This window comes from Kitasatospora sp. NPDC034023 (assembly GCF_055575795.1).
This window is the reverse complement of the sequence record NZ_JBVIRY010000033.1, coordinates 1-55,536: the sequence shown is the minus strand read 5'-3', so window position 1 is coordinate 55,536 and position 55,536 is coordinate 1. Positions and strand designations below refer to the sequence as shown.

Below are 55,536 nucleotides of genomic sequence, written 5' to 3'. Positions count from 1 at the left end.
ACCTCGGCCGCGAGATCGGACTCGACCGCACCACCGTCACCCGCCGCGCCGACCGCCTCGAACAGGCCGGCCTGCTCCAACGCCGCCCCGACCCCGCCGACGGCCGCGCCACCCTGCTCGCCCTCACCGATGACGGTCACGCCGTCATCGCGGCCACCCGGCAGCGGCTCGCCGCCGGCATCGAGGACTCGCTCGCCACCTGGCCGCAGGCCGACGCCCGGGACTTCGCCCGCCTCCTGCGCCGCTTCGTCGACGAGGGACCCTTCGCCGCCGACCACGACTGACCGGGTGACGCAGGTCACGGGAACTCGCTCCCGGGTGCCGGACAGCCCATAGGAGTGATCACAGATATGCGAACCCGGGTACGGGCCGGGGACCCGAACGTCTTCGGGGAGTTGTTCGACCTCCATGCCCGATCCGTCTACAACCACGCCTTCCGTCTCACCGCGGACTGGTCGGCCGCCGAGGACGTCATGTCGGCGACGTTCATGGAGGCCTGGCGGTTGCGCGGCAGGGTGGCCGCCGAGGGCGGGTCGCTGCGGCCGTGGTTGCTGGGCATCGCGACGAACCTCGCCCGCAACCACTGCCGCAGCAACCGGCGCTACCGCGCCGCGGCCGCAGCGCTCGCCGCGACGGGGCCTTCGGTGGTGGAAATACCCGACCATGCCGAGGACGTGGCCGGCCGGGTGGACGACCGGCGCCGGATCGCCGCCACGATGGCCGCCATGGGCTCGTTGCGCCGTCCCGAACGCGAGGTCCTGATCCTGTGTCTGTGGGAGGGCCTGGAGTATGCCGAGGCCGCCGAGGCCCTCGGCATCCCCCTCGGGACCGTCCGCTCCCGCCTGTCCCGCGCCCGTACCAGGCTGCGCAAGCTCGCACAGGCGGAACTGACGGCGGACAGACGGGAACCCGCCCGCCGGACTCGACAGATAACTGGGGACCGCGCGACAGCGGTCCGGCCCGTACCGGAAGGAAACCGATGAACGCCAGCCCCTCCCAGCCGCACCCGGCTGAGTGGCCGGAGACCGATGGGCTCCTGCCGGTCGTGGCGCGGGATCTTCCGACGGGCCGCCACGAGTTCCACAAGGAGAGCCTGATGGCCCGGATCCACGAAGACCTCGACAACGCCGTCTCCGGCCCCGCCCGAATCAGCACCCCCAAGCCGCGCAACCCGTTCCTGCGCCGCGCGATCCTCCTGCCGGTGGCGGCATGCGTCCTGACGGGCGCCGTCCTGGTCGGAGCCGGCCTGAGCCTGAGCGGCGGCCCGGACCAGGCCGCCACCTCGGGCACCGGCCCCGCCCTGACCACCACCGTCGGCGCCGCCGACGCGCACGGGGTCGTCCAGCTGCTCGACCGGATTTCGCTGGCCGCCCAGGAGACCGCAGCCCCGCCGGCGAGGGCGGGCCAGTTCGTCTACATCGAGTCGAAGGTCGCCGGCAGCTATGTGCGGACGGTCGACGGCAAGAGCTCGGTGGTCAGCGACGCACTGAACACGCGCCGGACCTGGACGTCGCCGGACGGCCGGCGGGGTTGGCTGATCGACCAGCAGAACAAGGACGGCATCTCCCTGGACTCGAAGGTCGAGCCGTACCTCAACGCGCCGTCCTACGACTACCTGGCCGCCCTCCCCACCGACCCCGACGCCCTGCTGAAGAAGATCTACACGGAGACGGCGGGCCACGGCCCCGGCCCGGACGCGGAGGCGTTCACCACCCTCGGCGATCTGCTCATCGAGAGCTACCCGTCCGCCCAGCTCTCCGCCGCGCTCTACAGGGCCGCCGCCAAGATCCCCGGCGTGGTCCAGGTGGACGACGCGGTCGACGCCGTCGGCCGCCACGGGGTCGCGGTGGCCCGGTTCGAGGAGAAGACCGGCCAGCGCACCGAGTGGATCTTCGACAGTGCGTCGTTCACCTTCCTCGGCGAGCGCACGGTCCAGGTCGAGGGCACATCCGGCGACCACGACCTGATCACGCCCGGCACGGTCGTCTTCACCCATGCCATCACGGCGCGCGCGATCGTCGACGGCATGAAGGAGACGCCTTCCCACTCGGCCTGAACAGCCCCGGCTCGTCCCACCCGAGCCCCGGGGCGCCCGCTACCCCCGGCGTCTCCCGCGCCCCTCCGCCCCTCCGCTCCTCCGCCCCTCCGCCCCTCCGCCCCTCCGCCCCTCCGCCCCTCCGCCCCTCCCTCCCGGCTTGGCCTGAGCCGGGAGGGAGGGGTTGGCCCGGTCGGCGCCGAGCGTCCTACCGGGCGGTCGGCTTCAGGGTGCGGCCGAGGAGGGGGAGCAGGCGCTCCCAATGGCGTTGCAGTGCGGCGGGGTTGAAGGCGTCGGTGTCGGCCATGGTGAAGCCGTGGACGGTGCCGGGGTAGATCTCGGAGGTGTAGCCGACACCCGCGGCATCGAGGACCTGGTTGAGCTCGCCGAGAGCCTCGGGCGTCAGGTCGGTTTCGGCGTGGCCGAAGTGGACCTCGGCGGTGAGGCGGTGCAGGTTGTCGGGCCCGGCGACGCCCACGGGGCCGTGGAATCCGGCGAGGGCGGCCACCTGGCCGGGGTGCGCCGCGGCGGTGCGCACCGCCAGGAGGCCGCCGATGCAGTACCCGGTCACCGCGACCGGTCCGGGACGGACCTCGGGCTGGGCGGTGAGGAACCCGAGGTAGGCGTCGGCGTCGCTCAGGACGCGTTCGGCGGTGTGCGCCTGGATCAAGGGCATCACCTGGGCGATGAGCGCGGACCGGGCCTCTCCCCCGATGTGCTCGGGAAGGTCGAGCAGCGGTGTCGGGCCGTGCCGGTAGAAGTAGTTGGGGACGAGCACGTAGTACCCGTGCCCGGCCAGTTCGCAGGCCATCTCCCGCAGCACGGGCCGGATGCCGAAGGCGTCCGCGTACATCAGCACCCCGGGGTGCCGCTCGCCGTCGTCGGGGAAGGCGGCGAAAGCGTCGGCCTGGCCGTCCGCGGTGGGAATCTGCAACGTCTTCGTGGGCATGCGTTCTCCTGTCGTGGTCGATGTGTCGAGCCTGTGGTCAACACGACGGAGGCGGGGCTCGCGCGGCAGCGCAGGATCCTCGATCGAACAGCGGGCCCGCCCCGGCCCGTACGGCGCTCAGAGGAGCGCCGGGTCACCGATCCGTGTGCGGCGCAAGGCCGTCCCGGTCGTCATAGCCGGACAGCGTAGCCCACCGGCCTGAAATCCGAAGGGACTTCGAGACTCCCTCGCCACTGAACGTCGATGCGTGATGTCGGTTTGCCGAAGCCGCCCCACCTCGGGGGAGTGGCGCGGATCACAGGGGGGTTCGCGCGGTCGGCGAAATGCGGGGGCCGCCGAGGTGGTTGGCACGGGCAACCGTTTTCGTCCCGGCGCACACCACCCCTTACCCGCGAGGAATCCCCATGACCGTCACCGAGCCCGCTGCGGCCGCCGACCCCTTCGCCTCCCGCGCGGCCGAGATCCTGTCCCGGCCCGTCACGATCAACGGGCTGACCGTGCCCAACCGCATCGTGATGGCGCCGATGACGCGCCAGTTCTCCCCGGGCGGCGTGCCCGGCGAGGACGTGCGCGGGTACTACGCCCGCCGCGCCGCCGCGGGCGTCGGCCTGATCGTCACCGAGGGAACGTACGTCGGCCACGAGTCCGCCGGCCAGAGCGACGACATCCCGCGCTTCCACGGCGAGGAACAGCTGGCCGGGTGGGCCCGCGTCGCGCAGGACGTCCACGCGGCGGGCGGCACCATCGTGCCGCAGCTCTGGCACATCGGCATGGTGCGCAAGCAGGGCGACCCGCCGTTCGCCGACGCCCCCGCCGTCGGCCCGTCCGGCATCCGGCTGGACGGCACCGAGGGCACCGGGCGGGCGATGACCCGGACCGACCTGGACGCCGTCATCGGCGCGTTCGCCGAGGCCGCCGCGGCCGCCGAACGGATCGGCTTCGACGGCGTCGAGCTGCACGGCGCGCACGGCTACCTGCTCGACCAGTTCCTGTGGGCGGGCACCAACCGCCGTACCGACGCCTACGGCGGCGACCCGGTCGCCCGGACGAAGTTCACGGCCGAGGTCGTCGCGGCGGTGCGCGAGGCCGTCTCCCCCGAGTTCCCGGTGATCTTCCGCTACTCGCAGTGGAAGGCGGAGAACTACGACGCCCGCCTCGCCGAGACCCCGCAGGAACTGGAAGCGATCCTCACCCCGCTCGCGGAGGCCGGCGCCGACGCCTTCCACGCCTCGACCCGCCGCTACTGGATCCCCGAGTTCGACGGCTCCGACCTCAACCTGGCCGGCTGGACCAGGAAGCTCACCGGCCGCACCGCCATCACCGTCGGCTCGGTCGGCCTCGACGGCGACTTCGTCCGCGCCTTCATGGGCGAGGGCGCCCCGGTCCAGGGCATCGACAACCTGCTCGACCGGCTGGAGCGCGACGAGTTCGACCTGGTCGCCGTCGGCCGCGCCCTCCTCCAGGACCCGCAGTGGGCCGCGAAGGTCCTCGCCGGCCGCTTCGCCGACCTGCACCCTTACGACGCCGCCGCAGTCCGCACCCTGAGCTGACCCCCCCGCCCCGAGGCCCTGCCGCGCGGCGCGCGCGAGAGGGCCGGAGGGCCGGGCAGACCGGCCACACCCCGGATACCTACCGGAAGTCGGCCGGCCTGCTGACGGCCGGCGCGCAGAGCGGCTGACCGTTCGGCAGGCGCACCACCCCGCCCGGTGGTCCGCCGCTGCCGACGGGTGGAAGGCGGTGGGGCTGCGGCAGCCGGCTGCCGCAGCCCCACGGATCGTACGGTCAGGAGATGGTCAGGACACGGTGAGGGCCGTGTCGTCGATGACGAAGCTCGTCTGGAGGGAGCTGTCCTCGGTGCCGGTGAACTTCACGGTGACGTTCTGGCCGGCGTAGGCGGAGAGGTCGAAGGTGCGCTGCTGGTAGCCGGCCGCGGCGTCCACGTTGGAGTAGGTCTTCAGCGTGGTGCCGTTGACCGAGACGGTCAGCTTGTCGTACGCGGTGCTGCCCGACTCCGCGGTGTCGATGTGCAGGTAGAAGCTGAGGGCGGCCTTGCAGCCGGCCGGTACGGCCAGGGTCTGGGCGAGCGTGTCGGTGTGGGCGGAGCCGTAGCCGTCGAGCCAGGACTTCCAGCTGCCGCCGTGGGCGGGCTCACTGCCGGAGTTGTCGATCACGCCGGCGCTGGCCGTCCACGGGGTGGCGCTGCCGGTCTCGAAGCCGGGGTTGCCGAGGAGCTGGGCGGGGGTGCAGCCGCCGCCGGCGCCGGTGACGGTCCAGCCGAAGGTGGTGGAGCCGCTGGCGCCGGTGCCGTCGGTGGCGGTGACGGTCACGGTGAAGGTGCCGGCGGTGTTCGCGGTGCCGGTGATCAGGCCGGTGGCGGCGTCGACGCTCAGGCCGGCGGGCAGGCCGGTGGCGCCGTAGCCGAGGGACTGGCCGGAGGCCGAGTCGGTGGCGTGGATCTGCAGGCTGACGGCGGAGCCCTGGGCGGTGCTCTGGCTGCCCGGGTTGGTCACGGTGACGGTGTTGCCGCCGGTGCTGCCGTTGGTGAAGGCGGCGGTGCCGTTGGGCGTGCCGAGGCCGGTCGGGCCGTCGTAGCCGGCGGCGGCGGTGCACAGGTAGGACGGGGAGCAGCTGCCGTTGGCGCCGCTGGTGACGTCGTACAGGGAGCCGGTGTGCGCGTACGGGTAGGAGGCCGGGGCGGTGCCGGCGGCCGGGGTGCCCGCCAGGGCGTAGACGGAGGCGATGATCGGGGAGGAGGCGCTGGTGCCGCCGTAGACGTTCCAGCCCGAGCCGCCGTAGGTCTGGTAGACGGCGACGCCGGTGGCCGGGTCGGCGACGGCGGAGACGTCGGCGACGGTGCGCTTGCCGCAGCCGGTGTCGTGCTGCCAGCTCGGCTTGGCGTCGTAGGCGGAGCAGCCGGAGCCGGCGCCGTTGCCGCCGGAGCTGCTGCCCCAGACCTTCTCGGTCCAACCGCGGGCGGTGGAGGCGCGGTTGAGGCTGGTGCCGCCGACGGCGGTCACGTACTGGGAGGCGGCCGGGTACTCGACGCCGTAGCCGGAGTCACCGGAGGAGACGGTGATGGCGACGCCGGGGTGGTTGAAGTAGCTGGTGTCGGAGCTCGGGTCGGTGGAGTCCTCGCCGCCGCCGTAGCTGTTGGAGACGTACTTGGCGCCCATCGAGACGGCGGTGTTGACGGCGGCGCCGAGGTTGCTCATGTTGGCGTCGTCGGACTCGACCAGCAGGATGTGGCAGTTGGGGCAGACGGCGCTGACCATGTCGACGTCGAGCGAGATCTCGCCGGCCCAGCCGCTGTCGGCGGTCGGGTAGCTGGTGCCGCCGCGCTGGTCGACCTTCCTGAAGCAGCCGTTGGCGGTGGTGCAGGCGGGCAGGCCGTACTGGGAGCGGTAGGTGGCGAGGTCGGACTCCGCGTTGGGGTCGTCCTGGGCGTCGACGATGGCGACGGTGGCGCCGGCGCCGGCCGAGGTCGGGAGGTTGTAGGCGGAGGCGAGGTCGCTGGGGCCCAGGCCGGAGGGGTTGATGTCCGGAGCCAGGGCGAGGTGCTGGACGAGGTCGGTGCGGGCGAGCGCGAGGCAGGCCATTTCGCCGGGGTGGGTCGGGGCGGCGCAGACGTGCTTGGTGGTGACACCGGTGGTGGGGCCGGTGCCGGCGGTCCCGCCGGGGACGGCGGCGGCGCCGGGGGCGGTGGCCGCGAGCAGGCCGGTGGCGGCCAGCGCGAAGGCGGGCAGGGCGGCGAGCAGTCTGCGCGCCCGGGCAGGGCGCGCACCGCTGGGGGAGTGGAAGCGCAAGAGTCGACCCTCCGTGGGGGTGAGGGCGCGGCCGGTGCCGGCAGTTGGGGTGCTCGCCGGGACGGGCTCGGGCCCGTGCTGACGGATCACGTGCAGGTGCTCGTCGGCCACGGCGGATGGCCGTGGACCGGCATGGTGCTTGCGCTGTACGGGAGGTGGGGCACGCACCCCGGGTGAGCAGGGTGGTGTGGCCATGACATGCATGGGCATGTCGGAGGCCCGTACCGTTCACGGTCGGGCCCGGCCGCTTCGGCACCGCCATGAGGTTACTGACGGGTGTTCGACAACCTCAAGGTGCCGTTCGCAGCCTTTACCGGGCTTTGCCCATCAATTGTCCGGAGGATGAGGCGGGTTGCTCCGCACCGGCGGAGGCGGGCTGCTCCGCACCGGCGGAGCCGGGTCGCGACGCCGGTGGGTGTCGGTGGGTCCCGCCGTGACGAGCCGTCATGTTCCGACTCCCGCGATGGGGAAGCCTGGTCCTCCGGCCGCTCCTCGCGTCGACGCCGTCCCAGTATCCGGACGATTTGAGCGAATCCCTGTTCAGCTCCCGCGGTCCTGCGCCTAAGCTGGCCGTGCAGCTGGTTCGCCCTGTCCGCCAGGCAGGCGCGTCGCAAGAGGGAACCCGGTGGGAATCCGGGACTGCCCCGCAGCGGTGAGTGGGAACGACCGCCGTCATACGCACTGGGCCCGGGACGGGTCTGGGAAGCGACGGCCAGTAGGTGTCCGCCCTGGAAGCAGGGCGGCTGTGCCCGCGAGTCCGAAGACCTGCCACTGCCCGCGCGCGACCGATCGCGCGCGGAGATCCGGTGACCTCGAGGGCGGGTCGGCGTACCTACCAGACGGAGCCGCGCCCACGTGCGGGCGCCCGTCCGGTTCGTCACCCCTTCGCGCCTTCGTCCCGTCATCGGGGACCAGAGGAATCAGGCTCGCGAAGGAGAGTCCCTTGACAGCGAAGTCCGCAGCGACCACCACCAGCACCACCGCAGTCGCCACCACCGCCACCACCACCGGCGCCGCAACCACCACCGCAGCCACCGCGTACGGCTACCCCCGGCAGGGTCGCAACCGGGAACTGAAGAAGGCGATCGAGGGGTACTGGAAGGGCGCGGTCACCGCCGAGGCGCTGCTGAACACCGCCGCCGACCTGCGCCGGGAGAGCTGGGCCCAGCTCGCCGAGGCCGGGGTTGGGGAAGTCCCGACCGGAGACTTCTCCCTCTACGACCACGTGCTGGACACGACGGTCGCCGTCGGCGCGATCCCCGCCCGACACCGGTCCGCGGTCGACACCGATCCCCTGGACGGCTACTTCGCCATGGCACGCGGCACCCAGGAGGTGGCGCCGCTGGAGATGACCAAGTGGTTCGACACCAACTACCACTATCTCGTACCGGAGTTGGGCTCCGACACGGTCTTCGCCGCGAACCCGGCCAAGGCGGTCGCCGAGCTGCGCGAGGCCCTCGTCCTCGGCCACGCCGCCAGGCCGGTGCTGGTCGGTCCGGTGACCTACCTGCTGCTCGCCAAGCCCGCTCCCGGGGTGGCCGAGGACTTCCAGCCGATCACCCTGCTGGACCGGCTGCTGCCCGTCTACGCCGAACTGCTCGCCCACCTGCGGGCGGCGGGCGCCGAATGGGTGCAACTGGACGAGCCCGCCCTCGTCCAGGACCGCACCCCGGCCGAACTCAACGCCGCCGCCCGCACCTACCGCGAGCTGGGCGGCCTCGCCGACCGGCCCAAGCTGCTGGTCGCGAGCTACTTCGACCGCCTCGGCGACGCCCTGCCGGTGCTCGCCAAGGCCCCGGTCGAGGGCCTGGCGCTGGACTTCACCGGCCCGGCCGCCGCCAACCTGAACGACCTCGCCGCCGCCGGCGGCCTGCCCGGCAAGCGGCTGGTCGCGGGAGTCGTCGACGGCCGCAACATCTGGATCAACGACCTGGAGAAGTCGCTGGCCACCCTGGCGACCCTGCTCGGCCTCGCCGACAGCGTGGACGTCGCGCCGTCCTGCTCCCTGCTGCACGTGCCGATCGACGCCGCCGCCGAACGCGACATCGACCCGCAGATCGCCCGATGGCTGGCCTTCGCCCGGCAGAAGGCCGCCGAGGTCGCCCTGCTGGCCCGCGGTCTGCGGGAGGGCGCCGGTGCGATCACCGCCGAACTCGCCGCGAACCGCGCCGACCTGGCCTCCCGGGCCACCTCCCCGATCACCCGCGACCCGGCGGTCCGGGCCCGGGTCGCCGCCGTCACCGGGGCCGACACCCGCCGCGCCCAGCCCTACCCCGTCCGGGCGGCGGCCCAACGCGCCCGGCTCGGCCTGCCGCTGCTGCCGACCACCACCATCGGATCCTTCCCGCAGACCACCGAACTGCGCGTCGCCCGCGCCGACTTGGCGGCCGGTCGGATCGACGCGGGCGCGTACCGCGAGCGGATGGCGGCCGAGGTCCGCGAGGTCATCGCCTACCAGGAGAAGGCCGGACTGGACGTCCTGGTGCACGGCGAGCCCGAACGCAACGACATGGTCCAGTACTTCGCCGAGCAGCTCACCGGCTACCTGGCCACCCGGCACGGCTGGGTGCAGTCCTACGGCACCCGCTACGTGCGGCCCCCGGTCCTCGCGGGGGACATCTCCCGCCCGCGCCCGATGACCGTCGACTGGTTCCGCTACGCGCAGGGCCTGACCGCCCGCCCGGTCAAGGGCATGCTCACCGGCCCGGTCACCATGCTCGCCTGGTCCTTCGTCCGCGACGACCAGCCGCTCGCCGACACCGCCCGCCAGGTCGCCCTCGCCCTGCGCGACGAGGTCACCGACCTGGAGGCCGCGGGCGCCGCCGTCGTCCAGGTCGACGAGCCGGCCCTGCGCGAAACCCTCCCGCTGCGGGCCGCCGACCGCCCGGCGTACCTCGACTGGGCCACCGAGTCCTTCCGCCTCGCCACCTCCGGCGTCCGCGCCGACACCCAGGTCCACACCCACATGTGCTACGCCGAGTTCGGCGCCATCATGACGGCGATCGACGACCTCGACGCGGACGTCATCTCCCTGGAGGCCACCCGCTCGCACATGGAGGTCGCCGGAGAGCTCGCCGAGGCCGGCTACCCGCGCGAGGTCGGCCCCGGCGTCTGGGACATCCACTCCCCGCGCGTCCCGAGCACCGACGAGGCGCTCACCCTCCTGCGGGCCGGCCTCGCCGCCATCCCGGCCGAGCGGCTGTGGGTCAACCCCGACTGCGGCCTGAAGACCCGCGGCTGGCCGGAGACCCGCGCGTCCCTGGACAGCCTGGTCGCCGCCGCCCGCCGCCTGCGCGAGGAACTCGCCGGCTGACCCGCCGGCGGACGGCCACCGGGGCGGAGGCGGCACTCGCCGCGTCCGCCCCGGTGGGCCGGGCCGTTGCCGGTTGCCGGTCGCGGATCGCCGGTTTCCGCCGCCGGTCGCTCGTTGATCGCTTGTCTACCGCGCACTTCTACGGTCGGGCCATCGGCAAGTTCCGCACCGCTCAGAAGGATTCCCATGATGGACCCCACCGTGTCGTCGGGCCGCGACGCGCCCTGGATCGGCGACGATCCGCGATTCACCGAACTGCGCGCCGCCTACCGCACGTTCGTGTTCCCGGTGACGGCGGCCTTCCTGCTCTGGTTCCTGGCGTACGTGCTCTGCTCGGCCTATGCCCGCGACCTCATGGCGACGAAGGTCGTCGGGAACGTCAACGTGGCCCTGGTCTTCGGACTGCTGCAGTTCGTCTCGACCTTCGGCATCGCCCTGGCCTACGGCCGGTTCGCCGCCCGGCGGCTGGACCCGCTGGCCGCGGCCCTGCGGAGCGTGGCGGTGTCCCACCCGACAGCCCCGGCCCCGGCCGGCCACGGCGGCGACCAGGAACCGACGGAGAACCAGGCATGACACAGCACCTTCCGCTCGCCGCGACGACGGCGCAGTCGGCATCGAACAAGGCCCTGACGATCGGCCTGTTCGTCGCCCTGGTGGCGGTGACCCTCGTCATCACCCTCTGGGCGCGGCGGAGCACCCGGGGCACCGGCGGCTTCTACACCGGCGGCGGCGAGTTCTCCGCGCTGCAGAACGGCATCGCGATCTCGGGCGACTACCTGTCCGCGGCCTCCTTCCTCGGCATCGCCGGGATCATCGCGCTCTCCGGGTACGACGGCTTCCTCTACTCGATCGGCTTCCTGGTCGCCTGGCTGGTCGCGCTGCTGCTGGTCGCCGAACTGCTGCGCAACACCGGCCGGTTCACCATGGCCGACGTGCTGGCCGCGCGGCTGCGCAGCGGGCCGATGCGCACCGCAGCGGGCGTGTCGACCATCGTGGTCTCGATCTTCTACCTGATCGCGCAGATGGTCGGCGCGGCGACGATCGTGGGGCAGCTGCTCGACGTCAAGGGCAGCGCCGCGCAGATCTGGACCATCGCCGGGGTCGGCGCCCTGATGATCGTCTACGTCGTGGTCGGCGGGATGAAGGGCACCACCTGGGTGCAGATCGTCAAGGCGGTGCTGCTGATCGCCGGCGCGGCGACGATGACCGTGTGGGTGCTGGCGAAGTACGGGTTCAACATCAGCCACCTGCTCGGGGACGCCGCGGCGGCGTCCAAGAAGGGCGACGCCTTCCTCCAGCCCGGCCTGAAGTACGGGGCGACCGACGGCTGGTCGAAGCTCGACCTGGTCAGCCTCGGCACCGCCCTGGTGCTGGGCACCGCGGCGCTGCCGCACGTGCTGGTCCGCTTCTACACCGTCCCGACCGGGCGTGACGCACGCAAGTCGGTGAACTGGTCGATCGGCATCATCGGGGTGTTCTACCTGATGACCCTGGTGCTCGGCTTCGGCGCGGCCGCGCTGGTCGGCACGGCGACGATCAAGGAGAAGGACCCCTCCGGCAACACCGCCGCCACCCTGCTGGCCGAGCACCTCGGCGGCGGCGCGGGCACCACCGGCGGCTCCCTGATGCTCGCCTTCATCGCGGCGGTCGCGTTCGCCACCATCCTGGCGGTCGTCGCCGGGCTCACCCTGACCTCCTCGTCGTCGTTCGCCCATGACCTGTACGCCAGTGTCATCCGCAAGGGCCGGGCCACGGAGCGGCAGGAGCTGGTCACGGCGAAGGTCGCCGCCGTGGTCATCGGCGCGGTCGCGGTCGCCCTGTCGATCTTCGCCAGGGACCTCAACGTGGCGTTCCTGGTGGCCCTGGCCTTCGCCATCGCGGCCTCGGCCAACCTGCCGGCGATCCTGCTGACCCTGTTCTGGCGGCGCTTCACCACCTTCGGCGCCAAGTGCGGCATCTACGCGGGCCTGGTCAGCGCGATCGGCCTGGTGCTGCTCTCCCCGATCTGCTGGGGCGGCGCGAGCAGTACGGTCCACGCCGTGAAACTGACGGCCGCCCAGGCGAAGGACTGCGGGGTGCCGGCGGCCAGCAAGCAGGTCGGCAACGCCACGGCGCTGATCTCCTGCACCACCACCGCGCCGATCCCGCTGCAGAATCCGGGCGTCATCTCGATCCCGGTCGGGTTCGCGGCCGCGGTCCTAGGCTCCCTGGCCGGCGGCCGCCGCCGTCGCGACGAGGAGTCGGACCCGCGCCGCTTCGAGGAGTTCGAGGTCCGCGCGCTCACCGGGGCGGGGCGGTAGACCGTGGCACCGGGCTCCAACCTCGACGAGTTCCTCTCCGACCTCGCGCGCTACGCCGCCGCGGACGTCCTGACCGCCCAGCTCACCGCCGACACCCTGCGCAAGTACCTGCGGGCCGGACTGATCGTTCCCGACGACCTGTGCGCCGGCGACACCGACGGCTACGCGCAGCGTCTACTGCATGCCGGACGGACACACTCCGTGGTGGCCCTGACCTGGCTGCCCGGGCAGTCCACCCCGATCCACGACCACGTCGCCTGGTGCGTGTCGGGTGTGGTGGAGGGCGTCGAGGTGGACGAGGCGTACCGGCTGTGGCGGCTCCGCCGCTCCGGCCGCCGGGTGCTCGCGCCGGCCGGCCGGACCACCTGCTCGCCCGGCCGGGTACAGCTCCTGGTGCCGCCGGACGAGGACATCCACCGGGTGTCGAACGGCGGCACCGGCCGCGCGGTCTCCCTGCACGTCTACGGCGCCGACATCTCGCTGAACGGGGACAGCTCGATCAACCGGGTCTTCGGGCAGGACCTCGTGGACGCCCCGCCGGACGGGGCCCGCCTGGTGAGCTGGCGGCGCCCGGACGCTCTGGCCCCCTGACCGGCACCCGGCGCCCTGACGGGCTGCGGACTGACGGGCCGTCCGATGTGCACGGCCCGTCAGCCGCGTCCCGGGCGGGCATGCCGCCGCCGCGTCACGCGGGGTGGCGGGCGCCGGGGATCTTCCACCAGAGGAGCCAGACGCCGGTGGAGACGATCAGCGCGTTCACGACGATCGGGCCCGGCATCGGGCTGTAGCCGTGCAGGCCCATCCACCCGATGGAGTCGACGTACATGACGGCGTAGAACAGCGCCACGTCGAAGATCAGGAAGAGGGCCCACACCAGCCCCGGGTGGAGACGCGGCCGGGGCAGCGCGTGCACGAGCGAGATCACGGCCGTGGCGGCGATCACGCGCGAATAGTAGGAGGGCGGCAGGTAGGACAGGTCGTTCCACGGCAGCGCCAGGCCGACGGCCCAGAGCAGCGCCATGCTGCCGATGAAGCGCAGCAACCGGACGACGGCCGGGCTGGTCCCGGGCGTGCCGTCGGTGCCACCGGTGCCGTCGGTGCCGACGGCGGTCGGTGCCACCGCCGGCGGGTAGGGCGGGGGCTGCTGCTGCGGCACCCGGGCGCCCTCGGCGGTCGGTACCTGGTGCGGGTGCGGGTGCGGACCGAGTACCGACCGCAGCGGTGCCGTGGGCGTCACCGGCGCCGGAGGGACGGGTGCCGGGTAGACCGGGGGCGGACCGAACCCGCCAGGCCCGAACCCGCCCGACCCGAACCCGCCCGACCCGGACGTGTCGACCTGCGTCGGCGGGGCGACGAGCGGAGCCACCTCGCCCCGGGCCACCGACTCCAGCGCCGCGAGCGCCTGTTCGGCCGTCAGCCGCTGCGCCGGGTCCTTGGTGAGCAGCCCCGCGAGCACCGGCGCGAGCGCACCGGCCCGCCGGGTCGGGCGCGGGGGCTGGGTGACGACGGCGATGCAGAGCGCCGTGAACGACTCCGCGTGGAACGGCGCCTCGCCCTCCACCGCGGCGTAGAGCGTCGCACCGAGCGACCACAGGTCGTTGGCGGAGGTCGGCGGCCTGCCCTCCAGCTGCTCGGGGGCCATGTAGGCGGGGGTGCCGATGACGGCGCCGGTGCGGGTGAGCGCGGTGGTCGCGTCAGCCATGTGCGCGATGCCGAAGTCGGTGAGGATGACCCGCTCGTCCATCAACAGGACGTTGTCCGGCTTGAGATCGCGGTGGACGATCCCCGCCGCGTGCGCCTGCTGCAGCGCCTTGAGCATCGCGGCGCCGATCTCGGCCACCCGCCGGACCGGCAGGGCTCCCTCCCGGTCGAGCAGCGAGGCGAGGGAGGCCCCGGTCACGTACTCCATGACGATCACGGGCGCGCCCTCGTGCTCGACCACGTCGTGGACGGTGATGATGCCCGGATGGTTGAGCCGCGCGGCGGCGAGCGCCTCGCGCAGCGTGCGCCGCAGGAGTTGCTCGCGGTGGCCGTCGGCGACGCCCTCCGGCAGGAGCACCTCCTTCACGGCGACATCCCGACCGAGGGTCTCGTCCCGTCCCCGCCACACGCGGCCCATGCCGCCTTGCCCGATGAGGTCGTGGAGGCGGTACCGGCCCCCGACGACTGCCCCGCTCGTCGCTGTCACGGGCTCATACCTTAGTGCGGCGGCCCTGCCCCGGACACGCCCCGGCGCGGACCCGTCGGGAGGCCGACGGTGTCGGCCCCCCTGCTCTCACCCGCCGACCAGGGTCCGCGGGTCGAAGGGCTTGCCGTCCCAGCCGTGGGCGGAGAAGCCGCGCCCCCCGGACAGGTACAGGGTGAGGGCGGCGTGGGAGGTCGGGAACATCGGCAGCGGCAACGTGTCGGCCGGGGACCAGGTGACGGTGAGGTGCTTGTCCGGCTCGGTGTTCGTCAGCTCGCCGCGCCAGGCGGTGGCGAGGAACACCGACAGCAGGAACGGGCCCTTGCCGTCCCAGCCGGTACGGACCTGGACCGTGTGCACGAGCCGCAGGCCTTCCGGGTCGACGATCAACCCGGTCTCTTCCCGCAGTTCACGGGCGGCGGCCTCGTCCAGGCGCTCGCCGACCTCGACCTTGCCGCCAGGGATCGTCCACGCCGGGGTCGTGCTCCAACGGTTCGCGGCGTAGTGGATCGTCGCGATCCGGCCCCGGCCCCGGTCATGGGCGATCACGGCCACGGCCTGGCGAAGGCTTTCCACAGTGCTACCTCCAAGACGGTTGAGCGAACAAGGATTTCAGACGGTCGGGGGGCCGGCCGCGCCGCGCAGCAGCCGGTCGGCGTCGTCGGGGAGGGCGGCGCGGTCATGACGGCCAGCCGACGGTGGACAACGGGTTGCCGCGGGTGACCTCGGCGAGGGCGTGCGCGGTGTACGGCACGATGTCGGCCGGCAGCCGGTCGAGCGGCCACCACCGCAGTTCCTCGCACTTGTGCGGCTCCGCGTTGCGCACCTGCCCGCCGTAGCGGGCGGGGCGGAAGAAGAGCTGGAGACGGCTGCGCCCGTCGTCGGCGTCGAGGTGGTGCAGCGTGTGGACGAGTTCGAGGTCGTCCTCGGCGATGGTGATGCCGAGTTCCTCCTCGGCTTCGCGGGTCATGGAGCGGGTGACGTGCTCGCCGCGCTCCATGTGCCCGGCCGGGAGGTGCCAGAGGCCGTTGGCGTAGCTGGTGTTGCGGCGTCGGCCGAGCAGGACCGCGCCGTCGCCGGCCAGGACGAGGTGGACGCCGACGACCAGCGTCAGCGGGTCCGTCCCGGGCGCGCGGCCGGTGTGGTCGAGGTGGGTCACGAGGTCCTCCCGGTGGATTGGCCGTTCGCCGCGGTGAGCAGCGGCAGGTAGTGGTGCATGTAAGGCGGGACCTTGAGGTCGAGTACCTCGTCGAAGGGGACCATGCGCACGGCCAGGCCCTCGTCACCGAGCCGCAGGTCGCTCTCGGGGCCGTGCCAGACGGCGTATCCTCCAGACGCGGAGCGGTGCGCGGGCGTGCGGAAGCGCCGGATTCGGCCGACGAGAAAGCGCAAGGTGGCTTGTCTCAAGCCGAGTTGACGGAGTTGTTACGGGCGGGTGGCGTCCGATGATGCTGCTGTTCGAATGCGGTGTTCAAGTGGATTACCTCCGGGCGATCCCGGGGCGAACAGGGACACTTCGAGCACCTCCCGGGCGCGGTCCAGCGTGTCCTCCAGCTGGTCGATCACGGGGCGGACGGCGGCGGAGCCCAGTGCGCAGGCGGCGAGCGCCTGTTCGAGCGCGGCTCCCGGCCGGGTTCGATGCGGTCGCGGACGCCATGGTGGGTGAGGAGGTCGCGCAGCGCAGAGCCGCCGCCAGATTCACCCGTTCGGCTGGTCCCGTACACGAGCAGGTTTCGGGCCGCGGACGGGGTCATGATCCTGGGTTCGGACCGCCGGATGTCCGGCGAGCCGGTCGGCTGCTTCTTCCGGCGGCCCTTCCACGTCCGAGTCGCCGCCCTCGATGTCTACCGGGCGGCGGAGGCCGCCCAGGCTGAGGGCGGGCAGGCCTGGTCCTGGCCGATTCGCGGTCGTCAGCCGCCCTCGGGCGACGGCCGGGGGCCGGCCCCCGCGTCGCGGTCCTCGATGAAGTGCTTGAAGCGGCGCAGGTCGCCGCGTACCTGGACGCCGAGCACGCCCAGCTTGTCGGCGGCCTTCTCGGCCAGGCCGGTGGGCTGGAAGACCATGGTCATCCTCACCCGGGTGCGGGCTGCTCCGAGCGGCTCGAAGTCGACCGTGCCGGTGTGCTTCACGCTCTCGCCGGTGGTGCGCCAGGCGACCCGCTCATCGGGCACCCGCTCGACGACCTCGGTCTCGAACTCCCGGGACAGCCCGGCGATCCTGGTCCGCCAGTGGGCACGGCGGTCGTCCAGCTGCCTGACCTCCTCCACGCCGTCCATGAACTTCGGGAAGTCCCCGAAGGTCGCCCACTGGTCGTAGACGACGCGGACGGGCACGTCCACGTCGATCGACTCCACCACCGTGCTCATCGCTCACCTCTCCACGCTGTCCTGTCGGCCGATCCGCCGCGCGGCCACCGGGAGGGAGGTTCGCGGACGGCGCCCCTGTCAGTCTGGGCCGTGCGCCGGGCGTCGGCGACCGGTCGGTCGGGGTTCCCGGGGGCTCGGCGCCCGCCGCCGGGCGGTCGACGGCGGGTCCGCCCGGGTGACCGGCCCGGTGGCAGGAGCGAGGGGCCCGGCGTGTCACCCGGGCCGACCGTGACCGCTCTGCCAGCGTGTTCCGCGGCCCGGTGCCGGACGAGCCGCACACCGGCACAGTGATCCGACCCGAGGAGCCCCGCTTGCCTCACCGGTTGCCCCTTCCCCGGCTGACGGCCGTCGTCGTGGCCCTGCTCCTCGGGCTCTCCGCCTGTTCCAGCTCCGGCACCGGCTCCGGCTCGGGAGCGCGCCCGGCCGACTCGCACGGCAGTTCCCCGCCCGCCGACGAGGTGGCCGCGGGCGGTCCGCTGGTCGGCGACCCCACCCTCGTCTCCGGCGAACAGTCCTGCGCGGCCGCGGAGGGCAACGCTCCGTGGTATCCGACCATCGCCGCCTTCGAGGTCCACGACTCGAACCGGACACACCGCTACGCGTGCGCGCACTTCGCGGGCGCCCCGTCGAACAACCAGGTCTACGCCTACAGTTCGCAGCAGGTCTACGCCACGCCGTACAACATCGTGGACCGCGGCCCCGACGAGCTCTACGTCTACGGCGGTGGCTACGGCGACGACCCGGCCGCCTCCGGCTCGTTCGTCTCGCGGGTGGAACCCGGAACCTTCAACGAGGTCTGGCGGCAGGTGCTCATCAACACCCACGCGACCGACGAATGGGACTACCCAGGCGTCCTGAACGTCCTGTCGGACGGCAGCCTGGTGGTCATCTACGGTTACCACATCGCCCGGATCGACCCGCAGACCGGCAAGGTCCTCGCCCGGACCACCCTTCCCACCGGCCAGTCGGCCCCGCGCGACACCGCGTACAACGGCTACGACGCGCTCTCCGACGGGACCATCGTCGCCAAGACCGTCAACCGGCAACCCGGGTGCACGGAGCAGGGTTTCAGCGCCTTCCTCAACTGCCCCGACCCGACGGCCGTACCGCCCTCGATCATGGTGGCGATCGACCCGAAGAGCCTCCAGGTGATCTCCCAGGTAACGCTGCCCGAGATGATGGGCGGCCGCATCACCACCTCGACGCTCAACGACACGCAGGAGATCTACCTGCCCGGAGCGACCAAGCTCTACCGCTACACCTACCAGAACAGCGCCTTCGCCCCCGACCCCTCGTGGGGGCCGGTGCCCTACCTCAAGGACGGGCAGACGGCCGCGTCCGCCATGGCCGTCATCAACGATTACGTCGTCGCGATGACCAACGGCGGGAAGCCGACCCCGACCCCGATGAGCGTCGTCGCCGTCTCCCAGAGCGACTCCACCAAGGTGGCGAACGTCCAGCCCTTCGCCGACAGCGGCAGCAAGAACAGCTTCATCCCGTCGATGGTCTCGGTCGACCCCGAGAACAACCGCGTCTACGCGATGGACGCCGGAGCGGGCAAGCTGGCCGGGATCGACCTGACGAACGGCGCGCTGTCGGTGGCGTGGACGCAGGACCAGACGACGCTCAGCTTCACGACCCTCATCGGCCCCGGGGACCAGCGCGTCCTGATCGGGACCGACATCCCGGTGAAGTTCTTCCAGGGCCTCAAGAAGTACACCACCGAACAGGTCGTGTGGCGCAGGGCCCAGGACGGCACCGAACTCGCCCGGTCCAGCCAACTGCCCAAGATGACCCAGGGAATCCTGGTCACACCCGGCTACGCCGCACTCCAGTACTTCCTCACCGCGGACGGCCACGTCACCGGGCTCCAGGTCGCGCCGAAGCCCGCGTCCCCGTCTCCTTCACCCGCCGCTCCGGGCAGCCCCACGAAGTCCACGTCCCCGGCGTCTCCCGCGTCCCCGGCGTCCCCGGCGTCCTCGGCGTCCTCGGCGTCTCCTGCGTCCCCGGCGTCCCCGGCGTCCCCCGCGTCGTCCGGCTCGCCAGGTCCGTCCGGCACCGCCACGGTGACCCCGTCCTGAACCTGTTCACGCACCTCGTCGGCCTGCCACCGGCCACCCATCACCGTCCCGCCCGTCGCCGTCCCGCCCGTCGCCCCGAACGACCGAGGAGCCCGAGCGCACCCGCTCGGACTCCTCGGTACCGGCGAACCGGCCCCGGGCTGGAGACCCGAAACCCCGGGTGTGAAGCACGGGGTCAGACGGCGGCCCACCCGGTCCAGTTGCCGTTGGTGTCACGGACGCGGCTCCAGATGCGGCCGTCGGTGCCCTTCGCGCCGACCTCGAAGTTGCCGAAGCCCATGTCCGTGGCGAGGATGCCGACCGGGCCCGCCAGGACACCGCCGAGGGAGAGCCAGCCGCTCTTCTTGCCGGACTTGTCGACGGTCCAACGCGTCCACACGGCGTGGTCGGTGCCGATGACGAACACCTCCTGGCGGCCGTCACGGAAGTAGTACGTCGCGGTGCCGGCGCCGTACTCGTCGCCGCAGAGGTAGTTGCCGCCCCACACCGGGCTGCTGCACACGCCCAGGCTGCTGCCGACCGTGCCGCTGCCCGCGCCGGGGGCGCCCGAGCCCGCCGCACCGGCGGGCGCCGCGCCGAGGGACAGCGCGGCGAGCGCGGCCACGGAGGCGGCAACGGCCTTGATGAGCTTCATGATTGCTCCCGAGGAGAGACGTGCAGACCGATCGGGACCGAGCGAACAGGCCGGTCCCTCACCAGTGCTGACGGGGGCACACCCGGAACGGGTTCAACCGGCCTGCCGACGGTCGCTGCGCGCCTTGTCCGGATCGGCGGCGGGCCCTGAGCAGGCTGTGGGGGCAGCCACCCGACATATCGGACCGCCCCAGAATTGAGACGTCTCAGCTTCCCCCCTGAGACAGGCATCCGATCACCGCCGGCACCCCGCGCTGGGACACCCGGTGACACCCGGCGACACGTGGTGAGACGGCGTGAGATGGCGTGAGATGGCGTGAGATGGCGTGAGATGGCGTGAGACGGATCCGGGCCACCGGGAATCCAGCAGAGCGTCAGGCCGTCGATCGGTAGGCTCCGAACCCAGCGGTGGCCGTGATCAAGGTCCCGCACATCCGAAGTGATGCCGTGCCAGGGGCGAGCTGCGCTCCCGTCCGGCCGTGCCGCGCCCTTTCCTCGCGCGGCTCGTGGCGTCGTACCGGAACCAGGAACCGTCCGGAACGTCGAGGGCTTACCGGCTACCGCTACCCGCAGGTGCCCGGCTGCGCCCCGGCTGAACAGGAGGAAGTCGATGAGCATGGTGGCAAGGATCGGCAAGGGGGCCGTGGCGCTGGCGATGGCCGGTGCATCGGTGCTGGGTGTGACGGGCAGCGCGAGTGCGGCCCCCGGTGCGTCCTACATCGGACCCGGCTACGCCACCTCCGGCGCCGGTGTGTGGTGCGTGCAGCACAGCATCAACTACTTCCTCGCCAACAACGGATCGGCGTACCGCGCGAGCGCCCCGTACTGGTCGCTCGACGAGGACAGCCAGTGGGGTCCGAAGACCGAGGCCGAGGTCCGCTGGTTCCAGGCGCACTGGGGCTACGACCAGGACGGCATCGTCGGACCGACCACGGGCTTCCAGATCCTGGTCTACGGGGAGCCGAAGTTCAGCGGGACCCCGTGGAACGGCCCCGGCTACTGCTACTGGCAGGTGCCCAGCGACCACATGTACGGCGCGTAGCACGAACATTCCGTCCCCCTGTCGAAACCCCTGTCGAAAGGAATCACCATGATCAAGAAGTCGATCGGCCGAGGCCTGGTCGCAGCCGTCGCCCTCACGCTCTCCACCGCCGCACTGGCCGGTACCGCGCAGGCGTCGACCACGGCCCCCTACCTCGGTTACAGCCACACCACCTCGGGCACCGGGGTGTGGTGCGTGCAGCACCTGGTCAACGACTACCTGCGGCTGAGCGGGGAGGCGACCATCAGCGAGGACAGCCAGTGGGGCCCGCAGACCGACGCCGCCGTGCGGAACTTCCAGCAGGCCGTCCTCGGCAGCAGCCAGGCGGACGGCGTCGTCGGCCCGCGGACGGGCAGCAAGCTGATGAACGTCGACTGGACCGACCCGTACGCCGGGCCCAACGGCTCTTGCCTGCCGTTCATCCCGACCACCAGCTGATCCGCAGCCGGCTGCGCGAAGGCCGGAAGAGGCCCCGTTCCGCCGAGCCCGGCGGACGGATACCCACAAGGCAGAGGAAGACCATGCACAACGCACTCAAGAAGCTGGCGGCGACCGCCGCCGTCGGCGTGTCCACGCTCGCCATGTCGCTGGTCGGCGCCACGGGCGCGCACGCCGACTCCCAGGACGGCTGCCCCTACCCGTACGTGTGCATCTACGCCGGTCCCTCCAGCAGCACGATCGTGGCCCAGTTCCGGGACATCACCAGCTACTACCAGAGCACCTACCACGGCCCGGGCTTCAGCGTCGTCAACACGCGGAACCAGGACACGGTGTGGCTTCGCATCAACTACGGCGGCAGCGACGACTACGAGTGCCTCAGCAACGCGAGCCACGACCAGAACAGCATCGGATCGCTCGGAACCCTCACCGGCATCATGATCAGCTCCAACACCAGCTGCTGATACCCGCCCTCGGCAGAACGGATGTGACGGCATGAGAACAGGCGCAACAGCAGCACGGATCGCCGCCGGTCTGGCGTTGTCGCTGTCGGTGGTCATCGGCCTCGGCGGAACGGCCCAGGCGTCCCCGACCGCCCCCTACCTTCGGACGGGGTCGTCCGGACAGGCAGTCAAGTGCGTCCAGGCGTTCCTCAACCTCGCCGGACTCGGCCACAGGATCGCCGTGGACGGCGACTTCGGGCCGGACACGAAGAGCACGGTCGAGGACTTCCAGCGCGCGGACGGCCTGCCGATCGACGGCATCGTCGGACCCCGAACGGGCACCGAGTTGTGGAACTACTACAACGCGTACGTCTTCCCGCATGTCATGGACTACTGCTACGACTACATCCCGACGCAGTCGTAAGGCGCGCCACCCCGCTCCTGCCACGACGGCACCGCCCGGCAAGGGCGGTGCCGTCGGCATCCGGAGCCGGTGTCCGGGCGGGGCACCGGAGGCACCGTGCGGGGTGCCGGAGGGACCCGGGTGGGGGGACTACCTGACGCTCTTCGAGAGCGGCACCGCCAGCTGCATGAGGTGCGGCAGCCGTCCCAGGATGTCGTCGCCGCTGAGGAACAGCAGCCGGTCGCCGACCCGGGTCACGATGATCTCCTCGCTGTGGTACGGGCCCTGAGGCACCTTCTTCATGTCGAGGGCCTCGTCGCCGAGCCCCGGCACGGGCTGCTGGGTCGCGGTCAGCGACACCGACGTGCCGTCGATCGTCCGCCCCGTGAAGGACTTGCAGCGCTCCGTGTACGCCCGGATCTCGTCGAGCAGCTTGGCCGCGTCGCCGGGGTGGTAGGCGGCCAGGTAGACCTGGACCATGTTCTCCCCGTCGTAGACCTCCTCCATCGTGCCCGAGGCCTTGAGGTCCTGCGAGAGAATGGTTCCGGCGAGACGCATCTGGTTGCACGGTTCCTGCGGCAGCGTCGGCGTGCCCGGACTGTCCGGGACGTACGTGCCGGTGTCGGTCAGGTTGCCGTCGCCCTTGATCGTCCACCCGGCGGGCAGCATGGCAGCGGTCGGCATCAGGCCGCGCAGGACCGGACCGGCAGGAATCGGAGGACCGGTCGGCGTGCTGCTGGGAGGGCCGAACGCCGGGGCGCCGGAAGTCTGCAGCGTCGGCACGGCAGTCGTCGGCACGGCGGTCGTCGGGACGGCACCCGGGGAGGTCGCGCTGCCGTGTGCGGTCACCGCCGGCTGGTCGGCGACGGACCCCGGGCCGGAGGAACACCCCGTGACGACTGCCGTGGCCATCACGACTGCGCCGACCACGAGGGGCAACCTGCCGCCTGCTCGGACGATGGACACAAGAACCCCCATGAGTAGACCAGTTGAGTGCCACACGGCGTAGGAAAGCCGCCGCAGACCGTCACGCCCTGCGGCGAGGGCCGGAGCGTGCCACCCCCGAGAGGCCCGGGAACATGACGTCACCGGCCTCCTCCCGCACGACCTCCTCCACGGGCTGAACCGTGCCCGATCCATCCGACCCACGGCATGAGTACCCGTACTCAACTCGGCACCCGCTGCACGCCCGTCCCGACCGTCGCCGGCCACCGGCCCGGCTTCCCCATGAGTGCCGACCTCGGGCTGCCGTCGGGGAGCTCGTCGAACTCTCCCCAGCTCCCCGCTCGACCTGCTGCGACAGCGGAAGACCGCGACGAAGACCAGCCACGGCTTGGCGTGGCCCGCGTCGCCGGCGAAGGCCTGGGCGTGGTCGATCACGCCGGGGTCGAGCAGTAGCCGGTTGAGGACGCCGGCCACCTGGTCGAGCATCCAACGGAACCGGGCGCTCGCCGCGCCGCTGGTGATCTCCACCGACGCCCGAATGTTCGAACCCGCCTACCTCGCCGCGCACCCGGCCGAGGCGGACCACCTGAACTCCTCCGTCGAGATCCTCGGCAACACCGAGGTCGTCGCCGTCGACCAGGACCCGCTGGGCGCTGACGGCTCCGTCCGGCTCCTCCAAGGCCGGCACGTCCGCCCTCTGCCTGACCGCGCCGAGCACCACCACGGCCGGCGATCCCGACCCGCCCGTCGTGACCAGCTGTGATCTGGCGTGCTCCATCGTGACCAGCCGTGACCAGGCGGGATCCGTCGGGTCACAACTCCTGTCACACGGGCAGGACTTCGACGCCCTGGTCGGCGAACCGCCCGACCAGGGCACTCGGCGCGTTCCGGCCCGTCACCGGCACGGCGATGTCTCCCTGCTCGCAGCCTGCAACTCCTCTGCTCACTCTTGCGCACTAATGCTCACAAAGCTATAAATCAATCAGCTTCAATCATTCGCATGCCGCGAAGCACTGCCCACCGCTGCAGGAGGACGCCGTGACCCACGTCGCCGACGAGATAGCCAGCCAGCCCGCGCACTGGCGGCGCGCCCTGGAACTCGCTCCGCCCGGACTGCCCGAGCCCGGTGAACGGGTGGCCGTCCTGGGGTGCGGGACGTCCCTGTACATCGCCCAGGCCTACGCCGCGCTGCGGGAGGGCTCGGGCCAGGGCGAGACCGAGGCCTTCGCCGCCTCCGAGTTCCCCGTCGGGCGCCGCTACGACCGTGTCCTGGCCATCAGCCGCTCCGGCACCACGACCGAAGTGCTCGCCGCCCTCTCCCGGGCCGTCGGCACTCCGACGACGGCCGTCACCGGCGCCCCGGCCACGCCGATCAGCGACGTCGCCACCACGGTCATCGACCTGGAGTTCGCCGACGAGAAGTCCGTCGTGCAGACCCGGTTCGCCACCACGGCGCTGGTCCTGCTGCGCGCACACCTCGGGCTCGTCCCGGCCGATCTGCCCGAGCAGGCCGAGCGTGCCCTGCTCGCCCCGCTGCCCGAAGGCGCCACCGGAGCACGCCAGTTCACCTTCCTCGGCACCGGCTGGACGGTCGGCCTGGCCAACGAGGCCGCACTCAAGCTCCGCGAGGCCGCCGGCTCGTGGACCGAGTCCTACCCGGCCATGGAGTACCGGCACGGCCCGATCAGCATCACCGGGCCCGACAGCGTCGTGTGGTTCTTCGGCGAGCCGCCGGCCGGCCTGCTGGAGCAGGTGACCGCCACCGGTGCCACTGCCTCGGTCTCGCCCCTGGACCCGCTCGCCGACCTGGTCCGCGCCCAGCGCCTCGCCGTCGAACTCGCCACCGGTCGCGGCCTGGACCCCGACCGGCCGCGCAACCTGACCCGCTCGATCATCCTGGCCACCTCATGACGAGGCGGAGCGGCGGTACGAGGCGCGCGGTCGGGCGGAGCGGGGGCACCAAGCGCGCGGTCGGGCAAGAGCGGACGGGCGGGGCGGCATGACGGTCATCGCACTCGATGTCGGCGGGACCCAGATCAAGGCCGGTGTGGTGGCCGAGGACGGCTCCCTGGTCCACGGCGAGCGCTGGTTCACCCGGGCCGACCGCGGCCCGGACGCCGTCCTCGACACGGTCCTGACCTGCGCCGCCGACCTCGCCGGGCGGTACGCGCCGAGGGCGGCGGGCATCGCCGTGCCGGGCATCGTCGACGAGGCGTCCGGAACGTCCGTGTTCGCGGCCAATCTCGGCTGGCGACGGGTGCCCGTTCGGGACTGGCTGGCGGAAGCGCTCGGACTCCCGGTCGCCTTCGGGCACGACGTCCGCGCCGGCGGGCTCGCCGAGGCCCGCCTCGGAGCGGGCCGGGGCTGCCGCTCCTTCCTGTTCGTCCCGGTCGGTACCGGTATCGCCTCGGCGATCGTGCTCGACGGAAAGGCCCTGACCGGCAGCCACGGCTACGCCGGGGAGCTCGGGCACCTGACGGTGCGGCCCGCGGGGGAGCCGTGCCCGTGCGGCAGCCGCGGCTGCCTGGAGACCGTCGCGTCGGCCTCGGCCATCGCCCGCCGCTACCGCGACGCCACCGGGGCGGCCGACGTCAGCGCCAAGGCCGTCAGCGCCAAGGACGTCAGCGCCAGGGACGTCAGCGCCAAGGACGTCCGGCAGCGCGCCGCATCCGGTGACGTGGTGGCCGCCGAGGTGTGGCGCGAGGCGATCGACGCACTCGCCGACGGCCTGAGCGCCGCGATCACCCTCCTCGACCCCGAGCGCATCGTCATCGGAGGCGGGCTGGCCGGAGCCGGAGCCGCGTACTTCGACCCGCTGCGGGCCGCCCTGGCCGAACGCCTGTCCTTCCAGAAAGCGCCCCGGATCGTCCCGGCGGAACTCGGGCACCAGGCCGGCTGCCTGGGAGCCGCCCTGCTCGCCCAGGACCTCCCCCCGGCCGGCCGGCCCGCGACACCCGTACGACGTCGCTCGCCGGTGCCGCGTCAGACGCGGCGGGGGGCCGACGGATGATCCTGACCGTCACGCTCAACGCCGCACTCGACGTCACCTACCGGCTCGGCCGGCTCCGCCCCCACGCGAGCAACCGGGTGCGGGAGACGGCTGCGCGGGCCGGCGGCAAGGGCATCAACGTGTCCCGGGTCCTGCACACGCTCGGCCACGACACCGTCGTCACCGGCCTGGCCGGCGGACCCACCGGCGAGGCCCTGCGGCGCGATCTCGCCCAGGCCGGGATCACCGATCGGCTGGTCCCGATCGCGGGCGAGAGCCGTCGCACGGTGGCCGTCGTCGACGAGGACCTCGGCGACACCACCATCCTGCTGGAGCCCGGACCGGTCGTCACCGCGGCCGAGTGGGCGCTCTTCCTCGACCGGTACGGCGAACTCGTCTCCCGGGCCGAGGCCGTCGTGCTCTCCGGCAGCCTGCCCGGCGGCATTCCCGCCGATGCCTACGCCGTCCTGATCCGGCTGGCCCGGGCCCACCGCGTGCCTGCCGTCCTCGACACGGTCGGCGAGGCCCTGCGCGCCGGACTCGCCGAGGCACCCGCCGTCGTCAAGCCCAACGCCCACGAACTCGCCGAGGCCAGCGGCACCGGCGACCCCCGCGCGGGTGCCGAGGCGCTGCGCGCCGCGGGCGCCCGGGCCGTGGTCGCCTCCCTCGGTCCGGCCGGCCTCATCGCCTGCACCCTGCAGGGGAGTTGGGCCGCCCGCCCGCCGGAGGCGATCGCCGGCAACCCCGCCGGCGCGGGTGACGCGGCGGTGGCGGCGCTCGCCCTGGGCCTGGTCGCCGGGACGCCGTGGCCCGAGCGGCTCACCCGGGCCGTGGCGCTGTCCGCCGCCGCCGTCGCCGCGCCACTGGCCGGCGACTTCGACCCCGCCGTCCACCGCCGCCTGCTCGGCCAGGCGACCGCAGAGCCCCTCCCCGCACGCACAGGAGAATCCCCATGCCGCTGACCGGTACCGGCCGGATCGTCACTGCTGCCGCCAAGGACGGGCGCGGCGTCGGTGCGTTCAACGTCATCCAGCTCGAACACGCCCAGGCCATCGTCGCCGGCGCCGAGGCCGCCGGGGCGCCGGTGGTCCTCCAGCTCAGCGAGAACGCCGTCCGCTACCACGGCGGACTCGGCCCGATCGCCACCGCCGTCCTCGCCGTCGCCGAGGCGGCCGGGGTGCCGGTCGCCGTCCACCTGGACCACGCCACCTCCGCCGACCTCGTCCACCACGCCGTCGAACTGGGCTTTTCCTCGGTCATGTTCGACGCCTCCGTGCTGCCCTACGAGGAGAACGTCCGGGCCACCGCCGACGTGGTCGCCCACTGCCACGCCGCCGGGGTGTGGGTGGAGGCCGAACTGGGCGAGGTCGGCGGCAAGGACGGCGTGCACGCCCCCGGCGTCCGCACCGACCCGGCCGAAGGCGCCGCCTTCACCGCCGCCACCGGCGTCGACGCCCTCGCCGTCGCCGTCGGCACCTCGCACGCGATGCTCACCCGCGACGCGGCGCTCGACTTCGACCTGATCAGCGCCCTGCGCGCCGCCGTTCCCGTCCCGCTGGTCCTGCACGGCTCCTCCGGTGTCGCCGACGAGCACCTCACCGCCGCCGTGGAACACGGCATGACCAAGGTCAACATCGCCACCCACCTCAACCGGGTCTTCACCACCGCCGTCCGCGAGGCGCTCGCCGGCGACCCGCGCCTCGTCGACACCCGCCGCTACCTCGGTGCCGGACGCTCCGCCATGGCTGCGGAGGTCACCCGCCTGCTCGGGGTGCTCAAGGCGGCCCGCCGAGGCGGCTCGGTACAGACGTTCTGACACACCGTCAGACGCACCGCACATCCACGCCCTGGCCGCCGAGCTGCTCGACCAGCTCGTCCGGAGCGCCCTTGTCGGTGACCAGGACCGCGATCTCGCCGATGGTGCAGACCTGGGCGAAGGCCCGCTGGCCGAGCTTGGTGGAGTCGGCGACCACGATCACCTTCTCCGCCCGCTCGGCCATCGCCCGATTGGCGCTGGCCTCGCCCTCGTCGTGGGCGGTGGCACCGTACTTCGGGTCGAGCGCGTTCACACCGAGGATCGCGTAGTCCAGCGAGAGCCCCCGGAGCAGCGTGGTGGCCAGCGGCCCGGTCAGCTCGTAGGAGTTGGACCGGGCCACGCCTCCGGTCACCACGGTCTTCACGTAGGGCCGGACCGCCAGCTCATGGGCGATGTTGATGGCGTTGGTGACGACGGTCAGCGCCGTGCCGTGCGCGTGGTCGGCGAGGTCGGCCCGGGTGGCCAGCTCGCGGGCGACCTCCGTCGTCGTGGTGCCGCCGTTCAGGCCGACCACCGACCCGGGCCGGACCAGGCCCGCAGCCGCACGCGCGATCCGGTGCTTCTCGTCCGCCTGGCGCGCGGTCTTGTACCGCAGGGGCAGGTCGTACGCGACCTCGCTCAGCACCGCGCCGCCGCGCGTACGGGTCAGCAGCTGCTGGCGGGCCAGCTCCTCCATGTCACGGCGGACCGTGGCCAGGGACACGCCCAGCAGCTCAGCGGCCTCCGCGACCTCGATCCGGCCCTGCTCGCCCAGGATCTCCAGCAGCCGCGTCCACCGCTCGTGCGTCCCCATCGTCACTCCTCCACGTCGTGCCGACGGCGAGCGTATCGCGACCGGACATCGATGATCACGCGCGGACTTTTTGCGCACACGGGATCGGATAGGCCCCCTGCGGAGCACCTTCGAGCACAAGCCCCGTGGCTGTTGCGCGCATGCTCCGCGCCCCCCGGCATGCTCTGCGCCTGCTGTGATCCGCCCCTGCGCCGACGGCACGGCTGCGCCGACGGCTTACGGCTGTGCCGCCCGCCCGTTCTCGCCGGGAGGTTGGGCATCGGTTGGGCGTCCGCGTGCTTGTGGCGAGGTGGATCCGGCATGCGGTGTCGAGGGCGTTCTCGGGGATGCCGCTGGGACTGCCGGCGGGCAGGAGGGCGTCTGATCGAGGGCGGGCTGGCTCGTCCCGGGCCCGCCTTGTCCCGGCCGCGCCCGGGACGGCGGGGGATGTGGCCTCAGCGGTCAGGCGTCGCGCCGTGCTTCGAGGAATGCGAGGGCCCTGGCCACGAACTCGTCGTGGAACTGGAAGATTCCGCCGTGCCCGGCGTCCGGGTAGAGGGGGACGAGTTCGCCCCGGGGCAGCCGTGCGGCGAGGTTGAGGGTGTTCTCGCTCGGCACCATCCGGTCGCTCTCGCCGTTGGCCACCAGGACTGGCTGGCGGATGCGGGACAGGTCGGCCGGCGGCTGGAGGCCCCACCGGTGGATGGCCTTCAGCTGGGCGCGGAACGACCTCAGCGAGATGGCTTTGTCGCGGCGGTCCGTGCGCTCCTTCAGCCGTTCCAGGAAGGCGTGTGCTTCGCGTCGGCCGTGTTCGGTGTCGGTGAAGAAGAGGAACTGCTTGGGGTCCTTGCGGGTCAGGAAGCCTTTCAGGATGTCCCGGAGGGTGAGTGCGGTGACCTTGTCGATGCCGGGGCCTCCGGCGGGGCCGGTGCCCGCGAGGATGACCTTGCGCACCAGCTGCGGTTCCTCGGCTGCGATGACCTGGGCGATGAAGCCGCCCATCGACAGGCCGAGCAGGTCGACGTGCTCGAAGCCCAGGGTACGGATGAACAGCACCGCGTCGCGGGCCATCGCTTCGATGGTGTCGGGGGTGGAACCGCCCGACGCTCCGACTCCGCGGTTGTCGAAGGTGATCACCCGGCGCCGGGCGGCGAGTCCGTCGATGACGCGGGGGTCCCAGTTGTCCAGGACTGCGCTCAGGTGGTGGAGCAGGATCAGCGGTACGCCGTCTCCTTCCGGGCCGAGTTGCCGGTAGGCGAAGTCGACGCCGCGCACGGACACCGAACGGGTCGGCACGTCCTTGTACGACGACGGGGCGGGCGTGGGGGCGGGGGAACTGCGCGGTGTGCTCATGATCGGTTCCTGGGGTGCGGAAGGGAGGGGTGGTGGGAGGCGGGATCCTCTCGCTGCCCGGGGCCTGTCGGTGGTGTGGCGGGGGTTGGCCCTCACGCCATCGCGATGACGACCTTGCCGGCCTTGGCGCGGCCCTGCTCGGCGTACTCCATGGCTTCGAGGGTCTGCTCGAAGGGGAAGACACGGTCGACGACGGGGCGGACCTCTCCGGCGTCGATGAGCCGGGTGAGTTCGCGCAGCTGGTCGCCGCTGGCCTTCATGAACAGGAAGGAGTAGGTCACGCCCTGGCGCTTGGCGTGGCGTCGGGTCTTGAAGCTGAGCGCGTTCATCGCCTGCCGCAGGACCAGGTTCGCGCCGAGCTCGCGGGCGAAGTCCGCGTCGGGGGGCCCGGCGATGCTGATGACCTTCCCGCCTGGCTTGAGGACCCGCAGCGACTTGTCCAGGGTCTTGCCGCCGAGGGTGTCCAGGACGACGTCGTAGCCGTCCAGGAGCTCCTCGAAGTCCTGGGTGCGGTAGTCGATGACGACGTCCGCTCCGAGTTCCTTGACCAGGGCGGAGTTGGCCGCGCTCGCGGTGGTGGCCACGTGTGCGCCCAAGTGCCTGGCCAGTTGGAGGGCGACGGTGCCCACTCCGCCGGAGCCTGCGTGGATCAGGACTTTCTGGCCCGGCTGGACCTGTGCCCTCTCGACCAGCGCCTGCCATGAGGTGAGGGCTACCAGGGGAAGGGAGGCGGCCTGGGCCATGGTGAGGGTGGCCGGCTTGTGGGCCAGGTCGTTCTGGTGGACGGCGATGAGTTCGGCGAAGGTGCCGATGCGGTCCTTGGTGGGCCGGGCGTAGACCTCGTCACCCACCGCGAAGCGGGTGACGGCCGAGCCGACCTGGACCACCACTCCGGCGAGGTCGTTGCCCAGCACGAGTGGGAGGCGGTACGGGAGGATCCGCCTGAAGGCACCGTCGCGGATCTTGAAGTCCAGAGGGTTGACGCTCGCCGCGTGGATCTCGACCAGCACGTCGTCGGCGCCCGGCTCCGGATCGGGCATCTCGGCGGCGCGCACCGCGGACTGGTCACCGTACTTCTCGATCACGTAGGCCTTCATCGCTGTCTCCCTGTCTCGTCCGCACAGGGACGGGATCTCCGCTCGCTTCGGGCTGCCCCGGTACGAGGTACTTTCTGGTATCAACTGCTGGTTCGTGACGCCCCACGCCGATGCGGGTGGGTGCGCCTCACGCGGCGTTCGGCGATACGGCCAGGCTCCGCTTCACGTGCCGGGTGGTCTCGTCGGCGAGGATCTCGGGCAGTCCCCGCTCGATGCCGGCCAGGGCCTGGGCGGCGACCTCGGCGGGGTCGGCCTTCTGGTCGGCGGGAACGCTCGCGGCCATGCCCGTGTCCATGTATCCGACGTGCAGCGCCGAGACGGCGATGCCCCGGGGCGCCAGTTCCTCCCGGGCCGCGCCGGTCAGCGCCCAGGCCGCGGCCTTCGCCGCGGCGTAGGCGCCGAGGTCGGCCGGGTGCAGCCAGGACAGGACCGACAGCACGTTGAGCACGGCGCCGCCGCCGTTGGCCTCGATGACCGGGGCGAAAGCCCGCGTCACGGCGAGCGGGCCGAAGAAGTTCACCTCCATCTCCAGGCGCACCATGTCCGGGCTGCCCGTCATCAGGGGCGTTCCGGTGGAGATGCCCGCGTTGTTGACCAACAGCGTCGCGTCGGAGGCGGTGCGAGCCGCCGCCCGGATCGACTCCGCGTCCGTCACGTCGAGCCGCAGCGCGATGGCACCCGGAAGGTCCACCGTTTCGGGGCGACGGGCCGCCGCGTACACCTTGGCCCCGCGTTCCACGAGCTGGGCGGCCAGATGCCGCCCGAGCCCCCGGTTGGCGCCGGTGACCACTGCTACCGCGTCCTTCAGTTCCATGCCCACTCCCAGCGCCACGGCCGCCTTCAGGCGACCGCACCAATTAGATTACGACTGCAATCTAAGCACTGGTCTAAGATAGATGCCAGTCGACATCCAATCGGGAGGTGGCCGATGGGCCGCGTATCACAGGCGCAGGCGGAGGAGAACCGCCGGCGGGTCGTGGAAACCGCCTCCCGCCTGTTCCGGGAACAGGGGACCCACGTCAGCGTCGCCGACCTCATGAAGGCGGCCGGTCTGACCCACGGCGGCTTCTACAAGCAGTTCGCCTCCAAGGAGGCACTCATCGACGAGGCCACCGCCCACGCGTTCGGCGAACTCGCCCAGCACCACAAGGACGGGCTCGATCAGTACGCCGGGCAGCGCGACGCCGCCCAGCGGGCGCTGATCGACGCCTACCTCTCCGCCGAGCACCGCGACAGCGCGGCAGACGGGTGCCCCGCCGCCGCACTCGCCACCGACATGGCCCGCGACGGCGGACAGAGCGAGGCCCGCCGCGTCTACACCCAAGGAGTGGGCGACTTCGCCGACTGGCTCGACACCAAGGACCAGGACGGCATCACCCGGCTGTGCACCATGCTCGGCGCCCTCGTCCTGTCCCGGGCCACCAAAGGCTCCCCGCTCTCCGAGGAGATCCTCACCACCGCACGCGAGGCACTGACGGCCACCAACTGACCGGAACCACCGTGCGGGGCGGCACGCCGCAGGAAGGGTGCGCTTCTCGCGCGATGCCTGCGATGCCTGCGTGCCGCTGTCGCATCGAGTCGGCGGGTCGGCAACGGGTTGACGACCTCGGCGACCCGCTCGTACGCGGTGACCGCTCCTACGCGGCCACCGCCAGCCCCCACCTCCCGGCAGGCCGTTCCCGGGCGGGCTGCTGACGGTTGCTCAGCCGTCGAGGGCCTCCGCCATGGGGCGCTGTGGGTCGTAGGCGGCCCAGCCCGGGTTTCCCGTCCTGCGAACGCGACCCAGGCGCCGTGCACCCGGGCGGCGAGTCCGGCCTGCGCGACCTCGGGCCCCGCAGACGAGCGATCGTCGGTCCGCAGCCGTCCGGCAGGGACCGCCCGGGCTGAGCACACTGCCGACGCCTGCACCTGCACCCGAGTGAAAGACAGCGGCGGTACGAGGCGGGCTCACGCCGCTGCGTGACCTCCTGGGGGATAAACGGCTGGAGCGGCCGACGGTGGCGTCGGCCACGATCAGCGGGAGCAGTTATGGCGATCATCGGGACCTGGAACCTGGAGAACTTCTGCCGACCGCTGCCGGCCGGCAGTACCCCCGACCCCACCAAGTGCGCCGCCAAGGACCAAGCCACCTACGACGCCAAGGTCGAAGCCCTGGCCGGCGTCATCACCCAGCTCGGTCCGGACCTCCTCGGGGTGCAGGAGGTCGGCAGCCAGGAAGCGCTGGACGACCTGGTGGCCAAACTGCCCGGCACCTGGCACACCGCCCTGTCGGACCACCCGGACCCCCGCGGCATCCGGGTCGGCGTCATCAGCCGCTTCCCGCTGCTGGACGTCCAGCAGCGCAAGGACTTCCCGGATCACCTGCACGCCATCCAGGTCGAGGACGACGGCATCCCGAACAGCCAGACCAGCGAGATGGGGCGCGGCGGCCTGGCCGTCCGGGTGGAACCGACCCCCGGCCAGAGCCTCCAGGTGGCCGTCTGCCACCTCAAGTCGAAGCTGCTGACCTTCCCGAACGCGCAGCACAGCACCACCGACGAACGCCTGCGGGCCCGCTACGAGGCGTACGCGCTCTTCCGCCGCACCGCCGAGGCCGTCACCATGCGCGCCCTGGCCGACGACCTGCTCCAGGGTGACGGCCGGACCCACGACGTCATCGTCCTGGGCGACTGCAACGACGAGTGGCAGGCCGCCACCACCCAGATCCTGTACGGCCCGCCCGGCTCCCAGATGGGCACCCCCGGCTTCGACCGCCCCGACCAGGGCGACGCCGAACGCCTGTGGAACCTGGCCCCCAAGATCCTGGAACAGGGCGGCTTCTCCCGCATCTTCGAAGGCCAGCACGAGCTCATCGACCACATCATGATCAGCCACTCGCTGCTGGCCAGGTTCCAGAAGGTGTCCACGGGGAACGGCCAACTGCCGAACGTGACGGAAGCCCGACCGGCGGCCCCGCACAACCAGCCCTCGGACCACTCGCCGGTGCTGGCGACGTTCAACCTCTAGAACGCCCAGGGCCGGCGCCGCCACCGGCGGCGCCGGCCCCGATTGCGCGCTTGACGCGATCAGCCGAGCGTGACGCCGCGCTCGCGGGCCAGGGCCTCCAGACCGTACCGGGCCACGTGCTCCGGGCTGTTCAGGTCGATCGTCCGGATGCCCGCGGCGGCCAGCCGCTCGTTGATCTCGTCCAGGTGCTGCTGCACGAGCTGCTTCTCGGCGTCGGTGGTGCGGCCCTTGTGCGGCCGGCCGGCGTGCTCCAGGCTCGCGTAGTTGACCCGCTCCCTGGTGCCGGCCGGCGCCGCGGCCTGGCTCGGAACCGTCGGGGCCACCCGCTTGGCGCTGCGCAGTACCTCCGTCATCGGGGTGGCCGAGGCCAGCCGGTTGAACGCCTCGGCCTCCATGACGACCGTCTCCGGTCCGTCGGCGTCCGGGTAGTGCAGCTCGACCGTCACCAGGTCGAGCGCCAGTTCCTCCACCGCGGTCAGCTCACTGCCGAGCGCCTCGATCTCGACCGGGCCGTCCTCCAGGTCGGGGTGCTGGCGCACCACGATGCGCACCAGGTCGTCGTCGTTCTCCACGTGCGTGCCGGTCAGGTCCGAGAACCGGATGATCTTCTGGCCCATCTCTACCTCTCTTGGCGACTGCGATCAGGCGAGAGCCTACGCGGGAGGTGATCATCGCCGGTTGCCTCACCATCGCTCACCGGCCGTGGCCCAGCCATTCGAGAACTGGAGGGGGCGGCGAGCGGCCACCGCCTCCCAATCCGCTGCGGTGATGTCATGGCCCCCGCCGTCACTCGTATCCGCGTGGTTCGTCGCCTGCCGTCCTGGCCTGCTTGCGGTAGGCCCCCGGCGGCGATCCGTAGTGTCGTTTGAAAGCCTTGGCGAAGGCGAACTCCGACGTGTACCCCGTGTGCTGCGCGATTGTGCTCAGCGGGGCCGGCGACTGGTGCAGCAACCGTGCCGCGGTGGCCATCCGCCAGTTGGTCAGGTAGGTCAACGGCGGCTCGCCGACCACCGAGACGAAGCGGCGGGCGAACGCCGCGCGGGACAGTCCGGCGCGGGTGCCCAGCGACTCCACGGTCCAGGGATGGCCGGGATCGTCGTGGATCGCCTTCAGGGCCGGGGCGACTGCCGGGTCGGTCAGCGCGGCCGCCCAACCCCGGGTCCGCTCCTTCGGCAGTTCGGCGTACCACGACCGGAGGATGTACAGCAGCAGCAGATCGATGAGCGCCGTGACGACCGCGTCCGAGCCCGGCTGCGACGCGTGGAACTCGGCGCACAGCTGATCGACCGCCGAGCGCAGCACCGGGTGGCGGCCCGGAACCGCGGGGAGGTGGATGACCTCCGGTAGATCACTGAACAGCGGATGCGGGCGGTCAACGTCGATCGCGTACGCGCCGCACACCAGCACCGTGTGCGGCCCCGGTCCGTCCACGGTGACCTGGCCGATCGGCGAGGAACGGTCCACGCGGTCCGGTACGAAGTCCACCGGATCGCGGCCCGGCACATCGCACAGGGTGTGTCCGCTGCCGCGCTGCAGGAACACGATGTCGCCGGGTCCGAGCGCGAGCGGTTGGCCGTGCGGTGGCAGCAGGTAGCAGTGTCCTTCCACCACCACGTGGAAGCCGGCTCCTGAGATGGGTTGGAACTTCAGGGCCCACGGGGCGTGCGCGTCGGTGCGCGTCACCATCGGACGTCCCGTGCGCAGGACTTCGAGTGTGTCGCTCAGGATGTCCACAGCGCCACTCTAGCGCCTGCATGGCGAGACGATATGACAGGCAATCGAGACTTCAAGGCATTCACCGTCTCAATGTGGAGGCGTACGTTCTTGCCATAGCGGTAGCCGAACCCCGGCACTGCATCGACGAAGGAACGGATCCCATCCCATGTCTCTGGCTGGCAAGAAGATCGTGATCATCGGTGGAACCTCCGGCATCGGCTTCGCGGTGGCCCGACAGGCCGCGGCGGCCGGCGCGGACGTCGTGGTCGCCTCCAGCAATCAGGACCGCGTGGACGCCGCGGCGAAGCGGCTGGGCGAGCGGGCCGAAGGCCGCCGCCTGGACGTCGCCGACGGCGACGCCATCGCCGCATTCTTCGAGCAGGTCGGGGAGTTCGACCACCTCGTCTACACCGCAGGCGAATCTCTGCTGATCAAGCCGTTGGTCGACACCACCCCGCAGGAGGCCAGGGCCGTCTTCGAGCGCCGGTTCTGGGGCGCGTTCCTCTCCGCCAAGTACGCCGCACCGCGACTGCGCGACGGCGGGTCGATCACTTTCAGCTCCGGCGTCCTGGCGATCCGCCCCCTGTCCGGAACCGCGCTCACGGCAGGCATCACCGGCGGCATCGAGGCCCTGTCCCGAGCACTCGCCGTCGAACTCGCCCCTCTGCGCGTCAACGTGATCCAGCCCGGTGTGATCCGCACCGAGCTGTGGGACGGCAGTGTCCCGGACCCGGAGGCTTTCCTCCAGGGCGCCGGGTCCGAGCTGCTCACGCGGCGTGTCGGCACTGCCGAGGAAGCCGCGGCGGCCTATCTCTTCGTCTTGTCCAACGCCTACGTCACCGGCACCACGCTCGCAGTAGACGGCGGCGCGGCGCTGGTGTGACACAGGGCGCCACACACAACAGCCAACGGAGCGACGCCGCACCGACGCGAGGCGTTCCTTGCCGCGGCAATCGACGACGAGAGGCAGACCAGACGTGCGGATCAGAGGGGCCGACCAGACGTGCGGATCAGAGGGCCTACCACTGCAAGGACCGCGAGTACCTGCGCGTTGCCCGAGTCGTCGACAGCGAGGATCTGCGCGGCAGGCTGGAAACCGCCGCTCGGTCTGACAACCCATGGGCGCGGCGGCATGCCGGCTATGTTCTTTGGCTCCTCGATCGCCCCGAGGTGCCCAACACCATCCACGTCTGGCAGAACTGGATTGCGGCCGAAGCCAGAGGGTGGTGCCTCCAACCCGCCCCCTCCGCAGGGCGGTTGCCGACTCGGCGTGCGGGTGGCTGGGGACATGCTCTGCCTGCGGGCGGACGGTGCGGCCCGCGGTCGGCGACCGTGGGCCGCACCGTCCTCGGGGGGCGGGTCAGCGGCCGAACAGCCTTCGCAGGCCGCGGCGTTCGGGCTTGTCCTGCGGGGCGGGCGGGGCCGGGTGTGTGGCCGCGACGGGGCCGGGTGCCGACTTGGCCAGGAGTTCCACCACGGCGGTCAGGAAGCCGGACAGATCGGCTGCCGGGCCGGGGCCCAGGTTGAGGTGGCTGCCGTCCGCCCACTCTCCGAGCACCGTGTACGTCTCCCGGGTGAACGGGTTCGCCGCCAGCTCCAGGGTGAAGTACCGGCAGTGGTCGGCGCCGCCCGGCTGGACGACGGCGGTGTAGTACGCCTCCGCCGGTGCGGCGGGCCGTGGCAGTTCGACCACCAGCAACCGGTGCGGGCCCAGCGTGATCAGGTTCGCGTCCAGGCCGTCGCTCGGCAGCCGGTCCGCTGCGGGGAGCCGCTCGCCGAAGTCCTTCCAGAGGGAGACCAGCCCGGGGCCGAAGCCCTGCTCCGGTTCGCCGTCGAGCATCCGCGGCCCGAGGTCCCGGGCGAGGCCGGCGAGCACCTTGTGCGCGAAGCGGTAGTGGTGTGGCCGGGGGTCGTTGTCCACGATGTCCATGCGCGGAAGTATGCCGATCACACCGGGATCGTGGGAATTGCCTTCACGGCGTCAGTTCCGGGACAGCGTCGGTCGACCGGCAGCTTGATAGACAGCCGGGGCGCATAAGACTCCCGAGTTCCCCGAGCTGCTCAAGCTGATCGACGAGCGGTCGTCCGTGTTCCGTGCCGTGGTGCAGTCCGCGCCCGATCTCGGCGTGCAGGTGCCGACCTGTCCGGGGTGGACGCTGCTGGATCTGGCCCGGCACCTGGGCGGCGGGCAGCGCCGGTGGGCCGCCATAGTCACCGCCGGCCCGGACGCCGGCGCGCCGGCTCAGTCCTCGTCGGAGATCGGCAAGGCCGTCGCTTCGCTGGTGAGGGCATAGCTCACTGTGACCTCTGGCGAATCGACCGCGCCGCGGAATACAAGGCGTCGGGTAGCCCACTGTTCGAGCACGGGGATGGGGGCGTTGCCCATCCTCCGCCAGGTGTTCTCGTACCAGCCGAGCCCGTGCCGGTTGCAGTTGATGCAGAGCATGGCGCGCGCGCAGCTCGGGCAGTAGTTTCCGGGCTCGTGCAGGGGGCAGTTGTGCGCGTGGTCGTGGTCGAGATGCCATCCTCGCTCCCCTGGGTCGGATGTGCCGCAGAGGCACACGCCATTTTGGAGGGCGAGGATGGCGTCACGAGCGAACTGGGAGATCCCTCTGCCGTAGTGCGTGGAACATAGGCCGCGTGAGTGGGGAGGTTCCTGGCAGTCCCGGTAACGGCAGATCGGCCCCCACTCTGCTTGTGACTTCCATCCGCGTATCGGCTTGAGCGCGCTGTGGTCCTTACCGCTGTCGCTCCACTGTTGGTTGTGGGTAGAGCAGTAGCCATTGGCAGAGTGCTCTCGGTCGCACTGCGGCTTGTTGAACTTGCAGCCAGTGGACTTGCCCGCCGGCTGCTTCGCTCTGATCGGACGCAGGGGAGTCCCCGTACGCGTTCGCTCACATGCTTGGGTGTAGTGCGACTTGCAGTAGGGCTCGCCGCCGTGCCGAGCGCGGAAGGGCCGTTCGCATTCCGGGAAGCTGCAGCCGAGATCCGGGACGTCGGCGCTGATCTGATCCATCGAGTGATCGAAGCAAACCGGGTTGAGCCCTCGTGCCCGTTTCCGTGAATTTTTCGGTCCCCAACTCTCCGTGGCCGGCGAGATGCTCGGCTACAACTCCTTCCCACGCCGAGGGGCGGCCGTTTATGCCGACCGGAGGGACCTGGAACCGCCAGACCCTCGGATGCTACTCACGGTGACATCTACGCCCACCACGCCGAGGAATACAGGCCAGACGATCACAGACTCCTACCAGTACTGGAGCCCCTGATCCTTCCACCGTGCCGGATCACGGCCGGGATCCGGTGCAGTGCCTCAGGACGTCGGTGCCCTCCACAAGGCCGGGCGCGCGCCATCCGGCCCCGATAGGTGGGATGGTGGTGCACCACGGGCGGGATCGGAAACAAGCACGCGCCCGGCCCGCACTTCGCGGGCCGGCAGGCGGCACGACCCGCCCGCCGGAAGCAACCCTTGAGGAGAAGACACCACCTTGGCAACCGACTACGACGCCCCGCGCGACACCGGCGACGAGAGCAGCGACGACAGCATCGAGGCACTGAAGAGCCAGCGCGACGACAAGCAGAGTTCCGCCGTCGACGTGGAGCCCGAGGCCGTCGAAGGTCTCGAGCTTCCGGGCGCCGACCTGTCCGGGGAGGAACTCACCGTCCGGGTCGTGCCCCTGCAGGCGGACGAGTTCACCTGCATGACCTGCTTCCTGGTCCACCACCGTGCCCAACTCGCCGGTGAGGACAAGAACGGTCAACCCATCTGCCGCGACTGCGCGTCCTGACGGCCGCGGGAGCGGCAGCGCGGCCGCTCCCGATCGGCGCGTGAGCGGGGCGGCCCGAACGGGTTCGAGCCGCCCCCGGCGCGGCGTCCGGACGTGACCCGGCGCCGGCGGTGTGCCCGGGGTGGCCTGCGCGTCAGCCGCCGGCGGCGGAGCGGTACGCCGTCACCGCGGCCGTGAGCACGGTCTCCGTGTCCGACGACGCCTTGTCCACGGCGGCATGCTGCACCATGAGGATCACATCGCCCACGCGGGCGAACGCGGTCACCTTGACGAACGTGGTCCCGTCCTCGGGGAAGGTCGACGTGAGGTGGAGCAGCAGGCTGTCGTCGGTCGGTACCTTGGCCGCCGTGACGGACGCGGTCTCCTGGAGCTGCGTACCGTCCACGAGCGTGCTGGTGTAGGAGGCGCAGCGCCCGGCGGCACCGCGAATGGCGTCCATGACCGCGGCCGCCTGCCCGGGCGCGTACCGGTCGAGCACCTCCTGGCCGAACCAGCCGAGGTCGTCGTCGCCGACCGGTGTCCGTTCCACTCCCACCGCGACATCCTTCGCGGGTGGGGCGTGGGTCGTCATGAAGGAGTCGACACCGAGTTCCTTGCACGGCATCGCCGCGATGGGGACCGTCGACGGGGTGTACGGAGGACGGGTCGTCGTCGAGTTGACCTCCTCGGTGTTCAGCCGGAATCCCTGGGGGAGCCGGTTCTGGGTCAGCAGGCCGTCCCGCAGCCGCTCCAGAGGCACCCGGCCGGAGGCCGCGCTGCCCGGGCGGGGCTGCGGGCCGGTCGAGCAGGCCGACACGGCGAGAACCGCCAGAACAACCCCAGCCACCGCGCAGTGACGTGTGTGCATTGGTCCACCCCCAGGATTCATGATCGCGTCGTACTCTCCCACACAGGGCCCTTCACCCGCTCCGACCGGAAGCGTCGCTCGCCCTCACACCGGGCGGGCCACGCGGGAACGACGTCGACAGCGTCGGACCGGTAACGGGCCGACTGCCGCAGGTGGTGAGGTAGGCTCCGCGGCGGTGAGGTCGCCCGCACGGTAAAGGACGGGACCCGGGGTGCGGACAGGGTCGTTTGCCTCACCCCCCACGCCCCTCGCGCGAGCCGCATTCCTGGTCGAGAACCGACGCGGTGGCTGTGACCTCCGGGTGTGGTGGCAGGATGGGGCAATGGCGACGAACCGGCCGTGGGCGGGGCTTCACGGTGACCTCCTGGCGGCGAAGGCATCGGTGTACGACCCGAGTGGCTTTGCCTGCTCGCAGCCGGTGCCCGAAGCGGAGAGTGCCGAGTACGCGGCGCACGGGTTCACCCTCGACGGCCTCGCGGTTCGGTTCCGTGTGGCGAAGACCACCCCGACGAAGGTCGGCCAGTTCGTCACCGTGTGGCAGCGGTCCGAGGGCGGGCCGATCAGGCCCTTCGACGCCGATGACGGGGTTGACCTTGTCGTCGTCAGCAGCCGCGACGGCGGCCACTTCGGGCAGTTCGTGTTCCCGTGCGAGGTGCTGTGCGAGCGGGGCATCGTGTCCCGGGACCACGTGGGCGGGAAGCGGGGTTTCCGTGTCTACCCGCCGTGGGTGACCACGGCCAACCGTCAGGCACGTGCCACGCAGCTGTGGCAGGTGGGCTACTTCCTGCACCTTGACGGGGACGGGCCTGCCGACATGGCGCGCGCCCAGGCCCTCTACCACCCGTAGCAGCCCATCTCACTGCTCCCTGCCCACCGGCCAGGCCGCGAAGTCGGACGCCTTGGACGCCCGCGACGCCCTCTTCGAGCCCGGCACCCTGGTCGACGCCGACCAACGGTGAGCACCTGCTCTCGGCAGCCTGGCCAACCGCCAACTGGCCTGACAAAAAAGGCCGGGTCGGCGCACACTGTGCGCTGACCCGGCCTTCGTGGTAGCGGGGACAGGATTTGAACCTGCGACCTCTGGGTTATGAGCCCAGCGAGCTACCGAGCTGCTCCACCCCGCGTCGGTGAACCCGACTCTACGCCATCAAGGCGGCTGAGGAGAAATGCATTGATCCGGGCGGCAGCGGCTGATCCTCTGGTAAGCGGTCTGCAGCCACTGGACAGTGCCGTACGTGGCCGGCCCGAAGGAGCTGTCCTTGTCGAGCTGTGCCGGAGCAGGCGGCCCCGGGTGCGCCGAACGGCAATGAAGTTGAGCATCTTCTCCTGGACGCACCAGACGGGGGTCCCGTAGGTGACGTGGCCGTATCCGATGTACGCCGCGTTGGAGTTCGCGCGGCGTCAACGGTGGCGCACCCCACCGAATGTCACAGTCCGGGCGCTGGCTTCCGCTCCCGCTCCCGATCCGGCGAGTCGAGGCGGCAGCCTCGGCGGAGCGTTCATCATCATCCCATTGCAATGTAAAGGTAACTGTCGTTGCGTTAGATTCAGAATCACTGCAACGATTTAAGCGCTCTGATCTGGGCTGATGTCACTTTTTCGCAATGAGTTGCTTGTTGGAAATTTGAAAGCAACGTAGCTTTTCTGTTGTCGGAAACGCGGAGCGCAAGCGCGGAAGAGGGGCCACGCGTCCCACTACGAGACGGGAATGATCATGAGCGAGTCCCTGCACACCGTCGGGCACAACGACCGGTCCTACCGCCCGGAACTGCAGAAGGCCATCGAGGAGTTCGTCGCCGCCGGCTTCGCCGGGGTGCAGATGCGGGTGCATGACGAGCACGGCGAATGGGTCGGCAGCGCCGGGGTGCGCGAGCTGGGCGGGAGCGCCGAGCCGGCGACGGACGGACGGTTCTGGGCGGGCAGCGTCGTCAAGACCTTCACAGCGACCGCGGTGCTGCAGCTGGTGGCCGAGGAGAGGATCGGCCTGGACACCCCGGTGGCCGACCACCTGCCCGAGCTCGGGCTGGACGAGCGGATCACGGTGCGGATGCTGCTGCAGCACACCAGCGGGTTGTTCAACTACACCGGCGAGTACTACGAGGACGGGACGGTCGTGCCCGGAATCCCCGCCACGGGCAAGGAGTGGGTCGACAACCGGCTGCGCACCTACCGGCCGCAGGAGCTGGTCGAGCTGGCGCTGTCCAAGCCGGCGCGGTTCGAGCCAGGGACGGGCTTCAGCTACTCCAACACCAACTACACGCTGGCCGCGCTGCTGATCGAGCAGCTCGCCGGCCGCCCCTACGGCGAGGAGATGCGGCGGCGGATCCTGCAGCCGCTCGGACTGCGGGACACCGTCCTGGCGGGCGCCGTCACGGACCTGCCCGAGCCGCACGCTCACGGCTACTACCGCTACCAGGACGGCGACGAGTGGAAGGTCGTCGACGTCTCCCGGCAGAACCTCTCCATGCTGCTCGGCGCCGGCGGCATGATCTCGACCACCCGGGACCTCCACACCTTCATCTCCGCGCTGAACGGGGGCAAGCTCCTGCCGGAGCCGCTGCTGGCCGAGATGCGCACGCCGCACGGGGAACTCGGCTACGGCCTCGGGCTGTTCGTGCAGGACCTGGGTCCGGACGGCGGCACCGTCTACCACCACAACGGCGGCGCCCCGGGCGGCTACGGGGCACTGATGTACAGCACGCCCGACGGCAGCAGGACCCTGACCGCCGGACTGACCACCGGGGATGCCGAGGTGAACCCCGCGGAGGTGTTCCCGAAGGCGTTGGACGGGCTCGTCAAGGCGGTGCTCGGCAACGGGCGGAGCGCGGCCTGACGACGGGCCCGGACATCGCGGCCCCGTCCGCCCCGCCGCCGGGCCGGCCCGGGGCGTGCGGGCCGGCCCGGGTTGAGCAGGTCAGGGGGCGGCGGGGACCCGGACGCACTCGACCCGAACGCCACGGCAGACGGCTGAGCCCCCGCAATGGCGCCGCTCATCAGCACGTCGGCGGTTGCACGCCGCCCACGGCTCGGCCATCGCGCGCGCGGCTTCGCGGACCGGGGGACCGCCTCCTGTAGGCGAAGTCGAGGAGGCGGCCATCCGGGTTTCCTCAGGGTGCGGCGAGCGTAACGCGGGGCACTGACATTGGCCCCGGCTCAGCCGTTCCGGAGCCACCGGCACGGGCCCCCGACCGGTCGCGCTCCCGGCGGGACCGGTCGGCCCCGGCCCCCGGCCCCGGCAGCCGACGCTTCCGGGATCCCATGGCCGACCGCGTCCGCACTCGACGGCGAGCCGCCGGCGGGCGGGGCGCGGTGGGATGCGGCGCGGAGGGGTTCGGCGCGAGGTGACGCGATGTCAAGTGCACTGTGTCCCATCGAATGTCACAGTCCGATCCCTGTCATGTCCTGACGATTGTGACGCTCCGGGTGCCACCGAATGCCGTCCGCCGACGGTCCTATGGGGTGTCCGAACAGTCAGCACGCATCGTCATCGGGGAGCCACCATGTCCGTCCGTCACCGTCGTCGCCCGCTGCTCGTCTCCGCCGTCCTCGTCGTGGGGGCGGGGCTCGCGTTGACCGCGTGCGGGCCCGACAACACCGACTCGGCGGGCGGCTCGACGGCCCCCACAACCGCCGCCCCGGCCCCCGCCTCGGCCACCGCGCCCTCGACGCCGGGCGCCCCGGCGCCCGCTGCTCCCACGGCGAGCAAACCGGCCACCGCGGGGGCGCCGCACACCGCCACGCACGCGCCGTCCGGCGCGAGCCCGTCCGGCGGCACCCGGTCCGACGGTGGCGGTGCCGGTTCCGACGCCCGCCCGTGCGACATCCAGAACCTCGAGATCAACGCGACCGTACGCGCCGGGGCAGCCAACCAGTGGGTGATCGACGTGCACAACACCGGCACGACCGCCTGCTCCCTGAGTTCCTCCCCGGGGGTCGACCTGGGCAACTCCGTCTCCCCCGACCAGAGCAAGAACATCAAGCCGATACTCGCCAGCGGCACCTTGCGGTTCCCGGTCCCGGCCGGCCAGCACGCCTACGCGGTGATCGACCTCGACCCGAGCGGCGCCACCACCGGCACCGCCCCCGGCATCGACGAACTCAACGTGCTCGTCGACGACGACGACACCAACATGCCCCTCGCCAACACCCGCAACTTCCCGCTCAACAGCGGTGCACGAGTCCTGAACCCGCAGATGGGCATCTACCGCCCCAGCGTGGCGGAGGCGGTCACCTCCATGAAGGCCGCCGGCAAGTAGCCCCGCACGTCGGCTCCCCGCAGGACGCGCCTGCGGCCGACCTCCAGCACCACCGACGGCCTCGCCCCCTCATGACGGGGGCGAGGCCCTCACGCCGTCCGCCTCCGCCGGCCTGAGCCTGAGCACTCACCCGTGCGAGCGTGCCGTCAGCCGAGCTGCTCGGCGAGTCCGACGACGATGCCCTCGGGGCCGCGGACGTAGCAGAGCCGGTAGACGTTCTCGTACTGCACGATCTCGCCGACGAGTTCGGCACCGTGGGCCCGCAGGCGGGCGACGACGTCCTCGATGTCGTCGACGGTGAACATGACGCGACGGAGGCCGAGCGTGTTCGCCGGTGGGTCCTTCGGCTCGGCGGTGATGGCCTTCGGCCGGTGGAACTTCGCCAGCTCCACCCGCCCGTGGCCGTTCGGCACCCGCAGCATGGCGATGTCCTGGCGGACGTCCTCGAGCCCGATGACGCGCTCCGCCCCGCGCCATTCGAGGGGCCCCTTGCCCTCCAGCTCCATGCCGAGTTCGACGAAGAACGCAATGACGGCCTCAAGGTCGTCGACGACGATGAGGACGTTGTCCATTCGCTGGATCGCCATGCCGGGCCTCCTTCGTGGCACGGCCACGGTAGCCGCCTGTGCCCCTGCCTCGCTGTTCCGACCCGCCGCTGACCGCTCTCGCCGCGCACAGGGCGGCGGTCTCGCACGCGTTGACCGTTTGTCTACCCGCGCTGCCTAGCGTCCTTCCCCGTACCCGGCCCGACCCGGGCCGGCATCGAAGGGAGAACTCGCGTGTTACGCAAGACCCGTGCTCTGCTGACCGGTTCGGTCGCCGTCCTGGCCCTCAGCCTCACCTCGACCACCTTCACCGCCAATGCCGCCGGCGACCAGAGCGGCATCGACGCCTGTGCCCGTGAGGCCCAGTTGGCGGGCTTCGCGAAGGACAAGTCCGGCGAGGGCCGCAACGACGACGCGATCTACGCCGTGGCGATCGCCATGGCCGAGTCCGGCTGCAACCGTCTGGCCGTCCACACCAACCTTCCCACCGATCCCGACCCGGGCACCAAGGACCTCGGCGCCTGGCAGATCAACGAGCGCTGGTACCCGGAGGTCCACTACCACGACGCGGAGGTCGTCACCGCCGAGAACTGGCAGGACATGGGCTGGTCGGCCCGCAAGGCCTTCAGGATCGACAACGACGGCACCGGCCGGGGCTGGGCCTCCTGGGCGGCCTGGAACCTGGGCACCTACCAGCAGTACCTCGGCCAGGCGCGCGACGCCGTCTACCGCGTCTGGCAGTGACGCGCCGCCGCAGGTGACCGCCTCGGACGGTCCTCGAACGGTCCGTGAACGGGTCCGGGGACAGGTCCTCGAACGGTCGTGAACGGTCCGCGGACGGTCCGCGAACGCGAGCGAGGCCCGGCACCCGAGTGGGTGCCGGGCCTCGCCCGACCGTGGAGCGCCAGGCCCGGGTCGCACGGACTCTTCCTACTGAAAGTAGGACGTGCTCTGGTAGCACCGCTGACGCCTGATGAGGAATCATCTCCCTCGCGACGAGAAGAATATTAGCAGGTCAGCGGCACGGCGTCGAAATTGCTCACCCGTGGTCCTCGCCGTCCGGGGCGGGTGTCAGCTGTCGTGCCCGAGACCGCGGTCGGGCGCGCTCATGTCGCCCGTGACGGGTGTGCCGTCGGCGAGCCCGTAGCGCAGGAAGACGGTGCCCTGCGGGCCGGCGGCCGGCGGTTGGAGGAGCGTGAGGTTGGTGGGCACCGCGCCCTCGTCGAACACCTTCTTTCCGACGCCGAGGGTGATCGGGTGGACCCAGAGGTCGAGTTGGTCGAAGAGCTTGTCGCGCAGGAGGGTCTGGACGAGGTCCAGGCTCCCGACGACCTTCACGTGTTCGTGCCGGTCGCGGAGCTCGCGTACCGCGGCGGGCAGGTCCGGGCCGAGCTGCGTGGAGCCGGCCCAGGGCAGGTCGGGAGTGCCCCGGGAGGCCACGTACTTGGGGACACGGTTGAAGAGCTCGGCGATCGCGTTGTCCGGCCCGTCCTTCTGGTGCGGCCAGTAGGCGGCGAAGATGTCGTACGTGCGCCTGCCGAGCAGGAGGGCGTCCGTGTCCTCGTACGCGGCGAGGATCTGTGCCCCGGTGACCTGATCGATCAGGGGCGCCTGCCAGCCGCCGTACGGGAACCCGACCGGGTCCTCGTCGGGGCCGCCGGGCGCCTGCCCGACGAGGTCGAGGGTGGTGAACAGTTCGATGTGGATGAGGCCCATGCCGTACTCCAGACTCCTCGCAGAGCACACGCCGACCGGTCGTGAGGCGCGCAGCACGGTGCCCGGCGGACGCCTCCTGGCCGGGACGCCGCACCGGCACTCCCGCTCACGATAGGTCACGGGACCCGTCCGGCCCGGCCGATCGGCCCGCGCCGCGCGTCGGCCGGGCTGTCACAGAATCCTCGGACCGGTTAACGCTTCCGCCTTCTCAGGCCTCCTGGTTGTAGAAGTGTTGAACGAGAGCAGGGGAGTGCGAACGGTGGATCCCGTCGTGGGTTCGGTTGCGGCAGCTGTGCTGGGACTGGTGGGGGCCTTGGCCACCCTCGTGGGGCAGTTACGGTCACGCCAACAGGACCGGCCTCAGTCGCCTCCGCCACCTCTGCCGCCTCAGTCGCCTCCGCCTCCTACGGTCGTGGTCGTCCTGGCGCTGCGCGCGTGCGATGCCGACGACGCCGGCCAGGGGCAGCCGGTGCAGCAGGAGAAGCGGGGTCACGACGCGCATGAGTGAAACCGGTCCGGACGGGGAGGCCGCCTCGGCGGCGTCCCTCGGGCACCTGCCGGCCTCCGCCTCCGACAGCGGGAGTGAAACCAGTTCCCGAGACGGGGAGTTCGCGTACTTCTATCGCACGTGCATCCGCAGGCTGGTGGCGTTCCTGATGTGGCAGGGGGCCCCGGCCGCCCTGGCCGCGGACTTGGCCCAGGACACGATGGTCAAGGCGTACGAGCGGTGGGACCGAATCCAGTCGCCGGAAGCGTGGAGCCGAAGAGTTGCGTCCCGGGAGCTGGTGCGGGCCTTCAGCCAGGTCGAGGAGAGCATTGACGAACTCGCGCTCGAACCGACCTCGCTGTTGCCGGTGCCGGACGAGGCCGCCGAATGGGAGGGACAGCAGGAGGTGTTGCACCTGCTGCGTGACCTGCCCGCCCGCCAGCGACAGGTTCTGGCCTGGACGCTGGACGGCTACAAACCGACGGAGATCGCGGCCGAGTTGGGGCTCAAGGCGGCGGCAGTCCGGGCCAGCCTGTTCAAGGCGCGCTTGGCCGTGTCCAGCAGGATGACCGATCGAGAGGGGGATTGATGGGCGAGCATTCTGTTCCCGAGCGGCGCACCCGTGAATTCTCGGACTGGCTGACAGCTGTGCAGACGGCGTTCCTGACGGGGCTTGACCGTCACCTGCACGTGGAGGCCGGGCTGCGCGAGGTGATGCTGAGTGCCGACCACAAGGATCTGGCCGAGGGCCTGGACGCGGTGTTGGACGTCGAGGCCGGACTGGTGTCCATCATGTCCCGGACCACGGCCAGGACCGAGTTCGAGGAGACGGCCGCGCCCCTCTACGACGTCGGCCTGATGCACCAGCGCTTCGAGCTGATCGGTCCCGAGCAACGGCTGGAGCTGCGGGAGCATCCGCTGGTCACATCGGCGATCCTCGCCGATCTCCTGATCCGGACGGTCGTCCTGGCGCAGGACCTCACCTTCGGACTCGGGTTCGGCCGGTATCACGGGATGCCGTTGAAAAGGGCCGTGTTCGCCGCTCAGGGAATTGCCCAGGGTATCGCCCACGGATTGGACGGGCGGGCCGCCCTCGGGTGGGAACTACGGGACATGGCTCACGAAATCGTGGCGCTGCTCGAACCCCATTACCCGGCGATCGACCAGGCGGGCAGGGTCGGACAGGTCCTTGTCCGAGAAATGGCGGGGACGATCGACCAACGCGTGAGAAGCGCGGAGCATCCGGCGATCGCAGAATTCCTGCGGGCCTGCCAGGTGTTCCTGTACGCGGTGCGCGGCGGAGAACTGACCCGTGCTGTACAGGAGGTGGAGTACCTCACCCGGGCGCTGGCCGCGCAGGTCGGAGAACTGCTCGGGCTCGGCGAACCGGAAACCCTCGACCTGGAATTCCTCTCGGAAATCCTGGACGACTTCACCACCGCGGACCTGAGCACCGCCGACCTCACGCACGTCGACCTCGCAGGAGTCCGCTGGTCCGAGCTGCGCACCCGGTGGCCGGCCGAGATCAGCGTCGACCAGCTCCGGGAGGACTCACGGGAGACGCTGCCCGGGTCCGGGATCTACGTCATCCGGCCGGGCACCGGAGCGCGGGACGTGACCAGGGTCTGACCTGCCGGTCCACCGGTTCGCCCTGGTGTCGGACAGCGGTCCGGTCGACGCCGGCGCCGCACTCGCAAGCACTGTCACGTAGTTGCAGGCAATGCCAAGCACTGCCGAGCACTTGCAAGCAACGCACGGAGAAAGGCACGAGGAAGGTGTCAGGTGAGGTTTCCCGTCACTGAGGAACTGATCGACTGCACGGCCCTGGGCGACCGGACCCGGTGGGACCGCTCCCTGCCGGCGGTGGCCGCCGAGGGCGCGGCGGCCCTGCGCCGGCACGGGTTCTTCGTCGTCCGGATCGGGGCGCTGCGCTGGGGCGAGGAGGACAGCCGTGACGTGGCGCACCGCCTCGCGGCGCAGCTGCGCGAGCGGCTGCTGCGGGACGGAGCGCCCGAGCAGCTGCGTCCGCTCGCGGATGCCGCCAAGGAGCTTTTCCCGCTGCTGCGTTCGCTCAGCACGCGGTGCCCCTGCAGGGACTGCGAGGGAGAGGTATGGCGGGTGTTCTGCCACGTCACGACCCCGGGGGCCGGGCTCAACTGGCGCCGGTTCCGGGAGCGTTACGAGAGCCTGGCGCCCAGCGAGCGCTTCGACCTGCTGATCGGCGACAACCTGACGATGCACCACGGCGGGCTCGCCGGCGGTCCGGGCCCTGGGGATCGAGCACACCCGGACCGGCACACCGGTGCTGGTCTCGGCCTTCGTGGACTCCGACGCCCGGGCGTCGGACTGGTCCGAGGTCGGGGCGCTGTTGGAGGGCAGCCGGAATACGCCAGAAACGTGCCGTAGGGGTCAACCCCGACGGCGGGCGGCGGGGTCGCGCTCAGCGACGTGCCGGGCGACCGCGTCGACGCCGGGGCGAGCGTAGCGTTCCAGGGACCGTACGGGGGGTCCGGCACTGGTGAGCCCAAAAGGGGCAGTGGGATGATCTTGAAGGGCTGAGTGCCTGCTGCGGCTCTATCACCCGGGGCCCGGCGTTGTTTCGGCTTCCGCGGTTCTGATCATCCCAGGGCTGGGTGCCCGAGAGGATCCCGCGCGGGCGCGTACGGCGCGTCCGGTAGGGGCTGGAAACCGGGCGGGGAGGGGATGACCTCGATCGAGAGGACCGCGTATCCGCGGTTCAAGCGGCTGATCACCGCGCGCGCGAGCTGCACGTGTTCTTCACGCCGTCCGACGACGTGGCCGGGGGTGACACCGTTCCTCAGGCAGCGGGCGACTGCCCGGCGTCCGGCCGACAGGCCTGCTTGAGCTTCATCTCTGCCTCGTGCCTCTTTGCCACGCCAGCCCAGTAGGGGTGGGCGTACAGCTCGGCGGCGATGGAGCCGAACGCCGCGCGGCGCTCCTCGCTGGGGTCGGCGGCCCAGGCCGCCTCGGCCGCATACCAGCGCTGCTGGAGTTCGAGCAGGTCAAGCGGAAAGCGCGCGCTGCGTGCTCCGCGCTCGCCTCGCCACCGAGTTCGCCGGCCCCGACGGCAGCACACCCGACCAACTCGCGCCGCTGATCCAGGCCCTGCTCGCCGTCGCCCGGGCCCGATCCATCCTGACGTGGCTCAACAAGCCGAGCGGCGGCGCCGCACTCCTACGGAACCTGGCCATCGCGGGCGTCGTGGTGACGCACGACGTCCTCGATGCCGAGGCCAACCGGCCCGCAGCCGTCGTCCTGCGCGCCACCCTCGTTCACCTCGGCGTCCTCCCCGAACGCCACGAGTCCCTCGAACGCCTCGAACCCTGGCTGGAGATGAAGACCGCCGGCGCCCCGCCCGAGCACCGCAGCCTCCTGCGCGCCTACGGCAGCTGGGTCGTCGTCCGGGGCGCTCGACGCCGCGCCGAGCGGACGCGGTTCACTACGGGGAGCCTTGCCCGCCTGCGGCAACACCTGCTGTCCGTCATCACCTTCCTCACCTGGACGACCGAGACCGGCCTCGCCCTCGACGCCGTCACCCAGCGGCACGTCGACGACTGGCTGGACGCCGGCGGACGTCCCGGCGCTCCATTCGCGGCTTCCTCAAGTGGACCTCCCGACGCGGCCTCACCACCGACCTCGACGTACCGGGTCTGCAGCCCGCGGCCGAGCCAAGGGACTGGTCCACACCCGAACAGCGGTGGACCCTGCTGGACCGCTGCCTGAACGACGACAGCCTCCCGCTCGACGTCCGCGCGGCAGGCTGCCCGACTCTCCTCTACGGCATCAGCGGCCAGCGCATCACCGAGCTCACCACCCGCCACCTCACCGGCGGCACGCAGCCCACGACCCAGCTCGGCGTCCACCCTGCAGCCCTCCCGCCGGCCGCGTTCCACATGCTCGCCCAGCAGGCCGAACACGCCGTCACCGCCTCGGCCATCGCCCGCACCTCGGCCCGGCCCAGCACACCGTGGCTCTTCCCCAGCCAACTCGCTGACCAGCCTGTCACCGCCCACCACCTCACCTCGAAGCTGCGGCGCCACGGACTACCGGTCATCCCCCTGCGCAACTCCGCCCTGATCACCCTCGCCGCCGACCTGCCCCCGTCCGTCCTCAGCTCACTCCTTGGCATCAGCCTCACCAGCGCCCTGAAGTGGACCCGCCGCGCCGGCCGCGACTGGAACACCTACCTGACCACCCGAACCTGATCACGCGGTCGGGGTTCCTGCGGGTAGCCACGGTCGTGATGCGGTCGACTTGTATCTCTTGTGCAGGTCGCCTTGTGCTGGGCGGAAACTGACGTTGCTTCTACGCTGGGGCCCGGCGAATCGCGTATCCAGGGGGCATAGGTGACAGGTCACGTACTGGCAGGACGCTATCGGCTGACCGAACAGCTCGGGGCTGGCGGCATGGGGGTGGTGTGGCGGGCCGAGGATCTCGTGCTGCACCGCACCGTGGCCGTCAAGACAATCGCCGCCAGGCCTGGGGTCACGGCAGAGGCGGCGGACCGGCTGCGCCGCGAGGCCCGGGCCGCCGCCGGACTCTCCGACAGCCCCCACGTCGTGACGGTGCACGACTTCGGCCAGGACGGCGACACCCTCTTCATCGTCATGGAGCTCGCCCCCGGCCGGACCCTCGACCGAGTCCTAGCCTCCGACGGACCGCCCTCCCCCGCCCGCGCCGTGGACTGGGCCCGGCAGGTCTGCGCCGCCCTCGCCTTCGCCCACGAACGCGGCATCGTCCACCGGGACATCAAGCCGGCGAACGTGATCCTCACCCCGGACGGGACGGTCAAGGTCCTGGACTTCGGCATTGCCTGGTTCCACCCGGCCCTCGGCCTGGAACAGTTAAGCCGGACCGACAGCATCCTGGGCAGCGCCCCCTGGATGTCTCCCGAGCAGGCCCACAACCGGGGTGTCGGCCCCGCCTCCGACCTGTACTCCCTGGGCTGCCTGCTGCACCACCTGCTCACCGGTGCCCCGCCCTTCGGCGGCCGCGAGCTCCTCGCCCAGCTCGTCGCCCACGCCTCCGAGGCCTCCGAACCGCCGTCCCGGAGCCGCCCGGGCCTCCCGCCGGAGCTCGACGCCCTGGTCGCGGAACTGCTCGTCAAGGACCCGGAACAGCGCCCGGCCTCGGCGGCCGAGACGGCCGCCCGGCTCGGGGCGGTGGCCGAGCTCCTCGGCGCACAGCCCACCGCGGGCTCGGCACCACGGCCCTCGTTGCCGCCACGGCCACCTCTCCCACCAGCTGGCTCCGACCCAGCCGAGCCGGCCGACGACCGGAAGGCGAGCCGACGCTCGGTACTGCTCGGCCTGGGCGTCGTCGTCGTGACGGGTGGCGCCACCGCCGCGCTCGTTCCCCGGATCCTTGACGGCGGCAAGGGCTCGGGCAGCGGCGGTGCGGCGGCGACGGGCGCCTCCACCGGGGCTACCGCCCAGGCGGTCCGACCACGCTGGACGGTACCCGGCAACGACGTGCCGTCCGGCCAGGTGGGCCCCCTGCTCATAACGAGCGCCGGCCCCCGGGACGCCCAGTCCGGCAAGGTCCTGTGGCCGTATCCGGGCCAGGCCACTCCGATCGCTGACGCCCTGCGCCTCTTCTGGGACTCGATCCTGGTACGCAACGGTGACTCGGTACAACGCCTCGACAACGCTACCGGCAAGGCGCGTTGGTCGCAGGATCTGAGTCTCGGCAACGATGAGGTGAGCGATGGCCTCCACCACATCGAAGTAGCGGACAACGCCCTGTACGTCGGCAAGGGCAAGCACGTCTGGCGCCTGGACCCGGCCAGCGGCACGGTGGTGTGGACGTACGTGATCGGCAGGGACGTGACCGAGGTGATGGGCCTCGACCTGGCCGGTGGCGCCGTCCTGATCTACGACATGGTGGACGGCTGGCTCGCAATCTCCCAGGACACCGGGAAGGACCTCTGGAGGCGCAAACCAGCCGACCGGAGCGAGGACACCGAGCTCGCCGGCTCCACTGACGACCGAATCTACTTCGCGGGCACCAAGGAGCTCCATGTCGTGGCTGCCGCTGACGGCAAGGTCCTTGGGCCGCTCCAGGCCGGCGGTCTGGTCCTCCCCGAGTTCGGCCTGGTCGCCGGTCGATCCCCGGCGGAGAACTACGTCTCAAGCGCGTGGAACCTGGCCGATGGCCGCCGAGTGTGGAGCGTCGCCGACACCATGGTGATCCGCAGGTGGGACACCGCCCTGCAACTCATGAACGTGCGCAACCCCGGCAGCCGGGTCGTCGACATCCGTAACGGCACCACCCTCTGGGACGCGCAGGACCTGCGTGACGTCATGCCCGACAACCGGAAGGCCACCGCCAACCCCGGCCCTCCCTGGTGTTTTTCCGCTGCCGACTCGGCCTCCGACCTGGTCCTGGTCGACCCGGTGAGCGGCCGGCGCAGCCGCCCGGTCCGCTTCCCGCAGCGCATGGTGCGGTTCGCCCGGGTCCTCGGCGACGCCGTGTACGTCATGTGCGACGACGGGCAGAAGGTCGGCGACTCCCTGGTGAACCCGGTGATTTACGCGATCGACCGCCCGGACCGCCCGTAAACGGCACCATCACGGCTCACTGGACTCCTACGCTGGCCTCGCTCCCGCGACCAGTTCCTCCGGATCGTCCCCTTCAGGGCGAACACGCCCCACGCATACGACGCACATCGAATACGTGCCTGTCACCAGCTGTCCGAGCCGATCTATGCCCGGAGCAGATCACGCGGTAGTACGCCAGCCAGGGCTTAAGGGGCTGGTTGAGCTGCCCAACCCGTCAACCGGCCACGGATGGCCAAAGTGCCTAATGTGTAAAGAGGCGGCTGTTTCGCCGCCTGCGAGAGCCGGTTCTCTCGGGGTTAGGGATGGCTGTGGGCCGAGTGCGCCGTGGGATGCTGAGGCTGCTGACCGCAGTGGCAGTTGTGGACGCGACGCTGTCGGTGCTGGCGGGCAATGCCGCGACTGGTGACAAGCGGTGGCCAGGCGTCCTGGACAGCCTGCGGACCCATGAGCTGCCCCGACTTTCGTGGAGTCCGTGAACAGCCGCCTCGACCTGGGCCTGGAGTTGACCCCAGCAGCGACGGTGCCCGGCCCGCGCGCTTCCGAGGGCCGGGGCGCCACGGCATCCACCTGACCAGAGCCGGGCGCACGGTGGAGGCATGGCCGGGCGGGTGCGCCGCTGTGCAACATCTTCTGAATCCACTCCGCCGCCCCGCCCTTGGCGGTGATCTTTCCGCGCTTGTCCTGCAGGTACATGTTCTCGGATGAGGACGGCGCCAGCCGGGGAACGGAAGCGGCATTGCTTCAGAGCGCGGGGCCCTCGGCGGCGGCCAGCATGTTCTCGATGAGGTCGGCGGCGCGCGGGGTGCCGCCCTCGGCCCGGGCGGCGGCCTGCAACTGTTTGGACCGGTCGACGCGTTCCGGATCCGCGACCAGGTCGTTCAGCGCCGCGCGAAGGGTCTCGGCAATGGCGTCAGCGGTGTCCACACGGCGGGCGACGCCGAGCTCCACGAGCCGGTCGGCGTTCATGAACTGCTTGGCTCCCTGCGGCACGGCGAGACTCCGGCGTACCTGCTCCGGAGCCGTTGCGTAATCTGGCCAGCGTGACCACGACCGTCCCCGGCCGCCGAGGCGACCGGTTCCGTCTTGTCTGCCATGACTCGTCCGATCCACCTGGCCCGAGAGCCCGAGGCCGAGCGCCGGGCCAGGCTGCCGTATCACAGACTTACACGATCTTTCAGGCTCATACAAGATTTTCGTAGCCGGTGATCGCTTCAACTTACCTCTGGTATCGGCTGGTTGGCGGTGAGAGGCTGGCTGCGTGTGTTGTCGTGGTGGGGGACCTGCTGCCGCAGCTGGCCGCGGTGCGGGTCGATCGGGTGGAGGCTGGCGGAGATCTGTTGAGGATCACGGCCCGGACCAGGGATGACGCCGAAGCGGTGTGTCCGGCGTGCGGGCAGGTATCGGACTGGGTTCATTCGCGATACGAGCGGCATGTCGCGGACGAGGCGGTCGGCGGGCGCCTGGTCGTGATCGACTTATCGGTGCGCCGTCTGTACTGCGAGAACCCGGGCTGCGAGAAGGTCACCTTCGCAGAGCAGGTAGACGGGCTGACGCAGCGCTACCAGCGCCGCACGCCAGCCCTGCAGAAGGTGGTCGACGCGGTCGCCGTGGCCCTGGCCGGGTCGGCCGGGGCC

55 protein-coding genes, 1 tRNA gene, 1 pseudogene and 1 riboswitch (1 of these 58 only partly in view) are annotated in these 55,536 nt (G+C 71.4%); of the genes and pseudogenes, 34 read left to right on the top strand and 23 right to left on the bottom strand.

The features are described from left to right. The 3 genes from ACZ52R_RS33690 to ACZ52R_RS33680 all read left to right on the top strand — a co-directional run. Positions 1-284, top strand: partial view of a MarR family winged helix-turn-helix transcriptional regulator gene (locus tag ACZ52R_RS33690; protein ID WP_465622540.1) — the 3' portion only. Its footprint begins 172 nt before the window's first position; only the last 284 of its 456 coding nucleotides appear in the window; its start codon lies off the left edge, out of view; it ends in the stop codon at positions 282-284. A 66-nt stretch (positions 285-350) separates the two neighbouring features. After that, the gene (locus tag ACZ52R_RS33685) at positions 351-983 is read left to right on the top strand and encodes an RNA polymerase sigma factor (protein ID WP_360504418.1); all 633 of its coding nucleotides are present in this window, start codon (positions 351-353) and stop codon (positions 981-983) included. Beyond that, positions 980-2,056 (top strand): CU044_5270 family protein, encoded by a 1,077-nt coding sequence (locus ACZ52R_RS33680; protein ID WP_465622539.1) that lies wholly within the window; start codon positions 980-982, stop codon positions 2,054-2,056. Before ACZ52R_RS33685 ends, ACZ52R_RS33680 begins: the two co-directional genes overlap by 4 nt. Before the next feature lie 187 nt (positions 2,057-2,243). Here ACZ52R_RS33680 and ACZ52R_RS33675 read toward each other — a convergent pair whose 3' ends face one another. Continuing rightward, positions 2,244-2,984, bottom strand: coding sequence for a dienelactone hydrolase family protein (locus ACZ52R_RS33675; protein ID WP_465622537.1), 741 nt, complete (start codon positions 2,982-2,984; stop codon positions 2,244-2,246). Between the two features lie 404 nt (positions 2,985-3,388). On the opposite strand from ACZ52R_RS33675, the gene ACZ52R_RS33670 reads away from it, so the two are divergent. Then, entirely contained in the window at positions 3,389-4,534 is a 1,146-nt protein-coding gene (locus ACZ52R_RS33670) for an NADH:flavin oxidoreductase (protein WP_465622536.1), read from the top strand. 243 nt (positions 4,535-4,777) lie between these two features. Here ACZ52R_RS33670 and ACZ52R_RS33665 read toward each other — a convergent pair whose 3' ends face one another. Then, entirely contained in the window at positions 4,778-6,787 is a 2,010-nt protein-coding gene (locus ACZ52R_RS33665) for a putative Ig domain-containing protein (protein WP_465622591.1), read from the bottom strand. Between the two features lie 561 nt (positions 6,788-7,348). Beyond that, a riboswitch (cobalamin riboswitch) is annotated at positions 7,349-7,574 on the top strand. Positions 7,575-7,730: 156 nt separating this feature from the next. Between ACZ52R_RS33665 and metE the strand changes: the two genes are divergently transcribed. The 4 genes from metE (at position 7,731) to ACZ52R_RS33645 (ending at position 12,991) form a co-directional block, all read left to right on the top strand. After that, positions 7,731-10,100, top strand: coding sequence for a 5-methyltetrahydropteroyltriglutamate--homocysteine S-methyltransferase (metE, locus tag ACZ52R_RS33660; RefSeq protein WP_465622535.1), 2,370 nt, complete (start codon positions 7,731-7,733; stop codon positions 10,098-10,100). A 186-nt stretch (positions 10,101-10,286) separates the two neighbouring features. Beyond that, positions 10,287-10,673 carry a DUF485 domain-containing protein gene (locus ACZ52R_RS33655; protein WP_465622533.1) on the top strand — a complete coding sequence of 129 codons (387 nt, stop codon included), beginning with the start codon at positions 10,287-10,289 and terminating at the stop codon, positions 10,671-10,673. Beyond that, positions 10,670-12,400: a solute symporter family protein gene (locus ACZ52R_RS33650; protein WP_465622532.1), complete on the top strand. Its 1,731-nt coding sequence runs from the start codon at positions 10,670-10,672 to the stop codon at positions 12,398-12,400. The genes ACZ52R_RS33655 and ACZ52R_RS33650 overlap by 4 nt, the downstream gene beginning before the upstream one ends. Positions 12,401-12,403: 3 nt before the next feature. Then, positions 12,404-12,991, top strand: a complete 588-nt coding sequence (locus tag ACZ52R_RS33645; RefSeq protein ID WP_465622531.1) for a cysteine dioxygenase family protein — start codon at positions 12,404-12,406, stop codon at positions 12,989-12,991. 94 nt (positions 12,992-13,085) lie between these two features. Here the strand turns inward: ACZ52R_RS33645 and ACZ52R_RS33640 are convergent, their stop codons facing one another. From ACZ52R_RS33640 to ACZ52R_RS33620, 5 genes are all read right to left on the bottom strand, one after another. Then, the gene (locus tag ACZ52R_RS33640) at positions 13,086-14,588 is read right to left on the bottom strand and encodes a serine/threonine-protein kinase (protein WP_465622529.1); all 1,503 of its coding nucleotides are present in this window, start codon (positions 14,586-14,588) and stop codon (positions 13,086-13,088) included. Positions 14,589-14,675: 87 nt separating this feature from the next. Continuing rightward, positions 14,676-15,161: an NUDIX domain-containing protein gene (locus ACZ52R_RS33635; RefSeq protein ID WP_465622528.1), complete on the bottom strand. Its 486-nt coding sequence runs from the start codon at positions 15,159-15,161 to the stop codon at positions 14,676-14,678. Between the two features lie 103 nt (positions 15,162-15,264). Next, positions 15,265-15,744, bottom strand: a complete 480-nt coding sequence (locus tag ACZ52R_RS33630) for an NUDIX hydrolase (RefSeq protein ID WP_465622526.1) — start codon at positions 15,742-15,744, stop codon at positions 15,265-15,267. Continuing rightward, the gene (locus tag ACZ52R_RS33625; RefSeq protein WP_465622525.1) at positions 15,741-15,977 is read right to left on the bottom strand and encodes a hypothetical protein; all 237 of its coding nucleotides are present in this window, start codon (positions 15,975-15,977) and stop codon (positions 15,741-15,743) included. The genes ACZ52R_RS33630 and ACZ52R_RS33625 overlap by 4 nt, the downstream gene beginning before the upstream one ends. Positions 15,978-16,495: 518 nt before the next feature. Further along, positions 16,496-16,951, bottom strand: coding sequence for an SRPBCC family protein (locus ACZ52R_RS33620; protein ID WP_465622524.1), 456 nt, complete (start codon positions 16,949-16,951; stop codon positions 16,496-16,498). Between the two features lie 311 nt (positions 16,952-17,262). Between ACZ52R_RS33620 and ACZ52R_RS33615 the strand changes: the two genes are divergently transcribed. After that, positions 17,263-19,032 carry a hypothetical protein gene (locus ACZ52R_RS33615; RefSeq protein ID WP_465622523.1) on the top strand — a complete coding sequence of 590 codons (1,770 nt, stop codon included), beginning with the start codon at positions 17,263-17,265 and terminating at the stop codon, positions 19,030-19,032. A 175-nt stretch (positions 19,033-19,207) separates the two neighbouring features. On the opposite strand, the gene ACZ52R_RS33610 is transcribed toward ACZ52R_RS33615, so the two are convergent. Beyond that, positions 19,208-19,666, bottom strand: coding sequence for a DUF8189 domain-containing protein (locus tag ACZ52R_RS33610; RefSeq protein WP_465622521.1), 459 nt, complete (start codon positions 19,664-19,666; stop codon positions 19,208-19,210). Between the two features lie 609 nt (positions 19,667-20,275). On the opposite strand from ACZ52R_RS33610, the gene ACZ52R_RS33605 reads away from it, so the two are divergent. The 4 genes from ACZ52R_RS33605 to ACZ52R_RS33590 all read left to right on the top strand — a co-directional run bounded on the left by ACZ52R_RS33605 (position 20,276) and on the right by ACZ52R_RS33590 (position 22,012). Then, the gene (locus tag ACZ52R_RS33605) at positions 20,276-20,707 is read left to right on the top strand and encodes a peptidoglycan-binding domain-containing protein (RefSeq protein WP_360504391.1); all 432 of its coding nucleotides are present in this window, start codon (positions 20,276-20,278) and stop codon (positions 20,705-20,707) included. Positions 20,708-20,755: 48 nt separating this feature from the next. Next, positions 20,756-21,145 carry a peptidoglycan-binding domain-containing protein gene (locus ACZ52R_RS33600; protein ID WP_465622520.1) on the top strand — a complete coding sequence of 130 codons (390 nt, stop codon included), beginning with the start codon at positions 20,756-20,758 and terminating at the stop codon, positions 21,143-21,145. 83 nt (positions 21,146-21,228) lie between these two features. Continuing rightward, positions 21,229-21,609, top strand: coding sequence for a hypothetical protein (locus tag ACZ52R_RS33595; RefSeq protein WP_465622518.1), 381 nt, complete (start codon positions 21,229-21,231; stop codon positions 21,607-21,609). A 31-nt stretch (positions 21,610-21,640) separates the two neighbouring features. Then, complete coding sequence (locus ACZ52R_RS33590; protein ID WP_465622517.1) at positions 21,641-22,012, top strand: peptidoglycan-binding domain-containing protein; 372 nt, start codon at positions 21,641-21,643, stop codon at positions 22,010-22,012. Between the two features lie 129 nt (positions 22,013-22,141). Here the strand turns inward: ACZ52R_RS33590 and ACZ52R_RS33585 are convergent, their stop codons facing one another. After that, positions 22,142-22,675: a hypothetical protein gene (locus ACZ52R_RS33585; RefSeq protein ID WP_465622515.1), complete on the bottom strand. Its 534-nt coding sequence runs from the start codon at positions 22,673-22,675 to the stop codon at positions 22,142-22,144. Between the two features lie 718 nt (positions 22,676-23,393). Between ACZ52R_RS33585 and ACZ52R_RS33580 the strand changes: the two genes are divergently transcribed. Beyond that, positions 23,394-23,699 (top strand): hypothetical protein, encoded by a 306-nt coding sequence (locus ACZ52R_RS33580; protein WP_465754718.1) that lies wholly within the window; start codon positions 23,394-23,396, stop codon positions 23,697-23,699. Between the two features lie 61 nt (positions 23,700-23,760). Here ACZ52R_RS33580 and ACZ52R_RS33575 read toward each other — a convergent pair whose 3' ends face one another. Next, positions 23,761-23,883, bottom strand: a complete 123-nt coding sequence (locus ACZ52R_RS33575; protein WP_465754717.1) for a hypothetical protein — start codon at positions 23,881-23,883, stop codon at positions 23,761-23,763. Positions 23,884-23,974: 91 nt separating this feature from the next. Here ACZ52R_RS33575 and ACZ52R_RS33570 point away from each other — a divergent pair, with 91 nt between their 5' ends. The 4 genes from ACZ52R_RS33570 to ACZ52R_RS33555 all read left to right on the top strand — a co-directional run bounded on the left by ACZ52R_RS33570 (position 23,975) and on the right by ACZ52R_RS33555 (position 27,741). Then, on the top strand, positions 23,975-24,847 hold the full coding sequence (locus ACZ52R_RS33570; RefSeq protein WP_360504381.1) for an SIS domain-containing protein: 873 nt from the start codon (positions 23,975-23,977) through the stop codon (positions 24,845-24,847). A gap of 88 nt (positions 24,848-24,935) precedes the next feature. Beyond that, positions 24,936-25,946 carry an ROK family protein gene (locus tag ACZ52R_RS33565; RefSeq protein ID WP_465754716.1) on the top strand — a complete coding sequence of 337 codons (1,011 nt, stop codon included), beginning with the start codon at positions 24,936-24,938 and terminating at the stop codon, positions 25,944-25,946. Then, positions 25,943-26,887 (top strand): 1-phosphofructokinase family hexose kinase, encoded by a 945-nt coding sequence (locus ACZ52R_RS33560; protein ID WP_465754715.1) that lies wholly within the window; start codon positions 25,943-25,945, stop codon positions 26,885-26,887. Before ACZ52R_RS33565 ends, ACZ52R_RS33560 begins: the two co-directional genes overlap by 4 nt. Beyond that, positions 26,878-27,741, top strand: coding sequence for a class II fructose-bisphosphate aldolase (locus ACZ52R_RS33555; protein ID WP_465754714.1), 864 nt, complete (start codon positions 26,878-26,880; stop codon positions 27,739-27,741). The genes ACZ52R_RS33560 and ACZ52R_RS33555 overlap by 10 nt, the downstream gene beginning before the upstream one ends. 7 nt (positions 27,742-27,748) lie before the next feature. Here the strand turns inward: ACZ52R_RS33555 and ACZ52R_RS33550 are convergent, their stop codons facing one another. The 4 genes from ACZ52R_RS33550 to ACZ52R_RS33535 all read right to left on the bottom strand — a co-directional run bounded on the left by ACZ52R_RS33550 (position 27,749) and on the right by ACZ52R_RS33535 (position 31,777). Beyond that, a complete protein-coding gene (locus tag ACZ52R_RS33550; protein ID WP_465622506.1) occupies positions 27,749-28,534 on the bottom strand; it encodes a DeoR/GlpR family DNA-binding transcription regulator in 786 nt (261 codons plus the stop codon). A gap of 441 nt (positions 28,535-28,975) precedes the next feature. Next, positions 28,976-29,866, bottom strand: coding sequence for an alpha/beta fold hydrolase (locus ACZ52R_RS33545; RefSeq protein WP_465754713.1), 891 nt, complete (start codon positions 29,864-29,866; stop codon positions 28,976-28,978). A 92-nt stretch (positions 29,867-29,958) separates the two neighbouring features. Further along, entirely contained in the window at positions 29,959-30,963 is a 1,005-nt protein-coding gene (locus tag ACZ52R_RS33540) for an NADP-dependent oxidoreductase (RefSeq protein WP_465622502.1), read from the bottom strand. 127 nt (positions 30,964-31,090) lie between these two features. Continuing rightward, complete coding sequence (locus ACZ52R_RS33535) at positions 31,091-31,777, bottom strand: SDR family oxidoreductase (RefSeq protein ID WP_465622501.1); 687 nt, start codon at positions 31,775-31,777, stop codon at positions 31,091-31,093. A gap of 114 nt (positions 31,778-31,891) precedes the next feature. Here ACZ52R_RS33535 and ACZ52R_RS33530 point away from each other — a divergent pair, with 114 nt between their 5' ends. Together ACZ52R_RS33530 and ACZ52R_RS33525 are read left to right on the top strand one after the other, a co-directional pair. Next, positions 31,892-32,452 (top strand): TetR/AcrR family transcriptional regulator, encoded by a 561-nt coding sequence (locus ACZ52R_RS33530; RefSeq protein WP_360504365.1) that lies wholly within the window; start codon positions 31,892-31,894, stop codon positions 32,450-32,452. 539 nt (positions 32,453-32,991) lie between these two features. Beyond that, positions 32,992-33,969 carry an endonuclease/exonuclease/phosphatase family protein gene (locus tag ACZ52R_RS33525; RefSeq protein ID WP_465622499.1) on the top strand — a complete coding sequence of 326 codons (978 nt, stop codon included), beginning with the start codon at positions 32,992-32,994 and terminating at the stop codon, positions 33,967-33,969. Between the two features lie 59 nt (positions 33,970-34,028). Here the strand turns inward: ACZ52R_RS33525 and ACZ52R_RS33520 are convergent, their stop codons facing one another. Further along, positions 34,029-34,586, bottom strand: coding sequence for a hypothetical protein (locus ACZ52R_RS33520; protein ID WP_465622498.1), 558 nt, complete (start codon positions 34,584-34,586; stop codon positions 34,029-34,031). A gap of 169 nt (positions 34,587-34,755) precedes the next feature. After that, entirely contained in the window at positions 34,756-35,703 is a 948-nt protein-coding gene (locus tag ACZ52R_RS33515) for an AraC family transcriptional regulator (protein WP_465754712.1), read from the bottom strand. Positions 35,704-35,851: 148 nt separating this feature from the next. On the opposite strand from ACZ52R_RS33515, the gene ACZ52R_RS33510 reads away from it, so the two are divergent. Then, entirely contained in the window at positions 35,852-36,568 is a 717-nt protein-coding gene (locus ACZ52R_RS33510; protein WP_465622496.1) for an SDR family oxidoreductase, read from the top strand. A 477-nt stretch (positions 36,569-37,045) separates the two neighbouring features. Here the strand turns inward: ACZ52R_RS33510 and ACZ52R_RS33505 are convergent, their stop codons facing one another. Further along, on the bottom strand, positions 37,046-37,615 hold the full coding sequence (locus ACZ52R_RS33505; RefSeq protein ID WP_465622495.1) for a hypothetical protein: 570 nt from the start codon (positions 37,613-37,615) through the stop codon (positions 37,046-37,048). A gap of 157 nt (positions 37,616-37,772) precedes the next feature. Between ACZ52R_RS33505 and ACZ52R_RS33500 the strand changes: the two genes are divergently transcribed. Next, positions 37,773-37,979: a maleylpyruvate isomerase N-terminal domain-containing protein gene (locus ACZ52R_RS33500; protein ID WP_465754711.1), complete on the top strand. Its 207-nt coding sequence runs from the start codon at positions 37,773-37,775 to the stop codon at positions 37,977-37,979. Here the strand turns inward: ACZ52R_RS33500 and ACZ52R_RS33495 are convergent. Next, positions 37,928-38,701, bottom strand: a complete 774-nt coding sequence (locus tag ACZ52R_RS33495; RefSeq protein WP_465754710.1) for an endonuclease domain-containing protein — start codon at positions 38,699-38,701, stop codon at positions 37,928-37,930. The genes ACZ52R_RS33500 and ACZ52R_RS33495 overlap by 52 nt on opposite strands. A 469-nt stretch (positions 38,702-39,170) precedes the next feature. Here ACZ52R_RS33495 and ACZ52R_RS33490 point away from each other — a divergent pair, with 469 nt between their 5' ends. Beyond that, complete coding sequence (locus ACZ52R_RS33490) at positions 39,171-39,470, top strand: DUF4193 domain-containing protein (protein ID WP_360268914.1); 300 nt, start codon at positions 39,171-39,173, stop codon at positions 39,468-39,470. Between the two features lie 133 nt (positions 39,471-39,603). Here ACZ52R_RS33490 and ACZ52R_RS33485 read toward each other — a convergent pair whose 3' ends face one another. Next, entirely contained in the window at positions 39,604-40,317 is a 714-nt protein-coding gene (locus ACZ52R_RS33485; protein ID WP_465754709.1) for a hypothetical protein, read from the bottom strand. Positions 40,318-40,639: 322 nt separating this feature from the next. Here ACZ52R_RS33485 and ACZ52R_RS33480 point away from each other — a divergent pair, with 322 nt between their 5' ends. Continuing rightward, a complete protein-coding gene (locus ACZ52R_RS33480) occupies positions 40,640-41,164 on the top strand; it encodes a MepB family protein (RefSeq protein ID WP_465622491.1) in 525 nt (174 codons plus the stop codon). A 200-nt stretch (positions 41,165-41,364) separates the two neighbouring features. Here the strand turns inward: ACZ52R_RS33480 and ACZ52R_RS33475 are convergent. Further along, positions 41,365-41,441 (bottom strand) — tRNA-Met (locus tag ACZ52R_RS33475). Between the two features lie 590 nt (positions 41,442-42,031). Here ACZ52R_RS33475 and ACZ52R_RS33470 point away from each other — a divergent pair. Next, the gene (locus ACZ52R_RS33470; protein ID WP_465754708.1) at positions 42,032-43,150 is read left to right on the top strand and encodes a serine hydrolase domain-containing protein; all 1,119 of its coding nucleotides are present in this window, start codon (positions 42,032-42,034) and stop codon (positions 43,148-43,150) included. A 667-nt stretch (positions 43,151-43,817) separates the two neighbouring features. Then, positions 43,818-44,573 carry a DUF4232 domain-containing protein gene (locus ACZ52R_RS33465; RefSeq protein WP_465622488.1) on the top strand — a complete coding sequence of 252 codons (756 nt, stop codon included), beginning with the start codon at positions 43,818-43,820 and terminating at the stop codon, positions 44,571-44,573. 146 nt (positions 44,574-44,719) lie between these two features. Here the strand turns inward: ACZ52R_RS33465 and ACZ52R_RS33460 are convergent, their stop codons facing one another. After that, positions 44,720-45,160 (bottom strand): VOC family protein, encoded by a 441-nt coding sequence (locus ACZ52R_RS33460; protein ID WP_360510166.1) that lies wholly within the window; start codon positions 45,158-45,160, stop codon positions 44,720-44,722. A gap of 192 nt (positions 45,161-45,352) precedes the next feature. Here ACZ52R_RS33460 and ACZ52R_RS33455 point away from each other — a divergent pair, with 192 nt between their 5' ends. After that, positions 45,353-45,862 (top strand): transglycosylase SLT domain-containing protein, encoded by a 510-nt coding sequence (locus ACZ52R_RS33455; protein ID WP_465622487.1) that lies wholly within the window; start codon positions 45,353-45,355, stop codon positions 45,860-45,862. Between the two features lie 327 nt (positions 45,863-46,189). On the opposite strand, the gene ACZ52R_RS33450 is transcribed toward ACZ52R_RS33455, so the two are convergent. Continuing rightward, positions 46,190-46,834 (bottom strand): dihydrofolate reductase family protein, encoded by a 645-nt coding sequence (locus ACZ52R_RS33450; RefSeq protein ID WP_465622485.1) that lies wholly within the window; start codon positions 46,832-46,834, stop codon positions 46,190-46,192. A gap of 500 nt (positions 46,835-47,334) precedes the next feature. Here ACZ52R_RS33450 and ACZ52R_RS33445 point away from each other — a divergent pair, with 500 nt between their 5' ends. The 6 genes from ACZ52R_RS33445 (at position 47,335) to ACZ52R_RS33420 (ending at position 53,902) form a co-directional block, all read left to right on the top strand. After that, a complete protein-coding gene (locus ACZ52R_RS33445) occupies positions 47,335-47,910 on the top strand; it encodes an RNA polymerase sigma factor (RefSeq protein ID WP_465622484.1) in 576 nt (191 codons plus the stop codon). Beyond that, entirely contained in the window at positions 47,907-48,950 is a 1,044-nt protein-coding gene (locus tag ACZ52R_RS33440) for a hypothetical protein (protein WP_465622482.1), read from the top strand. The genes ACZ52R_RS33445 and ACZ52R_RS33440 overlap by 4 nt, the downstream gene beginning before the upstream one ends. Before the next feature lie 153 nt (positions 48,951-49,103). Continuing rightward, on the top strand, positions 49,104-49,727 hold the full coding sequence (locus ACZ52R_RS33435; protein WP_465622481.1) for a hypothetical protein: 624 nt from the start codon (positions 49,104-49,106) through the stop codon (positions 49,725-49,727). A 639-nt stretch (positions 49,728-50,366) separates the two neighbouring features. Then, positions 50,367-51,065, top strand: a complete 699-nt coding sequence (locus ACZ52R_RS33430; RefSeq protein ID WP_465622480.1) for a hypothetical protein — start codon at positions 50,367-50,369, stop codon at positions 51,063-51,065. A gap of 170 nt (positions 51,066-51,235) precedes the next feature. After that, on the top strand, positions 51,236-51,547 hold the full coding sequence (locus ACZ52R_RS33425) for a hypothetical protein (RefSeq protein WP_465622479.1): 312 nt from the start codon (positions 51,236-51,238) through the stop codon (positions 51,545-51,547). Between the two features lie 141 nt (positions 51,548-51,688). After that, positions 51,689-53,902 carry a protein kinase domain-containing protein gene (locus ACZ52R_RS33420; RefSeq protein ID WP_465622477.1) on the top strand — a complete coding sequence of 738 codons (2,214 nt, stop codon included), beginning with the start codon at positions 51,689-51,691 and terminating at the stop codon, positions 53,900-53,902. Between the two features lie 741 nt (positions 53,903-54,643). Here ACZ52R_RS33420 and ACZ52R_RS33415 read toward each other — a convergent pair. Continuing rightward, positions 54,644-54,898: pseudogene (locus ACZ52R_RS33415) on the bottom strand (glycosyl transferase); the annotation flags it as partial. 206 nt (positions 54,899-55,104) lie between these two features. On the opposite strand from ACZ52R_RS33415, the gene ACZ52R_RS33410 reads away from it, so the two are divergent. Beyond that, a partial coding sequence (locus tag ACZ52R_RS33410; RefSeq protein WP_465754707.1) for a transposase family protein occupies positions 55,105-55,536 on the top strand: 432 nt, incomplete at its 3' end.

Bases quoted from the DNA above. Each gene is read 5' to 3' on its own strand.
- ACZ52R_RS33595 (WP_465622518.1), top strand. From the start codon at position 21,229: ATGCACAACGCACTCAAGAAGCTGGCGGCGACCGCCGCCGTCGGCGTG.
- ACZ52R_RS33525 (WP_465622499.1), top strand. From the start codon at position 32,992: ATGGCGATCATCGGGACCTGGAACCTGGAGAACTTCTGCCGACCGCTG.
- ACZ52R_RS33480 (WP_465622491.1), top strand. From the start codon at position 40,640: ATGGCGACGAACCGGCCGTGGGCGGGGCTTCACGGTGACCTCCTGGCG.
- ACZ52R_RS33550 (WP_465622506.1), bottom strand. From the start codon at position 28,534: ATGGGGACGCACGAGCGGTGGACGCGGCTGCTGGAGATCCTGGGCGAG.
- ACZ52R_RS33600 (WP_465622520.1), top strand. From the start codon at position 20,756: ATGATCAAGAAGTCGATCGGCCGAGGCCTGGTCGCAGCCGTCGCCCTC.
- ACZ52R_RS33585 (WP_465622515.1), bottom strand. From the start codon at position 22,675: ATGCCGACCGCTGCCATGCTGCCCGCCGGGTGGACGATCAAGGGCGAC.
- ACZ52R_RS33445 (WP_465622484.1), top strand. From the start codon at position 47,335: ATGAGTGAAACCGGTCCGGACGGGGAGGCCGCCTCGGCGGCGTCCCTC.
- ACZ52R_RS33670 (WP_465622536.1), top strand. From the start codon at position 3,389: ATGACCGTCACCGAGCCCGCTGCGGCCGCCGACCCCTTCGCCTCCCGC.
- ACZ52R_RS33555 (WP_465754714.1), top strand. From the start codon at position 26,878: ATGCCGCTGACCGGTACCGGCCGGATCGTCACTGCTGCCGCCAAGGAC.
- ACZ52R_RS33650 (WP_465622532.1), top strand. From the start codon at position 10,670: ATGACACAGCACCTTCCGCTCGCCGCGACGACGGCGCAGTCGGCATCG.
- ACZ52R_RS33685 (WP_360504418.1), top strand. From the start codon at position 351: ATGCGAACCCGGGTACGGGCCGGGGACCCGAACGTCTTCGGGGAGTTG.
- ACZ52R_RS33610 (WP_465622521.1), bottom strand. From the start codon at position 19,666: ATGAAGCTCATCAAGGCCGTTGCCGCCTCCGTGGCCGCGCTCGCCGCG.
- ACZ52R_RS33485 (WP_465754709.1), bottom strand. From the start codon at position 40,317: ATGCACACACGTCACTGCGCGGTGGCTGGGGTTGTTCTGGCGGTTCTC.
- ACZ52R_RS33465 (WP_465622488.1), top strand. From the start codon at position 43,818: ATGTCCGTCCGTCACCGTCGTCGCCCGCTGCTCGTCTCCGCCGTCCTC.
- ACZ52R_RS33565 (WP_465754716.1), top strand. From the start codon at position 24,936: ATGACGGTCATCGCACTCGATGTCGGCGGGACCCAGATCAAGGCCGGT.
- ACZ52R_RS33520 (WP_465622498.1), bottom strand. From the start codon at position 34,586: ATGGGCCAGAAGATCATCCGGTTCTCGGACCTGACCGGCACGCACGTG.
- ACZ52R_RS33535 (WP_465622501.1), bottom strand. From the start codon at position 31,777: ATGGAACTGAAGGACGCGGTAGCAGTGGTCACCGGCGCCAACCGGGGG.
- ACZ52R_RS33530 (WP_360504365.1), top strand. From the start codon at position 31,892: ATGGGCCGCGTATCACAGGCGCAGGCGGAGGAGAACCGCCGGCGGGTC.
- ACZ52R_RS33545 (WP_465754713.1), bottom strand. From the start codon at position 29,866: ATGAGCACACCGCGCAGTTCCCCCGCCCCCACGCCCGCCCCGTCGTCG.
- ACZ52R_RS33540 (WP_465622502.1), bottom strand. From the start codon at position 30,963: ATGAAGGCCTACGTGATCGAGAAGTACGGTGACCAGTCCGCGGTGCGC.
- ACZ52R_RS33460 (WP_360510166.1), bottom strand. From the start codon at position 45,160: ATGGCGATCCAGCGAATGGACAACGTCCTCATCGTCGTCGACGACCTT.
- ACZ52R_RS33470 (WP_465754708.1), top strand. From the start codon at position 42,032: ATGAGCGAGTCCCTGCACACCGTCGGGCACAACGACCGGTCCTACCGC.
- ACZ52R_RS33505 (WP_465622495.1), bottom strand. From the start codon at position 37,615: ATGGACATCGTGGACAACGACCCCCGGCCACACCACTACCGCTTCGCG.
- ACZ52R_RS33620 (WP_465622524.1), bottom strand. From the start codon at position 16,951: ATGAGCACGGTGGTGGAGTCGATCGACGTGGACGTGCCCGTCCGCGTC.
- ACZ52R_RS33655 (WP_465622533.1), top strand. From the start codon at position 10,287: ATGATGGACCCCACCGTGTCGTCGGGCCGCGACGCGCCCTGGATCGGC.
- ACZ52R_RS33510 (WP_465622496.1), top strand. From the start codon at position 35,852: ATGTCTCTGGCTGGCAAGAAGATCGTGATCATCGGTGGAACCTCCGGC.
- ACZ52R_RS33605 (WP_360504391.1), top strand. From the start codon at position 20,276: ATGAGCATGGTGGCAAGGATCGGCAAGGGGGCCGTGGCGCTGGCGATG.
- ACZ52R_RS33560 (WP_465754715.1), top strand. From the start codon at position 25,943: ATGATCCTGACCGTCACGCTCAACGCCGCACTCGACGTCACCTACCGG.
- ACZ52R_RS33590 (WP_465622517.1), top strand. From the start codon at position 21,641: ATGAGAACAGGCGCAACAGCAGCACGGATCGCCGCCGGTCTGGCGTTG.
- ACZ52R_RS33425 (WP_465622479.1), top strand. From the start codon at position 51,236: ATGCTCGCCCAGCAGGCCGAACACGCCGTCACCGCCTCGGCCATCGCC.
- ACZ52R_RS33675 (WP_465622537.1), bottom strand. From the start codon at position 2,984: ATGCCCACGAAGACGTTGCAGATTCCCACCGCGGACGGCCAGGCCGAC.
- ACZ52R_RS33495 (WP_465754710.1), bottom strand. From the start codon at position 38,701: ATGGATCAGATCAGCGCCGACGTCCCGGATCTCGGCTGCAGCTTCCCG.
- ACZ52R_RS33680 (WP_465622539.1), top strand. From the start codon at position 980: ATGAACGCCAGCCCCTCCCAGCCGCACCCGGCTGAGTGGCCGGAGACC.
- ACZ52R_RS33450 (WP_465622485.1), bottom strand. From the start codon at position 46,834: ATGGGCCTCATCCACATCGAACTGTTCACCACCCTCGACCTCGTCGGG.